50 protein-coding genes and 1 tRNA gene (2 of these 51 only partly in view) are annotated in these 57,234 nt (G+C 67.5%); 10 read left to right on the top strand and 41 right to left on the bottom strand.

All coding sequences use genetic code 11. The features are described from left to right. Both FB468_RS01535 and FB468_RS01530 read right to left on the bottom strand, forming a co-directional pair. Positions 1-1,129 carry the 5' portion of an IS1249 family transposase gene (locus FB468_RS01535; protein ID WP_141885794.1) on the bottom strand. The gene continues 23 nt to the left of window position 1, outside the view, so 1,129 of the gene's 1,152 nt are visible here — the first part of the coding sequence; its start codon is at positions 1,127-1,129; its stop codon lies beyond the left edge, outside the window. 67 nt (positions 1,130-1,196) lie between these two features. Beyond that, complete coding sequence (locus FB468_RS01530) at positions 1,197-3,479, bottom strand: Rne/Rng family ribonuclease (RefSeq protein ID WP_141885793.1); 2,283 nt, start codon at positions 3,477-3,479, stop codon at positions 1,197-1,199. A gap of 266 nt (positions 3,480-3,745) precedes the next feature. Here FB468_RS01530 and FB468_RS01525 point away from each other — a divergent pair, with 266 nt between their 5' ends. Beyond that, positions 3,746-4,354: a vitamin K epoxide reductase family protein gene (locus tag FB468_RS01525; RefSeq protein WP_141885792.1), complete on the top strand. Its 609-nt coding sequence runs from the start codon at positions 3,746-3,748 to the stop codon at positions 4,352-4,354. A 3-nt stretch (positions 4,355-4,357) separates the two neighbouring features. Here the strand turns inward: FB468_RS01525 and coaE are convergent, their stop codons facing one another. After that, positions 4,358-4,981 carry a dephospho-CoA kinase gene (gene coaE, locus FB468_RS01520; RefSeq protein WP_141885791.1) on the bottom strand — a complete coding sequence of 208 codons (624 nt, stop codon included), beginning with the start codon at positions 4,979-4,981 and terminating at the stop codon, positions 4,358-4,360. 43 nt (positions 4,982-5,024) lie between these two features. On the opposite strand from coaE, the gene FB468_RS01515 reads away from it, so the two are divergent. Then, positions 5,025-5,615 carry a DUF4126 domain-containing protein gene (locus tag FB468_RS01515; RefSeq protein ID WP_141885790.1) on the top strand — a complete coding sequence of 197 codons (591 nt, stop codon included), beginning with the start codon at positions 5,025-5,027 and terminating at the stop codon, positions 5,613-5,615. A gap of 319 nt (positions 5,616-5,934) precedes the next feature. Here the strand turns inward: FB468_RS01515 and rpsA are convergent, their stop codons facing one another. Both rpsA and polA read right to left on the bottom strand, forming a co-directional pair. Next, positions 5,935-7,383: a 30S ribosomal protein S1 gene (rpsA, locus tag FB468_RS01505; protein WP_141885789.1), complete on the bottom strand. Its 1,449-nt coding sequence runs from the start codon at positions 7,381-7,383 to the stop codon at positions 5,935-5,937. A gap of 208 nt (positions 7,384-7,591) precedes the next feature. Then, positions 7,592-10,213 carry a DNA polymerase I gene (gene polA, locus FB468_RS01500; protein WP_141888052.1) on the bottom strand — a complete coding sequence of 874 codons (2,622 nt, stop codon included), beginning with the start codon at positions 10,211-10,213 and terminating at the stop codon, positions 7,592-7,594. A 72-nt stretch (positions 10,214-10,285) separates the two neighbouring features. Between polA and FB468_RS01495 the strand changes: the two genes are divergently transcribed. Then, positions 10,286-10,750, top strand: coding sequence for a hotdog fold thioesterase (locus FB468_RS01495; protein ID WP_141885788.1), 465 nt, complete (start codon positions 10,286-10,288; stop codon positions 10,748-10,750). A gap of 120 nt (positions 10,751-10,870) precedes the next feature. Here the strand turns inward: FB468_RS01495 and FB468_RS01490 are convergent, their stop codons facing one another. From FB468_RS01490 to FB468_RS01420, 15 genes are all read right to left on the bottom strand, one after another. Then, positions 10,871-11,479, bottom strand: coding sequence for an ANTAR domain-containing response regulator (locus FB468_RS01490; RefSeq protein WP_042544218.1), 609 nt, complete (start codon positions 11,477-11,479; stop codon positions 10,871-10,873). Positions 11,480-11,628: 149 nt separating this feature from the next. After that, positions 11,629-11,712, bottom strand: a tRNA-Leu gene (locus FB468_RS01485). Between the two features lie 38 nt (positions 11,713-11,750). Beyond that, the gene (gene pyk / locus FB468_RS01480; RefSeq protein WP_141885787.1) at positions 11,751-13,214 is read right to left on the bottom strand and encodes a pyruvate kinase; all 1,464 of its coding nucleotides are present in this window, start codon (positions 13,212-13,214) and stop codon (positions 11,751-11,753) included. 10 nt (positions 13,215-13,224) lie between these two features. Further along, positions 13,225-14,163: a prolipoprotein diacylglyceryl transferase gene (lgt, locus tag FB468_RS01475; protein ID WP_141885786.1), complete on the bottom strand. Its 939-nt coding sequence runs from the start codon at positions 14,161-14,163 to the stop codon at positions 13,225-13,227. 123 nt (positions 14,164-14,286) lie between these two features. Then, complete coding sequence (trpA, locus tag FB468_RS01470; RefSeq protein WP_141885785.1) at positions 14,287-15,075, bottom strand: tryptophan synthase subunit alpha; 789 nt, start codon at positions 15,073-15,075, stop codon at positions 14,287-14,289. Then, positions 15,072-16,322 carry a tryptophan synthase subunit beta gene (gene trpB / locus FB468_RS01465; RefSeq protein ID WP_141885784.1) on the bottom strand — a complete coding sequence of 417 codons (1,251 nt, stop codon included), beginning with the start codon at positions 16,320-16,322 and terminating at the stop codon, positions 15,072-15,074. Before trpB (FB468_RS01465) ends, trpA begins: the two co-directional genes overlap by 4 nt. 54 nt (positions 16,323-16,376) lie before the next feature. Beyond that, on the bottom strand, positions 16,377-17,147 hold the full coding sequence (gene trpC, locus FB468_RS01460) for an indole-3-glycerol phosphate synthase TrpC (protein WP_141885783.1): 771 nt from the start codon (positions 17,145-17,147) through the stop codon (positions 16,377-16,379). Positions 17,148-17,149: 2 nt separating this feature from the next. Beyond that, positions 17,150-17,383: a DUF6704 family protein gene (locus tag FB468_RS01455; RefSeq protein ID WP_141885782.1), complete on the bottom strand. Its 234-nt coding sequence runs from the start codon at positions 17,381-17,383 to the stop codon at positions 17,150-17,152. A gap of 93 nt (positions 17,384-17,476) precedes the next feature. Next, positions 17,477-18,145, bottom strand: a complete 669-nt coding sequence (locus FB468_RS01450) for a Trp biosynthesis-associated membrane protein (protein ID WP_170219599.1) — start codon at positions 18,143-18,145, stop codon at positions 17,477-17,479. After that, complete coding sequence (locus FB468_RS01445) at positions 18,138-19,718, bottom strand: anthranilate synthase component I (RefSeq protein ID WP_141885780.1); 1,581 nt, start codon at positions 19,716-19,718, stop codon at positions 18,138-18,140. Before FB468_RS01445 ends, FB468_RS01450 begins: the two co-directional genes overlap by 8 nt. 4 nt (positions 19,719-19,722) lie before the next feature. After that, the gene (hisI, locus tag FB468_RS01440; RefSeq protein ID WP_141885779.1) at positions 19,723-20,091 is read right to left on the bottom strand and encodes a phosphoribosyl-AMP cyclohydrolase; all 369 of its coding nucleotides are present in this window, start codon (positions 20,089-20,091) and stop codon (positions 19,723-19,725) included. Next, positions 20,088-20,873 carry an imidazole glycerol phosphate synthase subunit HisF gene (hisF, locus tag FB468_RS01435; protein ID WP_141885778.1) on the bottom strand — a complete coding sequence of 262 codons (786 nt, stop codon included), beginning with the start codon at positions 20,871-20,873 and terminating at the stop codon, positions 20,088-20,090. The genes hisI and hisF overlap by 4 nt, the downstream gene beginning before the upstream one ends. 15 nt (positions 20,874-20,888) lie before the next feature. Beyond that, positions 20,889-21,731, bottom strand: coding sequence for an ATP phosphoribosyltransferase (gene hisG / locus FB468_RS01430; RefSeq protein WP_141885777.1), 843 nt, complete (start codon positions 21,729-21,731; stop codon positions 20,889-20,891). 105 nt (positions 21,732-21,836) lie between these two features. Beyond that, positions 21,837-22,100: a phosphoribosyl-ATP diphosphatase gene (locus FB468_RS01425; RefSeq protein ID WP_121078427.1), complete on the bottom strand. Its 264-nt coding sequence runs from the start codon at positions 22,098-22,100 to the stop codon at positions 21,837-21,839. Positions 22,101-22,420: 320 nt separating this feature from the next. Then, on the bottom strand, positions 22,421-22,762 hold the full coding sequence (locus tag FB468_RS01420; protein ID WP_141885776.1) for a thiamine-binding protein: 342 nt from the start codon (positions 22,760-22,762) through the stop codon (positions 22,421-22,423). A gap of 636 nt (positions 22,763-23,398) precedes the next feature. Here FB468_RS01420 and FB468_RS01410 point away from each other — a divergent pair. Next, positions 23,399-24,595: a hypothetical protein gene (locus FB468_RS01410; RefSeq protein WP_170219598.1), complete on the top strand. Its 1,197-nt coding sequence runs from the start codon at positions 23,399-23,401 to the stop codon at positions 24,593-24,595. A gap of 37 nt (positions 24,596-24,632) precedes the next feature. On the opposite strand, the gene FB468_RS01405 is transcribed toward FB468_RS01410, so the two are convergent. The 3 genes from FB468_RS01405 to FB468_RS01395 form a co-directional block, all read right to left on the bottom strand. Continuing rightward, a complete protein-coding gene (locus FB468_RS01405) occupies positions 24,633-25,016 on the bottom strand; it encodes a cupin domain-containing protein (protein ID WP_141885773.1) in 384 nt (127 codons plus the stop codon). A gap of 39 nt (positions 25,017-25,055) precedes the next feature. After that, positions 25,056-25,583 (bottom strand): Lrp/AsnC family transcriptional regulator, encoded by a 528-nt coding sequence (locus FB468_RS01400; protein WP_141885772.1) that lies wholly within the window; start codon positions 25,581-25,583, stop codon positions 25,056-25,058. Between the two features lie 119 nt (positions 25,584-25,702). After that, a complete protein-coding gene (locus tag FB468_RS01395) occupies positions 25,703-27,160 on the bottom strand; it encodes an aldehyde dehydrogenase family protein (protein WP_141885771.1) in 1,458 nt (485 codons plus the stop codon). Between the two features lie 396 nt (positions 27,161-27,556). On the opposite strand from FB468_RS01395, the gene FB468_RS01390 reads away from it, so the two are divergent. Both FB468_RS01390 and FB468_RS01385 read left to right on the top strand, forming a co-directional pair. Next, entirely contained in the window at positions 27,557-28,993 is a 1,437-nt protein-coding gene (locus FB468_RS01390) for an NAD(P)/FAD-dependent oxidoreductase (RefSeq protein WP_141885770.1), read from the top strand. Between the two features lie 20 nt (positions 28,994-29,013). Further along, positions 29,014-29,409 (top strand): DMT family transporter, encoded by a 396-nt coding sequence (locus tag FB468_RS01385; RefSeq protein ID WP_484177354.1) that lies wholly within the window; start codon positions 29,014-29,016, stop codon positions 29,407-29,409. On the opposite strand, the gene rpe is transcribed toward FB468_RS01385, so the two are convergent. The 6 genes from rpe to FB468_RS01355 form a co-directional block, all read right to left on the bottom strand. Continuing rightward, positions 29,406-30,068, bottom strand: coding sequence for a ribulose-phosphate 3-epimerase (rpe, locus tag FB468_RS01380; protein WP_141885768.1), 663 nt, complete (start codon positions 30,066-30,068; stop codon positions 29,406-29,408). The genes FB468_RS01385 and rpe overlap by 4 nt on opposite strands. A 4-nt stretch (positions 30,069-30,072) precedes the next feature. Then, complete coding sequence (locus FB468_RS01375; protein WP_141885767.1) at positions 30,073-31,500, bottom strand: MFS transporter; 1,428 nt, start codon at positions 31,498-31,500, stop codon at positions 30,073-30,075. 75 nt (positions 31,501-31,575) lie between these two features. Further along, the gene (locus FB468_RS01370; RefSeq protein WP_211359060.1) at positions 31,576-33,120 is read right to left on the bottom strand and encodes a transcription antitermination factor NusB; all 1,545 of its coding nucleotides are present in this window, start codon (positions 33,118-33,120) and stop codon (positions 31,576-31,578) included. After that, the gene (locus FB468_RS01365) at positions 33,117-34,058 is read right to left on the bottom strand and encodes a methionyl-tRNA formyltransferase (protein ID WP_141885766.1); all 942 of its coding nucleotides are present in this window, start codon (positions 34,056-34,058) and stop codon (positions 33,117-33,119) included. Before FB468_RS01365 ends, FB468_RS01370 begins: the two co-directional genes overlap by 4 nt. Positions 34,059-34,166: 108 nt before the next feature. Then, complete coding sequence (locus tag FB468_RS01360) at positions 34,167-37,709, bottom strand: hypothetical protein (RefSeq protein ID WP_141885765.1); 3,543 nt, start codon at positions 37,707-37,709, stop codon at positions 34,167-34,169. Next, positions 37,706-39,283, bottom strand: a complete 1,578-nt coding sequence (locus FB468_RS01355; protein WP_211359059.1) for an SWIM zinc finger family protein — start codon at positions 39,281-39,283, stop codon at positions 37,706-37,708. The genes FB468_RS01360 and FB468_RS01355 overlap by 4 nt, the downstream gene beginning before the upstream one ends. Positions 39,284-39,502: 219 nt before the next feature. Here FB468_RS01355 and trpB (FB468_RS01350) point away from each other — a divergent pair, with 219 nt between their 5' ends. Beyond that, on the top strand, positions 39,503-40,717 hold the full coding sequence (trpB, locus tag FB468_RS01350) for a tryptophan synthase subunit beta (protein WP_141885764.1): 1,215 nt from the start codon (positions 39,503-39,505) through the stop codon (positions 40,715-40,717). Positions 40,718-40,850: 133 nt separating this feature from the next. Here the strand turns inward: trpB (FB468_RS01350) and FB468_RS01345 are convergent, their stop codons facing one another. From FB468_RS01345 to FB468_RS01325, 5 genes are all read right to left on the bottom strand, one after another. Further along, the gene (locus FB468_RS01345; RefSeq protein ID WP_141885763.1) at positions 40,851-43,853 is read right to left on the bottom strand and encodes a DEAD/DEAH box helicase family protein; all 3,003 of its coding nucleotides are present in this window, start codon (positions 43,851-43,853) and stop codon (positions 40,851-40,853) included. Next, a complete protein-coding gene (locus FB468_RS01340) occupies positions 43,846-45,957 on the bottom strand; it encodes a primosomal protein N' family DNA-binding protein (protein ID WP_246055679.1) in 2,112 nt (703 codons plus the stop codon). Before FB468_RS01340 ends, FB468_RS01345 begins: the two co-directional genes overlap by 8 nt. A gap of 13 nt (positions 45,958-45,970) precedes the next feature. Next, complete coding sequence (metK, locus tag FB468_RS01335; protein WP_211359154.1) at positions 45,971-47,155, bottom strand: methionine adenosyltransferase; 1,185 nt, start codon at positions 47,153-47,155, stop codon at positions 45,971-45,973. Between the two features lie 106 nt (positions 47,156-47,261). Continuing rightward, positions 47,262-47,513 carry a DNA-directed RNA polymerase subunit omega gene (gene rpoZ, locus FB468_RS01330; protein WP_119279365.1) on the bottom strand — a complete coding sequence of 84 codons (252 nt, stop codon included), beginning with the start codon at positions 47,511-47,513 and terminating at the stop codon, positions 47,262-47,264. A 31-nt stretch (positions 47,514-47,544) separates the two neighbouring features. Continuing rightward, on the bottom strand, positions 47,545-48,207 hold the full coding sequence (locus tag FB468_RS01325) for a DUF8185 domain-containing protein (protein WP_141885761.1): 663 nt from the start codon (positions 48,205-48,207) through the stop codon (positions 47,545-47,547). 81 nt (positions 48,208-48,288) lie between these two features. On the opposite strand from FB468_RS01325, the gene FB468_RS01320 reads away from it, so the two are divergent. Then, a complete protein-coding gene (locus tag FB468_RS01320) occupies positions 48,289-49,185 on the top strand; it encodes an acyl-CoA thioesterase (protein WP_211359058.1) in 897 nt (298 codons plus the stop codon). On the opposite strand, the gene FB468_RS01315 is transcribed toward FB468_RS01320, so the two are convergent. Further along, on the bottom strand, positions 49,182-49,646 hold the full coding sequence (locus FB468_RS01315) for an acyl-CoA thioesterase (protein WP_141885760.1): 465 nt from the start codon (positions 49,644-49,646) through the stop codon (positions 49,182-49,184). The genes FB468_RS01320 and FB468_RS01315 overlap by 4 nt on opposite strands. 82 nt (positions 49,647-49,728) lie before the next feature. Beyond that, complete coding sequence (gene ettA, locus FB468_RS01310; RefSeq protein ID WP_141885759.1) at positions 49,729-51,408, bottom strand: energy-dependent translational throttle protein EttA; 1,680 nt, start codon at positions 51,406-51,408, stop codon at positions 49,729-49,731. 142 nt (positions 51,409-51,550) lie between these two features. On the opposite strand from ettA, the gene FB468_RS01305 reads away from it, so the two are divergent. Continuing rightward, a complete protein-coding gene (locus tag FB468_RS01305; RefSeq protein ID WP_141885758.1) occupies positions 51,551-52,378 on the top strand; it encodes an aminoglycoside 3'-phosphotransferase in 828 nt (275 codons plus the stop codon). A 28-nt stretch (positions 52,379-52,406) separates the two neighbouring features. Here FB468_RS01305 and FB468_RS01300 read toward each other — a convergent pair whose 3' ends face one another. Further along, positions 52,407-52,889 carry a DUF6993 domain-containing protein gene (locus tag FB468_RS01300; protein ID WP_141885757.1) on the bottom strand — a complete coding sequence of 161 codons (483 nt, stop codon included), beginning with the start codon at positions 52,887-52,889 and terminating at the stop codon, positions 52,407-52,409. A 193-nt stretch (positions 52,890-53,082) separates the two neighbouring features. Between FB468_RS01300 and FB468_RS01295 the strand changes: the two genes are divergently transcribed. Further along, positions 53,083-53,625, top strand: a complete 543-nt coding sequence (locus tag FB468_RS01295; protein ID WP_141885756.1) for a single-stranded DNA-binding protein — start codon at positions 53,083-53,085, stop codon at positions 53,623-53,625. Here FB468_RS01295 and FB468_RS01290 read toward each other — a convergent pair. The 4 genes in view from FB468_RS01290 to dnaE are tightly spaced (each overlapping or abutting the next) and all read right to left on the bottom strand, a layout consistent with a single transcriptional unit that may run on beyond the window. Further along, complete coding sequence (locus FB468_RS01290) at positions 53,622-54,299, bottom strand: Pr6Pr family membrane protein (protein ID WP_141885755.1); 678 nt, start codon at positions 54,297-54,299, stop codon at positions 53,622-53,624. The genes FB468_RS01295 and FB468_RS01290 overlap by 4 nt on opposite strands. Next, positions 54,292-54,816 carry a peptide-methionine (S)-S-oxide reductase MsrA gene (msrA, locus tag FB468_RS01285; RefSeq protein ID WP_141885754.1) on the bottom strand — a complete coding sequence of 175 codons (525 nt, stop codon included), beginning with the start codon at positions 54,814-54,816 and terminating at the stop codon, positions 54,292-54,294. Before msrA ends, FB468_RS01290 begins: the two co-directional genes overlap by 8 nt. Beyond that, positions 54,813-55,655 (bottom strand): ammonia-dependent NAD(+) synthetase, encoded by an 843-nt coding sequence (nadE, locus tag FB468_RS01280; RefSeq protein WP_141885753.1) that lies wholly within the window; start codon positions 55,653-55,655, stop codon positions 54,813-54,815. Before nadE ends, msrA begins: the two co-directional genes overlap by 4 nt. Continuing rightward, positions 55,652-57,234, bottom strand: partial view of a DNA polymerase III subunit alpha gene (gene dnaE, locus FB468_RS01275; RefSeq protein WP_425460817.1) — the end only. 1,921 nt of this gene lie beyond the right edge of the window; only the last 1,583 of its 3,504 coding nucleotides appear in the window; its start codon lies beyond the right edge, outside the window; the stop codon is at positions 55,652-55,654. The genes nadE and dnaE overlap by 4 nt, the downstream gene beginning before the upstream one ends.

Genomic DNA, 57,234 nt, shown 5'->3' with positions numbered 1-57,234 from the left:
TGCGTAGCCAGAGGCCTTCGCTGGCGTCAAGGCCGGTGCCGTAGAGCTCGGGGCTCGGGTCTGGTTCCGTGAACCGGGGGCGTGGGTTCACTGGCGGGTTGATCACTTCGTGCGTGATGAACGAGTGCGCGGTCTGGAGCAGTCCTGCTTGTTTTAGAGCGAACCATTCCGCGACGCGTTTCTGATGGACGGTGGGCATTCCGCGATGGAATCGGAGGAGTGTTTTCAGGACCGAGTTGAAGGCTCCCTCGAGGCCGCTCGTGGTTCTGGGGATATCGATCTGAACGAAAGTGAACAGGTGTCCGCGGCGTTGGATCTCGGTGAGGAGCCGGTACGCCTTCCGAAGCCGGTCGTGGGTGTACCACCACTGTTTCCCGGTGGGTGAGTCCCATGACCCGTCCTTGAGTCTGCGCCTCGCGTACGAGCGTTCACGAGTGAGGCGTCCGTAGATCGAATGCCAGGCGTTCAACCGCTTGAGCCAGCCGAGAGCGTCCTCTGGCGTTTGTACTTGTGAAAGCTGTTTTGTGAGCGCGAGGAGCGTCTGCCCAGCAACGGTGCGGGGTCTCCAGGTGAGATGGGTGCGTATGTTCATCAGGACGTGGAAGATGCAACGCTGCACGCGCGTATCCGGCCACACTGTTTTGAGTGCCGCGTTCAGGCCTGGCCCGCCATCACACACCACCACGAGTGGGGCAGGGATCTGCGCGAACAACGCACCCCACGCGGCCTGGGTTTCGGTCGAGCACCACTGGAACGCGAGCGGGGTGAGGTCCTCATCGAGCGCGACCAGGAGACACCATCCACCAACGTACGTTCCGTCCACGATCACGCACCTCGGCGGTATCGTCACGGTCGGGAGCGTTGGCCTGATTTGCCAGCACCATTCGATCTCCCGGCGGAAGGTTCGGTCTGAGACTCGTTCCGCGGCTTCGGCTTGTGAGTCCTTGCCCAGGAGCCAGGACAGGAACCGGTCGAGGGTGTGCCGGCGGGTGAGGTCTGCCCGTTTCCTGGTTGAGGAGCTGCCGCAGTTCAGGCATCTCCAGCACCTGGTTCCCGCGCTCGTGAAACCGTTCTTCACGAGCGCGTTGCCGCATACCAGACAGGTGGACGAGTTGGTTGTTTTCGGCACGGTTAATGGTGCCGGGGTATAGCGAACCTCGTACTACGGCATGCTGGTGCGGGTAGATCGGGATTCGTTACACACTTTTTGTCCTATAGCCCTGTGCCTGTGCCTGTGCCTGTGCCTTGCCGACGATACCCGTCACCTGGGTTTCGTCGCCCGAACCCGACTCCTCCGACTGCTTTGCCGCCGGAATGGTCGAGGCCGCGACCTGCGCGAGCATGTTCTTCGCGCCATCGCTGATCGCGTGCGTCTGCGCCTTGGGCTCGGTCTGCCCCTTCTGGCCGCCACCGTTCTGGCCGCCGCCGTTGTGGTTCCCGCCGCCCGAGTTGCCGCCGCCGCGCTTCTGGCGGCCGTTCGACTCGCTGCGGTGCCGGTGCACGGGCTCGTGGTGCACGATCACGCCTCGACCGGCGCACACCTCACACGGCTCGCTGAACGACTCAAGCAGGCCGAGGCCAAGCTTCTTGCGGGTCATCTGTACGAGCCCAAGCGAGGTCACCTCGGCGACCTGGTGCTTCGTGCGGTCGCGCCCCAGGCACTCGATGAGCCTCCGGAGCACGAGGTCGCGGTTCGATTCGAGCACCATGTCGATGAAGTCGATCACGATGATGCCGCCGATGTCGCGCAGGCGCAGCTGGCGCACGATCTCTTCGGCGGATTCGAGGTTGTTCTTGGTGACCGTCTCCTCGAGGTTGCCGCCGGCACCCACGAATTTGCCCGTGTTCACGTCAACAACCGTCATCGCCTCGGTGCGGTCAATCACGAGCGAACCGCCCGACGGCAGCCAGACCTTGCGGTCAAGCGCCTTCGCGATCTGCTCGGTGACGCGGAACTCGTCAAAGATGTCGCGCTCCCCCTCGTAGCGCTCAACGCGCTGCATGAGGTCGGGGGCGACGGCGGAGAGGTAGTTCTCGATCACCTCGTGGGTCTCAGCGCCCTCAATCCGCATGCGGAGGAAGTCTTCGTTGAAGACGTCGCGCACAATCTTGATGAGCATGTCGGGCTCGGAGTGCAGCATCGCTGGCCCTCCACCCTTCTTGACGCGCGCCTGGATCGACTCCCACTGGCGCGTGAGGCGCTGTACGTCGTGCGTGAGCTGATCCTCGGTCGCACCCTCCGCCGCGGTGCGCACGATGACGCCTGCGCCGCTCGGCAGCACCTCCTTGAGGATCTTCTTGAGCCGCGCACGTTCGGTGTCGGGAAGCTTCCGCGAGATGCCGTTCATCGCGCCGCCCGGCACGTAGACGAGGAAGCGGCCGGGGAGCGAGATCTGGCTCGTGAGGCGCGCGCCCTTGTGCCCAACGGGATCCTTCGTCACCTGGACGAGTACCTGGTCGCCCGGCTTGAGCGCGTTCTCAATCTTGCGCGCGGTGTTCCCACCTTCGAACTCTGACCAGTCAACCTCGCCCGAGTAGAGCACGGCGTTGCGCCCGCGCCCGATGTCGACGAACGCCGCTTCCATGCTCGGGAGCACGTTCTGCACCCGGCCGAGGTAGACATTGCCGATGAGCGAGGACTCGCTCGAGCGCGCGACGTAGTGCTCGACGAGTACCTTGTCCTCGAGCACGCCGATCTGGATCCGATCGGCCGTCGTCCGAACGATCATCTCGCGGTCGACCGACTCGCGGCGCGCGAGGAACTCCGACTCGGTGATGACCATGCGCTTGCGACCGGCGTCTCGCCCGTCACGACGGCGCTGCTTCTTCGCTTCAAGCCTCGTCGAGCCGCGAAGCTTCTGGGGCTCGGTGATGACGGGCGCCTGCCGCTGTGGGCGGCGAGCCTCGTCCTCGTCGTGATCCTGCCCGCCCTGACGGCGGCGGCTGCCGCGCGCGCTCGTCGAGTCGCGCCCACCGCGGTCGCCGTCACGATCGCCATCACGGTCGTTCCGGTCGCGGTCACTGCGGTCGCGATCGTTCCGGTCACGCTGCGTGCGCTCGCGAGGTTCGCTCCCCGGGAAGCGCGAGTCGAGGATGTCGTCGAGCTTGCGCAGTTCGTTGCGGCGCGGCATCGGCTGCACGGGCGGCACGTCGGGCGCGAGGAAGATGAGGCGCGTCGTTGCGCGGAATCGCTCCTCGGGAGTCATGTCGGCGAGCGGCAGAACCAGCGGGAGGCCATCGGCGAGGGGCTTCGCGGCTGGCTCTGGCTCGGGCTCGGCCGGTGCTGTTTCGCTGGCTGGGGCTGTCTCGCTGGCTGGTGCTGCCTCGCTGGCTGCGTCTACGTCCCCTGCGGTGCTGGGCTCGGCCGCAGCATCCGTGTCGACCGCTTCGACAGTTTCGACCGCATCGTTCGTGGCGGGGTGCGTCGGATCCAGCTCAGTGCCGCCCGCGCCCTCATTGTTCTCTTGTGTATTCACCATTGCTGGTGTGCTCCTTCAACCGCGACCGTGAAACTTCGCGGAAACCAATATTGACTGCGGTGAATCACCGCAAATACGTGTGTTCACTCACTTGCCGTGAGCGTTCGGCTCGTGCCGGCGACCACCCTGAGGCGATCAAAGACTGTACGTGGAGTAGGCCGTCATGGCGTTATCCAACGGTAACCATTATGTCACGGGGATCCTGAACATTGCAGGATCGGTGCGTGCGGCGCGTTGTCACAGCAAAGGAGGGTTACTATCAACACATGAGTGCTAACGAAGTACAGGCCCCGAACAACCGCGGCTTCGCAATTGTCACCATCATCCTCGGCGCTATCGGGCTGTTTGCCTCGTGGGAGCTCGCGACCGAGTACATCAAGACATTGCAGGTCGAGGACTACGTTCCGAACTGTGAGCTCTCAGTGCTCGTGACCTGCGGCCCGAACATGGACTCGTGGCAGGGCTCAATCTTCGGCTTCAGCAACACGATCCTCGGCCTGATGGCGTTCGTCGCACCGATCGCAGTGGGCGTGGCGATGCTCGCTGGCGCGAAGTTCGCGGGCTGGTTCTGGTGGCTCTACCGCGCCGGCCTCGCGCTCGGAGCGGTCTTCGTCTTCTGGCTCTTCTACCAGAGCGTCTTCAACCTCGGCACGCTCTGCCCGTGGTGCATGGTCGTGTGGAGCGTGACGCTGCCGCTGTTCTTCTTCACCGCGTTCCGCCCCGAGGCGAACGGGTACTACAACGCCTCCCCCGGGCTTCGGAAGGCCTTCGCGGCCGTGAACTCGTGGGCGTGGGTACTCGTGCTCATCTCGTACCTGGTGATCGCCGCTGTCGCACAGTTCCAGCTCAACTGGTTCGCCGAGTTCAGCCGGTAACACTCACCCGGCGGGGTGCCCGCCGATCCGGCGCCAAAAAGCGTCGACCTGCGCAAGCGTGTCGGGCTCCGTACCCGACGTGTCGATCACGACATCCGCGACGGCCCTGCGCTCGGCGTCTGAGGCCTGGTTCGCGATCCGGCGCCGCGCGTCGCCCTCGTCCATCCCGCGAAGCTCGATCATTCGCGCGATGCGTGTGTTGGCGGGGGCCTCCGCAACGAGCACCCAGTCCCACGCGAAACCGCCCTCCGCGGAGGCAGCGCCGCTCTCAACAAACAGCGGGATCTCATACACGACGATCGCGCGAGGGTCGGCCCCCTCAGCGTCAGCGATGCGCTCAGCGGCGAGCCTGCGCACCTCCGGGTGCACGATGGCGTTGAGCGCAGCGAGCTCCTCGGGGTCCCGAAACACGCGCTCGCCGAGTGCGGCGCGATCCAGCTCCCCGTCTGCGGCAAGCAGCTCGGCGCCGAACCGCGACACGATCCGAGACAGGCCCGGCGAACCGGCTGCGACGGCGTCGCGCGCGAGCTGATCGGCGTCGATCCGCACCGCCCCGAGCTCTTCGAGCCGTCGGCCGACGGTGCTCTTGCCTGATGCGATCCCGCCGGTGAGCGCAATAAGTTGCATACGGCAACACTAGCGTGACCGTAGGCTATGGGCAGGAGGATTCATGATCGAAGCAATCACCGGACTCTCGCTCGCGTCGGCTGCGGGCCTGAACGCCTACATACCGTTGCTGGGGCTCGGGCTGCTGTCGCGCTTCACGGATCTCCTCACGCTGCCCTCCGGCTGGGCCTGGCTCGAAAACGAGTGGGCGCTCGGCGTGCTTGGCTTGCTCTTCGTGATCGAAGCAGTCGTCGACAAGGTGCCGGCGCTCGACACCGCAAACGACATCCTCCAAACGGTCGTGCGGCCAGCTTCCGGTGGTCTCGTGTTCACCGCGGGTTCGGCGAGCTCCACCGTTGCGGTCACCGACCCCGAGGCCTTCGTGAACTCGGCCCAGTTTTGGCCGTTCGTGATTGGCGTGTGCATCGCGCTCGTGCCTCACGTCCTCAAGCTGGTGGCGCGCCCCCTCGTGAATCTCGTCTCGGCGGGCGCCGGGGCTTCAGTGCTCTCCACCGTTGAGGATGTTGCGGCCGCGGTCGTGACGGTGCTCGCGGTGCTCCTCCCCCTGCTCGCGCTGGCCCTCATCGTCGGGATCGTGTTGCTCGGCGTGCGCGGACTTCGACGACTTCGGGCGCGGCGGGCGCAGGTGGCGTAGCTGGCGTAGCTGGCGTAGCTGGCGTAGCTGGCGTAGCTGGCGTAGCTGGCGTAGCTGGCGTAGCTGGCGCTGACGGCGTAGCGCCGCGCACAGGCGGGTTCGGACCAGCCCGGTTCTCACCGTCTGCGCGCCATTCTCCCTCAAATACTCCGATGAGCCTCATTCTTAGCCGAAGTTTCGGGCTCATTGGAATATTTGGGGTGGTTTTGGGGCCTGGGGGCGCGCGCTGCCGACCAGAAGGCACGACAACGCAAAAGCCCGGCCACCGCAGGTGCGGGGCCGGGCCTTTGACTGGCAGCTAGCGAGAGCTAGCTAGGGCTTAGTTGCCCTCGAGCTGAGCCTTGAGGGCAGCGAGTGCCTCATCGTCAGCGAGTGCGCCGGTCGAAGCCGAGTCGCTCGAGAAGTTCGAGGACGAAGGCACGTCAAGCGCGGGGGCAGCTGCCTGCTCTGCGAGCATAGCGGCGACCTGCTTCTTGTGTGCTTCCCAACGCTCCTGAGCAGCAGCGTACTCCTGCTCCCACTTCTCGCGCTGGCTCTCGAAGCCTTCCTTCCACTCCTGAGTCTCAGGGTCGAAGCCCTCGGGGTACTTGTACTCACCGTTCTCGTCGTACTCGGTGGTCATACCGTACAGAGCCGGATCGAACTCGGTGCCCTCGGGATCGAGGCCCTCGTTCGCCTGCTTGAGGCTGAGCGAGATGCGGCGACGCTCGAGATCGATGTCGATGATCTTGACGAAGACTTCCTGGCCGGCCGAAACGACCTGCTCAGCAAGCTCAACGTGCTGACCCGAGAGCTCGGAGATGTGCACGAGGCCCTCGATGCCGTCTGCAACGCGAACGAACGCGCCGAACGGAACGAGCTTGGTGACAGCACCCGGAGCAATCTGGCCGATTGCGTGGGTGCGTGCGAACACCTGCCACGGATCTTCCTGCGTAGCCTTCAGCGACAGCGAGACGCGCTCGCGATCGAGCTCGACCGAGAGCACCTCGACGGTGACTTCCTGACCAACCTCGACGACGTCCGAAGCGTGCTCGATGTGCTTCCACGAAAGCTCCGAGACGTGCACGAGGCCGTCGACGCCACCGAGGTCAACGAACGCACCGAAGTTGACGATCGAGGAGATGACACCCTTGCGAACCTGGCCGGGCTTGAGGTCGGCGAGGAACGAGGAGCGGGTAGCGGACTGGGTCTCTTCGAGGAGCGCGCGACGCGAAAGCACAACGTTGTTGCGGTTCTTGTCGAGCTCGAGGATCTTCGCCTCGATCTCCTGGCCGAGGTAGGGGGTGAGGTCGCGCACGCGGCGGAGCTCGATGAGCGATGCGGGGAGGAAGCCGCGGAGCCCGATGTCAACGATGAGGCCGCCCTTGACAACCTCGATGACGGTGCCGGTGACGACACCCTCGGTCTCCTTGACCTTCTCCACGTCGCCCCAAGCACGCTCGTACTGAGCGCGCTTCTTGGACAGGATCAGGCGACCTTCCTTGTCCTCCTTCTGGAGCACGAGTGCCTCAACGGAATCGCCGACCTTGACAACCTCATCGGGGTTGACGTCGTGCTTGATGGACAGCTCGCGCGAGGGGATGACACCCTCGGTCTTGAACCCGACGTCGAGGAGAACCTCGTCGCGGTCAATCTTCACAACGGTGCCCTCAATGAGGTCCCCGTCGTTGAAGGACTTAATGGTCAGTTCGACCGCTGCAAGGAAGTCTTCGGCTGAGCCGATGTCGTTAACTGCGACCTGCTTGCTCGTGGTCGTTGCGTTCGTCATGTAATTGGTCTCCAGAATGGACAGGATATTCAGGTGGGTGCGTGCCAAAGCGGCCGGAACTGAATTGCTTCGGCTCCGCGAGACGTCCCACACGTGGACATGGTTTAGTCGCCACAAATGTGACAGTTCAGTCTAACGCGCTCGCGACACGCTCGGCAAGTAGCCATTCACGGCGCGTCGCCTGTCGGCAGGCGGCGTGTCGGACAGGCTAGTGCGCGGCCGCGTTCCAGTTCGGGCCGTGCCCGAACTGCACCTCGAGCGGCACGAGCAGCTGGGCCGCCCCCGACATGTCGGCGTGGACGATCCCCTGCAGCTGCTCTTGCTCGCCCTCGGCGACCTCGAACATGAGTTCGTCATGGATCTGCAGAAGCATCCGCGACTTCAGACCGGCCTCGCGCATATGCTGCTCGACCCTGATCATCGCGATCTTGATGATGTCGGCTGCGGAGCCCTGAATCGGGGCGTTGAGCGCGGCGCGCTCGGCGTTCTCGCGCAGGATCCGGTTGGGGCTCGCGAGGTCAGGGAACGGACGCCGGCGCCCGAAGATCGTCTCGGTGTAGGTGTCGCGCTTCGCTTGCTCAACAACCGAGCGCAGGTAGTCGCGAACGCCGCCGAAGCGCTCAAAGTAGTCCTCCATGAGCTGCTTCGCCTCCCCCGCCGAGATGGTGAGCTGCTTCGACAGCCCGAACGCGGAAAGCCCGTACGCGAGCCCGTACGACATCGCCTTCACCTTCGAGCGCATCTCGTTCGTCACGTCAGCCGGCGCGACGCCGAAGATACGCGAGCCGACGAACCGGTGGAGGTCCTCCCCCGCGTTGAACGCCTCGATAAGCCCCTCGTCGCCAGACAGGTGAGCCATGATGCGCATCTCGATCTGCGAGTAGTCGGCTGTGAGCAGCGTCGCGTACTCGGGCGCGTGGATGAAGCCCTCGCGGATCCGGCGGCCCTCCTCAGAGCGCACCGGGATGTTCTGCAGGTTCGGGTCGGTCGAGGCGAGGCGCCCAGTGCTCGCACCGACCTGCACGAGCGTCGTGTGGATGCGCTGGTCGTCAGCGCCGACAGCCTTGATGAGCGTCTCGACGATCTGGCGCAGCTTGTTCGCATCGCGGTGCGCGAGCAGCGAATCGAGGAACGGGTGCGGGTGCTTCTGCTGGAGGTCCGCGAGCGCTGCGGCATCCGTCGTGTACCCGCTTTTCGTCTTGCGGGTCTTCGGCATGTCGAGTTCCTCGAAGAGCACCTGCTGAAGCTGCTTCGGTGAAGACAGGTTCACCTCGTGACCGATTGAGTCGAACGCGCGCTGCTCAAGCGCGCCGACGCGCTCCGTGAGCTCGGCGTGGTGGGCCTCGAGCAGCGGCAGGTCGATCGCGACGCCGCGGGCCTCAAGCTGCGCGAGCACGGGAAGCAGCGGGAGCTCGATGTCTTCGTACACCACAGCGGTGCGGCCCTCGAAGCGCCCAACGATCGCGGTGTGCACGCGCACGATGTACCAGGCGAGCTGCTCGGGGGTGGCGACGCTCCCCTCCTCGGGGACGAGCTGGTTCGGGTCGCCAACCGGAACCTCTTCGCCGAGGTAGCGGAACACGGCCTCGGCGATCGTCTTCTCGGGAGCGATCGGGCGCAGCACCCAGGCGGCGAGCAGCGCGTCACCCGCGATCCCGTCGACGGTGACGCCGGCCGCGGCGGCTACCCTGAGCTGCTGCTTCGCATCAAAGAACACCTTCGGTGCGGGGGAAGCGAGCCACTCCTCAAACTGCGCGTAGTCGCGGCCGCCGGGCTGCCACACAAGCTTCACGGTCGACTCGGGCGTGGCAAGGCCCACGTCGATGCCGCCGGCGGTCTCTGACAGGTAGACGGCGGGCGCCGTCGCCTTCGAGAGCCAGTCGCCGAGCTCTTCGTCGATGAGCAGGCGCGCCTCGGGCAGGGTCGCCCCGATCGCCGCGGGCTTGCCCGAGCCTGTCGGCACCTCTGCCCCGACGAGCTTCGCGACGCGCTGCAGGAGGGTGCGGAATTCGAGCTCAGCGAACTTCTGCTGCACCGCCTCCATGTCGACCTCGCCGCGCTTGAGGTCGTCGAGCGTCACGTCGAGTTCAACGTCGCGCACAAGGCGGTTCAGGCGGCGGTTACGCTCGGCCAGGTGCGCGTTCTCGCGCAGGCTCTCGCCGACCTTGCCACCAATCTCGTCTTGCCGTCGAATAATCTCCTCGAGCGACCCGAACTGATTGATCCACTTCACGGCGGTCTTCTCGCCGACGCGCGGCACGCCGGGGAGGTTGTCGCTCGTCTCGCCGACGAGGGCGGCGATCTCGGGGTACTGCTCGGGGCGCACGCCGTAGCGCTCCATCACCTTGTCGGCGTCGTAGCGGGTGAGTTCGCTCACGCCCTGCTTCGACGGGTACAGCAGCGTCACGTTGTCGTCGACGAGCTGGATGGTGTCGCGGTCACCGCTCACCACGAGCACTCGGTACCCGGCGTTCGCGCCCTCAAGCGACAGCGTCGCGAGGATGTCGTCGGCCTCGTAGCCTTCCTTCTCAATGGTGCGGATCCCCATCGCATGCAGGGCCTCCTGCAGGAGGGGAATCTGGCCTTTGAACTCGACCGGCGTCTCGCCGCGCGTGCCCTTGTACTCGGGGTACTCCTCCGTGCGGAACGAGTGCCGCGAGATGTCGAACGCGATCGCGAGCGAGTCTGGGTTCTCGTTCGCGAGCAGGTTGATCAACATCGAGATAAACCCGTGGATCGCGTTCGTGTGCTGGCCCGTCTGCGTCTGGAAACTATCGACGGGAAGCGCGTAAAAGGCACGGAAAGCGAGGGAGTGACCGTCGATGACCATGAGGGTAGGCTGCTGAGTGTTATTCGACACGTACCCAGCCTACAAGGCTGAACCGACATTGAAAGAGTGGCAATGCCAGAGCAGGAAGCAGCGGCGCTGAACCGCTTCGGAGTCAACCCGGAAACGGGCGAAGCAGATCTTGACGCAATCAACTCGCGGGGCCTCGGGGCGCTCGCTATCCGCATGGGCATCGCCCTCACCGAGTTCACGCGAGAGCGGGCGGTCGCGACGATGCCCGTCGAGGGCAACACCCAGCCATACGGGCTTGTGAACGGCGGGGCGTACGCCGTGCTCGGCGAGACGCTCGGGTCCATGCACGCTGGTTTCCTCGCGCCAGAGGGCAAGCTCCCCGTCGGCGTCGACATTAACGCAACGCACACGGGATCCGCCTCCGCGGGCTCGATCACGGCGGTCTGCACCCCGATTCACGCCGGCCGCTCCATGACCGTCCACGAGATCGTCTGCACCGACGACAATGGGCGTCGCTGCTCGACGCTCAGGATCACGAACTTCTACAAGACGATCCCGTCGGAGTAGGTAGGCGGGTGTGACCGCCCCGCACCCCCAGCGGTAGCCTCGGCTCAAACGAAAAAGACCCCGCTAAGAGCGGGGTCTTTTTCGTTGCCGCGCCGATCGGGCGTGGCGCGGGCGCGGAAGCTAGTCCTTCTTCGGCCCGAGCTGGTCGATGATCGTCTTCGCGACGTCCTGCATCGTCAGTCGGCGGTCCATCGAGGCCTTCTGGATCCAGCGGAACGCCTCGGGCTCCGAGAGGCCCATCTTGTCGTTGAGGATGCCCTTCGCGCGGTCGACGAGCTTACGCGTCTCAAAGCGCTCCGCGAGGTCAGCGACCTCGCTTTCGAGGGCGACGATCTGCTGGAAGCGCGAGAGCGCGATCTCGATCGCGGGGATGAGGTCGGCGGGAGTGAACGGCTTCACGACGTACGCGAGCGCGCCTGCCTCGGTCGCGCGCTCGACGAGCTCGCGCTGGCTGAACGCGGTCAGCAGCACGACGGGAGCGATGTGCTCCTCGTTGATCTGCTCGGCGGCCGAGATGCCATCAAGCTTCGGCATCTTCACGTCCATCACGACGAGGTCGGGGCGGAGCTCCTTCACGAGCGCAACGGCGGTCTCGCCGTCGCCTGCCTCACCGACAACGTCGAATCCGTTGTCACGCAGCGTCTCGACGATGTCGAGGCGGATGAGGGATTCGTCTTCTGCTACGACTACGCGCCGGGGCGCGGTCGGTGCAACACTCTGGTCATTCACACGTCCAGCTTACGTTATCTCGTTTAGATAACTCCGAGATTTCTGCGCGTGGGAGAAAACGGTCAACAAATCGCGCCGAATGCACAGCTTCGAAACAGCTGAGGCCCGCGTGTCGCGGGCCTCAGGGTGTCACTCGCACGAGTAACGGTTGGTACCGGATGCGGGACTCGAACCCGCACGCCTCTCGGCAGCGCATTTTGAGTGCGCCGTGTCTACCATTCCACCAATCCGGCAAGAGATTCCAGCTTACTGCACTGGAACCCCGTGTTCGTTACGCGTCCGCGAGCGTGTGCTTGCGCGGACCTGCGGCGTCAAGGTTGCCGCTCATCTCCCCCACCCGGTGGATGCGGAGCGTGTTCGTCGTGCCAACGACCCCGGGAGGGGAACCGGCGACGATGATGACGCGCTCGCCGAGCTCGATGTTGTCGCGCGGTTCGAGCGTGGCGTCGACCTGGGCAAACATTTCGTCGGTGCTGCCAACGCGCGGCATCTCGATCGAGCGCGCGCCCCAGGTGAGCTCCATGCGACGGCGGGTCGCGACCGAGGGCGTAAAGCCGATGATCGGGATCGGGGTGCGCAGGCGCGACATCCGGCGGACGGTGTCGCCCGACTCGGTGAAGACGCAGATGTAGCGGGCGCCGATGAACTCGGCGACCTCGGCCGCTGCGCGGGTGAGCACGCCGCCCTGGCTGCGTGGCGCGACCTTCAGCGGCTCGATGCGATCGAGCGCGTGATCCTCCGTCGCCTCGATGATGCGGGCCATCGTCTGGACCGCCTCAACGGGGTACGCGCCAACGCTGGTCTCGCCCGAGAGCATGACCGCGTCTGCGCCGTCGAGCACCGCGTTCGCGCAGTCGGAAGCCTCGGCCCGGGTCGGGCGCGGGTTCTCGATCATCGACTCGAGCACCTGCGTCGCCACAATGACGGGCTTCGCGTTGCGGCGGGCGATGTCGATCGCCTCGGCCTGCACAAGCGGCACCCGCTCGAGCGGCATCTCGACGCCAAGGTCGCCACGGGCGACCATGATGCCGTCGAACGCGTCAACGATCTCTTCGAGGTTCTCAACAGCCTGCGGCTTCTCGATCTTCGCGATGACGGGGAGGCGGATACCCTCTTCGTCCATGATCTCGTGAACGCGCACGATGTCGGCGGCGTCGCGCACGAACGAGAGCGCGATGTAGTCGACACCGAGCTTCAGCGCCCAGCGCAGGTCGTCCTCATCCTTATCCGACAGTGCGGGCACGTTGACCGCGACGCCGGGCAGGTTGATGCCCTTGTTGTTCGACACTCGGCCGGGAACCTCGACGACCGTGTACACGGTGTCTTCGGTCACGCGGATCGCGCGCAGCGCCACCTTGCCGTCGTCGACGAGCAGCGGGTCGCCGACGCTGACGTCGCCGGGCAGACCCTTGTGGGTCGTGCCGCAGATCGTGCGGTCACCGGGCACCTCGCGCGTCGTGATCGCGAACTCGTCGCCAACCTCGAGGTCGTGCGGCCCGTCGGCGAAGGTTGTGAGGCGAATCTTCGGCCCCTGCAGGTCCGCGAGCACCGCGATCGGGCGCTTCACCTCGATCTCGGCGCGCCGGATGTTGCGGTAGATGCCCTCGTGGACGTTGTAGGTGCCGTGCGACATGTTCAGTCGTGCGACGTTCACGCCTGCGCTGATGAGCTCCAGGGTGTGGTCGTAACTCGATACTGCGGGGCCCCAAGTCGCGACGATCTTGGCGTGACGCATGGCTTCTCCTTTATTCCGCGCTGGCGCGGTTGATCACGTGGTGAAATTCTTCGGGATCCGCAGTGTCCCTGAGGATCGAATCGGCCGGGTTCGACCGGCCTGGCAGGTAGACGCTGGTCTCGATGCCAACGTGCCTGCGGCGCTGCACGAGGTAGATGATGACGCCGAGCACGATCGCGAGCAGCGCGGCGAGCACGTTGGTGCGCAGGCCGAGGAAGAGCAGGCTCGGATCGACGCGCATCGACTCGATGATCGCTCGGCCGATCCCGTACCAAATGAGGTACAGCGCGAAGAACTTGCCCCAGCGGAGGCGGGTCTTGCGCTCGATCGCGAGCAGCAGGACGATCCCGACGAGGTTCCAGAGGATCTCGTAGAGGAACGTCGGGTGGAACAGAGTCCCCTCGGGCAGTCCGATCGGGAATGCCGGGTTCGAGGAATCGATCTCGAGCCCCCACGGCGCCGTTGTGGGGCCGCCGAAGAGCTCGTGGTTGAAGTAGTTGCCGAGGCGACCGAACGCCTGTGCGAGCAGCAGGCCGGGCACGAGCGCGTCAGCGAACGAGAGGAACCGCACGCCGGTAAGGCGCGAGGCGATGAGCACGCCGATCGCGCCGCCGAGCAGCGCGCCGAAGATGGCGATGCCGCCGTCCCAGATGTTCCAGATCGCGTCACGCTCGAACGGGTTCCACCACTGGCGCCCCTCCTGGAAGTAGAACCCCCAGTGGGTGACGACGTGGTAGAGGCGTGCGCCGATGATCCCCATGAGCACCGACCAGACGGTGAAGTCAAGCACGACCCCGCGCTCGGCACCGCGGGCGGTGAGCCTGCGCCCAGTCCAGATCGCGGCGAGGACGATCCCGAGGATGATCCACAGCGCGTACAGGTGGATGGTCAGCGGTCCGATCTGAAAGAACTGGAAGCTGGGGCTCGGGATACTGAGCGGGAGAATCATTGGCTCCTCTTTCGCGGGCGAATCTAACACGAGCGGCTGCGAGCGGCTGGGCCCGAGAGCCCGGCGCGTGCGCCACTGAAATCTTGTCTCTAGCCGCGGTCTCCCCCGGCACCGAAATCAATCCTAGCTGGTGGTGCCCTGAGCGATCTCGCGAACCTCCGCCGCGAGCCCGTCGACCCCGCCGTCACGCAACGCGCGAACGAACACGGTTCCGACGATCGCGCCGTCGGCGTACTCGAGTGTCGAGGCGACCTGCTCGGCGTTCGAGATTCCGATCCCGACGCAGGCAAGCTTGTCGCCAGCATCGCGCAGCCGACCGGTGAGCACCCGGGCGGCGGCGTCGAGCTCCGAGCGCTCCCCAGTGATGCCCATCGTTGACACGGTGTAAACGAAGCCGGTGCTCTGCTCCGAGATCATCCGCAGGCGCTCATCAGTCGAGGTTGGCGCGGCGAGGAACACACGGTCGAGACCGACGCGCTCGCTCACCTCAATCCACTCGGCTGCGGCGTCGGGGGTGATGTCGGGCGTGATGAGGCCCGCGCCGCCGGCAGCCTTGAGGTCCTTGGCGAACCGCTCGACGCCGTACTGTACGACCGGGTTCCAGTAGGTCATGACGAGCACGGGCGCGTCGACCTCCGCGGTGACGCGGGTGATCGCTTCGAAGAGCTGTGAGAGCTTGAAGCCGGCCTTGAGCGCGGTCTGCGTCGCCTCTTGGATGACGAGGCCGTCCATCACCGGGTCAGAGTAGGGTACGCCGAACTCGATGACGTCGGCGCCAGAGCGCGCCATTGCGATCGCGGCGTCGACGCTCGTGTCGAGGTCGGGAAATGCGACGGGCAGGTAGCCGATGAGGGCGCCCTTGCGCTCACGCTTAGCGGTGAGGATCGCGGCTTCTACGCGTGACGTGCTCATTCGGCGGCCTCCTCGGCAGCATCAAGCTCGGTGCCGTCGAACAGCCCGAAGTAGCGCCCTGCGGTCGCCATGTCTTTGTCGCCGCGGCCAGACAGGCTCACCGCAATCGTCGCGTCAGGGCCGAGTTCCTTGCCGATGCGGATCGCGCCCGCGAGGGCGTGCGCCGACTCGATCGCGGGGATGATGCCCTCGGTCTGGCTGAGCAGCCGGAGGGCCTGCATCGCCTCATCGTCGGTCGCGGGAATGTAGGTCGCTCGCCCGATGTCTGCGAGCCACGAGTGCTCTGGGCCTACGCCCGGGTAGTCGAGGCCCGCGGAGATCGAGTGCGACTCGATCGTCTGCCCGTCCTCGTCCTGCAGCACGTAGGTCCGCGCGCCGTGCAGCACGCCGGGGCGGCCGCGCTCGATCGAGGCCGCGTGGCGCTCGGTGTCGACGCCGTCACCCGCCGCCTCAACGCCGTAGAGCGCGACGCCCTCGTCGTCGAGGAAGGCATCAAACATGCCGATGGCGTTCGAGCCACCGCCCACGCACGCAATAACCGCGTCGGGGAGGCTGCCGTTCTTCTCGAGGAGCTGCGCGCGCGCCTCCTCCGAGATGACCTTCTGGAAGTCCCGCACCATCGCCGGGAACGGGTGTGGCCCTGCGGCGGTGCCGAAGATGTAGTTGGTGCGATCCACAGTCGCGACCCAGTCGCGGTATGCCTCGTTGATCGCGTCCTTGAGCGTCCGCGAGCCTGTCGTGACCGGCACGACCTCGGCGCCGAGCAGACGCATGCGCGCGACGTTCAATGCCTGACGCTTCGTGTCGACCTCGCCCATGTAGACGACGCACTCGAGCCCAAGGAGCGCAGCGGCGGTCGCGGTCGCGACGCCGTGCTGGCCCGCGCCGGTCTCGGCGATGACGCGCGTCTTGCCGAGGCGCTTCGTGAGCAGGGCCTGGCCGAGCACGTTGTTGATCTTGTGCGAGCCCGTGTGGTTGAGGTCCTCGCGCTTCAGGAAGATGCGCGCACCGCCAGCGTACTCGGCGAACCTCGGCACCTCGGTGATCGGCGACGGCCTTCCGGCGTAGTCGCGCAGCAAATCGAGCAGCTCGGCCTGGAACGCGGGGTCTGCCTTCGCTTCGGCGTACGCGTCAGAGAGCTCGTCGATCGCGGCGATCAGCGACTCCGGCATGAACCGGCCGCCGAAGGCGCCGAAGAACGGCCCCTGCTGATCCCTGAGACTCGTCACTGAGGTCTGGTCTGACATTGTCGCCTTTCGAAAATGGGACGAGAGGCGCCACGGCGAGCGCCCGGTGTTTCGTTACACGCTCAGGAACGAGGCGAGCGTCGCAATCGGGTCGCTCTTCACGAGCGCCTCACCGACGAGGATCGCGTCTGCGCCGGCTTCCCGGTAACGCACGACGTCGTCGACGCCGAGCACTGCGGACTCCGCGACGCGAATCACGCCCGCCGGGATCTGATCGGCAACGCGGCCAAACAGGTCGCGGTCGAGCTCGAACGTCGAGAGATCGCGCGCGTTCACGCCAATCAGCTGCGAGCCGAGATCGACGGAGCGCGCGACCTCGTCGGCCGAGTGCGCCTCAACGAGCGGCGTCATGCCAAGCTCGAGGGTAAACGCGTACAGTCGCTCAAGCGTGTCCTGCGGCAGGGCAGCCACGATGAGCAGCACGAGGTCGGCGCCTGCGGCGCGGGCCTCAAGAATCTGGTACTCCTCCCCGATGAACTCCTTGCGGAGCACGGGGATGCTTACTGCTTTGCGAACAGCCTCGAGGTCGTCGAGCGACCCCTTGAACCTGCGCTCCTCAGTGAGCACGCTGACAACGCTCGCGCCGCCAGCCTCATACTGGCTGGCGAGCGCGTGCGGCTCAGCGATCTCGGCGAGATCCCCGCGCGACGGACTCGCGCGCTTCACCTCGGCAATGACCCGAATGTGGTCTGCCGGGGCGAGGTGCGCGAGCGCGTCGAGGGCGGCCGGGCGCGCGAGCGCCTCGGCTTCAACGGCCTGGTAAGGCCGAATCTGCCTGCGGGACTTCGCGTCCTCGAGCGATCCCTGAAGGAGCTGCTCAAGCACCGTTAGTCGTGCGACTTCGGGGTGTAGCGGGGGCCGTTCACGCCGTAGCCAGCCTTCGCGAGGATGAACCCAAGGATCAAGCCGAGGGCGACGACGCCGACGCATACCCATACGAGGGTCGGCATCTGCAGGAAGAAGAAGACGGTTCCAGCAGCAATGCCAAGGAGCATCACCACCACTGCCGTCCATGCCGCGGGCGAATCGCCGTGACCGGGGTCTCCGTGCTGGTTACTCATGTATCTCCTCTGGCAGGTGTGCACATTCGGACTTCTCAATCTTACCGGGAACTCCCAGCTTTCAGCGAATGCGGCGCGCGTGGCGCACGCGTGTCACTGGCGCGGGGCGGTTCCGTCAGCGGCGTCAGCGTCGAACTCGTCGAACTCGTCGTCGGTGGGGTCCTCGCCGTCGGAGAGTGCCTCCCAGTCCGAGATCCTGTCCCCCGTCGCGGTTCCCGCCGCGCGGGCGCGCTTCGCCTCGCCGCTCGACTCGTACTTCCGCCCGCCCTGCTTCCAGCGCGAACCGAACACGAGCACGAGCACGCCCGCAACCGCGAGGATCACGCCGATCGCAACGGTCACCGCTGGCCACACGGAGAGCTCGAGCGAGCTGACGAGGCCAGCCTGCGCCTCCCCCGAGATGCCGCTGACCGATTCGAGCTGGCCGCTCGCCCCGGCGAGGGGCGCGGAGATCGCGCGGAAGCCAGCGTAGGCAAGCCCTGCGCCAAGCCCGACGATGAGCACGGCGATGACGCGCCGGAAGCCGCGGCCGGCGAGCGTGAGCACGAGGGCTGCGGCCAGCGCAGCGAGCGCGATCAGCGTGAGCGCCGGGCTCATCTGCTGCCCCGTGACCGTCAGCTCTTCGACGGTCGCGACGCCGGGAAGGAGCGCGAGCGCCAGCCACCCCTGCACCGAGGCGAGGAGCGCAGCCCCGCCCGCCAGCACGATGACGCCGATCAGGGCGCCCTTGCTCGTGAGTGTGCCGCGCTTCGTCTCAGGCATGAGCATCCGTTCTCGTCAGGGAGTTTGCAATCGCGATCGCCCGGAGGGGCGCCGCGGCCTTGCTCTGGCACTCGGCGTCCTCGGTCTCCGGGACCGAATCGGCGACCACGCCTGCGCCGGCCTGCACCATCGCGACGCCGTCGCGAATAGTCGCGGTGCGGATTGCAATCGCGAGATCGGCAGCGCCACCGAGCCCGAAGTAGCCGACGACCCCTCCGTAGACGCCCCGCTGCACCGGCTCAAGCTCGTCGATGATCTCGAGGGCGCGCGGCTTCGGGGCACCACTCAGCGTGCCTGCCGGGAACGTCGCGCGGAACACGTCGACCGGGTTCTGGTCGGGCCGAACCTGCCCCTCGACGGAAGAGACGATATGCATGATGTGACTGAAGCGCTCGATGCGCATGAACTCGGTCACCTCGACGCTGCCGGGCTCGCACACGCGGGCGAGGTCGTTGCGCGCGAGGTCGACGAGCATGAGGTGCTCGGCGCGCTCCTTCTCGTCGGCAAGGAGATCTCTCGCGTACTGCTTATCCTGCTCAACGGTTTCGCCGCGGGGGCGCGACCCCGCGATCGGGTGGGTCATCACGTGCCCGTGCTCCTGCACCGTCACGAGCGCCTCGGGGCTCGAACCGACCACCGAGAACGGCACGCCCTCGTTATCCTCAAGCTGCACGAGGTACAGGAACGGACTCGGGTTCAAGTGCCGAAGCACCCGGTACACGTCGAGCGGGTCGGCGGTGCACTCCTGGTCGAACCGCTGGGAGGGCACGACCTGGAAGATATCGCCGTCGACGATGTAGCGCTTCGCGGCGTCGACCGTCGCCATGTACTCCGGCGTCGTGGTGAGCCGCTTCGGGTCAGGCAGCGCGGCGCGATCGAGCACACCGAGCGGCGACGACTCTGGCGCGGCGAGCGCGGCCGCAAGCGCGTCGAGGCGCCGTTGAGCGTCGGCCCACTGCGCGTCGGCGCTCTCGCCCCCGCCGCTCGCGAGCGCGGCGTCGTTCAGCACGTTCGCGATGAGGATCACCGACCCCTCGCGGTGGTCAATCACCACGAGTTCAGAGACGAAGCTCAGCCCCTGCGTTGGCAGGCCGCTCGGCACGGGCGGCGGCGAATCGAGGCGCTCGAACTGACGCACGGTCTCCCAGCCGAGATAGCCGACGAAGCCGCTCGCGAGTGGCGGCAAGCCGGGAACCTGCGGCGCCTTCCACCGCTCGTAGGCTGCGCGCAGGGCCTCAACCGGCTGCAGGTGCGTCACGCCTCCCGGCAGCAGGCGATCCTCATCGAGAGAACCCGCGCTCCCCCCGAGGCCGTGGGCGCTCGGCGTCCACTGCGCGAGGCCGTCGCGCTCGCCGAGCACGCCGAAGCTCCCCGCGCCGACGAAGCTAAAGCGCGTCCACACACCGCCCTGCTCTGCCGATTCGAGCAGGAAGGTGCCGACGCGAGACCCGGCGACCTTCCGGTAGATGCTCACCGGGGTGTCAGCGTCGGCGAAGATCTCGCGGCGGACGGGGATGACGGCGTGCGCGGATCGTTCGACCTCGAACTCCTCGCGGGTGGTGGTGTTGCTCACGAACTCAGCCTATCTCTGGGGTGCCGACGACGGCTGGCAGCTCGCGGCCGTCGAAGCACGTTCGGGTGCCCGTGTGGCAGGCCGCCCCGATCTGCACGACGCGCACAAGCAGGGTGTCGCCGTCACAGTCTGCGGCGACCGACCGCACATACTGCCTGTGGCCCGACGTGTCGCCCTTGCGCCAGTACTCACCGCGCGAGCGCGACCAGTAGGTGACCCGGCCCGTGGTCAGCGTGCGGCGAACGGCCTCCGCGTCCATCCAAGCGAGCATGAGCACGTCGCCCGACTCGTCGTCCTGCACCATAGCGGGCATGAGGTCGTTCGCGCCAAACTTCAGCTCGGCGATCGCGGCCTCCACTGCCTCCGCACTCATGCCGCGCCGCCTGTCGGCGAGAGGCGCACGGTGTGGCCAGCCTCAGCGAGCGCGCCCTTCACATCACCGATCGTGAACTTGCCGTAGTGAAACACCGACGCGGCGAGCACGGCGTCTGCCCCGGCGTCGACGGCGGGCGCGAAGTGCTCGAGTTCCCCCGCCCCGCCCGACGCGATCACCGGAACGTTCGCGAGCTCGCGGACGCGACGGACGAGCTCGAGGTCGAAGCCGTCCTGGGTGCCGTCGGCGTCCATCGAGTTCACGAGCAGCTCGCCGGCGCCGCGCTCGACGGCCTCGGCGCACCACTCAAGCGCGTCAAGATCGGTCTCGCGCTTGCCACCGTGCGTCGTGACGACGAAGCCACTCGGCGTCCGGTCGCTACGTCGCACATCGAGCGACAGCACGAGCACTTGCGCGCCGAAACGGTCGGCGATCTCGCCGATCACCGCGGGGCGCGCGATCGCGCCCGAGTTGATGCCAACCTTGTCAGCGCCGACCTCGAGCAGGCGCGCGACGTCATCGACCTCGCGCACGCCACCACCGACGGTGAGCGGAATGAAGACTTGCTCGGCGGTGCGGCGCACCACGTCGTAGGTCGTCGCGCGGCCGTCAACGGTCGCGGTCACGTCGAGGAACGTGAGCTCGTCGGCGCCCTGCTCCGCGTACTTCGCGGCGAGCTCGACGGGGTCGCCCGCGTCCTGGAGGTTCAGAAAGTTCACGCCCTTCACGACGCGCCCACCGGCGACGTCGAGGCAGGGAATCACGCGTACTGCAACAGACATGTGCGTTCCCCTTTCTTACAGGCGTGCGGCGTGGATCGCGGTCACAAGGATCGCCCGGGCGCCGAGGTCATAGAGCCTGTCCATGATCGTGTTCGCGTCGTCTGACGGGACCATGACGCGCACCGCGACCCACTCTTCATCACGCAGGGGTGAGACCGTCGGCGACTCAATGCCGCCGGCCACGGCGATCGCATCGTCGAGGTGCGCGACCGGAAGGTCGTAGTCCATGATCACGAACTTGCGGGCGACGAGCACGCCGCGCAGGCGCCGCATGAGCCGTTCCATGCCCGGGTGCTGGCTCGGGCCGCCGATGAGCACGGCGGTCGAGTCGAGGATGACGGGGCCGAAGATCTCGAGGCCGGCCGCGCGGAGCGTGGCGCCGGTCGAGACGACGTCGGCGACGGCGTCGGCAACGCCCAGCTGCACAGCCGATTCAACAGCGCCATCAAGCTTCACGAGCGTCGACTCGACGCCGTGCTTCCGCAGGAAGGTGTCAACGAGCAGCGGGTAGCTCGTGGCAACGCGCTTGCCCTGGAGGTCGGTGAGCTCCTTGATGCCGCCCTCTGCCGGCGAGGCGAACCGGAACGTGGAATCGGCGAAGTCGAGTTCGGCGATCTCGTGGGCCTCCGACCCCGAGTCGAGCAGCAGGTCGCGGCCAGTGATGCCAACGTCGAGCGCGCCCGACCCCACGTACGTGGCGATGTCGCGCGGCCGGAGGTAGAAGAATTCGACGTCGTTCTTTGGGTCGGCGTGAACGAGCTTGCGAGAGTCCTTGCGACCGGAGTAGCCCGCCTCAGCGAGCATCTCTGCGGCGATCTCTGACAGCGAGCCCTTATTCGGAACTGCGATGCGCAGCATGTGGAATTTCCTTCCATCGTGGCCGGCGCACGAGTGTGTTTCGGCCGAGTGAGTTTTAAAGGTCAGCGAAACGCGCCGACGCATGGCTCAAGCCGAGCGTCGACGCTACAGATGCGTGTACACGTCTTCGAGGGTCATGCCCTTTGCGAGCATGAGCACCTGAAGGTGGTAGAGCAGCTGGCTGATCTCCTCGGCACAGGCTTCTTGCGACTCGTACTCGGCCGCCATCCATACCTCTGCCGCCTCTTCGACGATCTTCTTGCCGATCGAATGCACACCAGCATCCAGCCGGGCGACAGTGTCGCTGCCTTCGGGCCGCGATGCGGCCTTCTCGGCGAGCTCGGCGAAGAGCGTGTCGAAGGTTTTCACTCGTTAACCCTATCAGGGCTGGCGGGTGGGCCGCGCCACGGGGCGCCCGGCCCGCCCGTGCGCCAGCCCGTCCGCCCGTCCTTTCAGCGCCTCAGCCTCTCTGCCCCTCCGTCCGTCTGGGATCTGCAATACATCTGCCCGACACGCCGGGGCTTCGGCATACCGTGTGCCGACTACCAGGTCTTCTGCGGCTACGGCGGGCACGTTCTCGGCGGCGCCGCCGAGGTTGGGGTCACGCTCGACGTGCTCGCCCGCCTGGGAGGGGCCGCTCGCCCCGCGTAGCCGGCCAGCGGTCAAGGCCAGCGACCCAAAACAGCGGGCTAGCTGTGACGGCCGCGTGCTCTTGCCTCGGGCACGCCGCCCTCGATCGCGCGCTCAAGGCGCTCAAGCTTGCCGTCGAGTTCCCCAGTGAACCCCGGACGAATGTCCGCCTTCATCACCAGCGAGACCCGTGAGCCAAACGGCATGACGGCCTCAGTCGCCCGCTTTACGACATCAAACACCTCGTCCCACTCGCCCTCAATCTCGGTGAACATACTGCTCGTACGGTGCGGCAGCCCCGAGTCACGAACAACGGCCACCGCCTGCGCGACCGCTTCTGAGACGGACCCGTCGGAGTTCGAGTCGCCCCCGTTCGGCGCGACAGAGAACGCGAGAATCACGGCTGGTCCTTTCGTCAGAGTTCACATGCTGTGGGGCCGCCGGAATATTCACCAAGGCCCACGCAGCAGCGTACCGTGCACGGGTGACAGTTCCCGCTGACAATAATTCGTCGGCCCACGCACCCTACCCCTCACTTCAAGGCCAAACGTTCACTCGAGATACACCGCCTAGCGAGCCCACCGCCCTCCTCCACTCCAAGCCAACGCAACAGCGCGCCAAACTCGAACGCCATTGCAGACCAATGGTCAAAACTCTGATGCGCGCGCGAATACCGATTGAGCATTCGACACATAGGCACCGTATACTTCTGAGCCATGACCTCAACGCCCGAGAATCGCGACCCGCTTCCACCCTCTGACGACGAGCCGACTTGGGCATTGCCTCCCGCAGCAGGGCCCGCCGGAAAGAGCCCCGCCGCAGTTTCTCCGCCACCCCCGGGCGCTGTGCCCCAGCAGCATTACGGTCAACCGGCGCCCCAGTTCTCTGGCCAGCCAGCACCCAGCCAAGAGTTCCCGGCACCACAGTTCCCCGCCTCAGGACCGGAGTTCCCGGAGCCCCAGTACCCCGGCCAGCAGGCGCCAGGCCAGCCAGCACCCGGCCAGGCATTCCCGGCGCCCCAGTTCCCACCGCCCGGCGTGCAGCAGTTCCCACCGCCCGGCGTGCCCCACGGCCCTGCCCCACAGGGCCCGCGCCGGAAGCTGTCGCGCGGCGCATTGATCGGGATCATCTCTGGCGCCGTCGCGCTCGTCCTGCTCATCGGCGGCAGCATCATCGGCGTTGCAGCCTCTATTGGCGCCCGGTCAACGCCCGAGACCCGAGCTGTCGCCGCCGTCGAGGAGTATCTCACTGCGCTCTCGGAGAGTGACGCAGAGGCGGCTCTCGAGTATGTTGATGCGTCTGGCCAAGTCAGAAAGCTCCTCACCGACAAGGTATTGCAACGCTCGAATGAGCTCGCGCCGATCTCAGGCATCACGGTTTCTCCGGAGACGAAATCTGGCCGCAGCGAGTATGACGTCACCGTCTCGGTGTCGTTTCAGGCCGGCGGCGACACTGTCAAGCGCACCTTCGACGTGTATTCGTATTCCGAGGAGTCGGTGCGCATCTCAGATGGGCTCGACCTCATATCGGACACCTACGGCTACGACGGGCTCGGGCTCCAGGTGAACGGAGTGGAACTCGAAGCCGAGTCTTACCCGGTGTTCCCCGGCTCATACGACTTCACGCTCGCGAACCCATACTTCACGTTTGATACCAGCAAGCTCAACGCGAACCACCCTTCTGACGAGCCCGCCGAAGCCCCCGAAACGGACGCGGAGACGACTGCTGCGGCTCTGTCGATTCAGACCGCGAAGGCTGAGAAGCCTGTGAAGGCTACACAGAACGCCGAGGCGGAGGGCACGCTCATCAAGATGTACACAAAGGACGACACGGAGATGCTTTTTACCATGTCACCGAAGCTCACCCCTGAGGGCGAGCAGACATTCAGAGACCTCGTTCGCGAATCGCTCAACGCCTGCATCGCAGACACCAGCCTGAAAACGGCCTGCGGGATGGATCTCAGCGGCGAGTTCCAAGACGGGATCATTCCCACGGAGGGCACCGCGCACCGCACGCTTCCCGCGGAGAGCGATGCGCTGCTCAACGAGCTCACGCCGGTGCTCGATTTCGAGAATCCTGCAGTCGTCTCAACCTACGACTATCTCAGAGTCGACACGACGATCGAGGGTGAGCTCGACGGCCAGCGCGGCAAGGCTGAGATTCTTTTCGGTGGCGACCCCGGCTCCCCCTCCGTTGACTTCGGCCAAGACCCGCCGGTGGTGTCCTGGCGCTAGAAGGGCCAAAGACACCACCGACACGCCTGCCGGTCAGCTAACCGACCGGCAGGATGTAGACCTTCCGCAGATCCTCGTGGATCACCCACTCGGTTCGCATCCCCGCGGCCAGGCGCCCGAGCGACCCGGGCCCAAGCTCAAGCACCGCATCAGGCTCGTCGCCATCCGAGAAGATTGTCACGGTGGCACTCCCGCGCAGCACGACGAAGCACTCGTCTGCTTCGACATCGACCGCGGTGCCCTCCGTCATTTCCCAGACGCCGAGTTCGAGCCCGGGCCCGGCGTCGATGTCCGTCGCGCCGGCGCGCGGTGCACCGGCGCGGACCTCTTCGGCGGGGAGCTGCTCCAGCGGCAGCTCAAGCGCGAGCGTGTCAGTGACGGCCCCGGCGGCCAGGTGCGCGGGAGTCTCAGTGTGTGCCATGTTGTGTCTCTTTCGACTGCGCCGCTCGAAGCGGCAAAACTATGTTGTGGGTGCCCCTTCGGGCTCCGCGCTCGGCTCGTCGCCGGCGTCTCCCGTGCTGTCTGCTGGCGCGTCGCCGACGCCCCAACCGTAGGCAAGCTTGTAGGCCTCGAGCACAAAGAACGTCTCGGCGCCGATGATCCCGTCTTGCTTCGGCAGGCGGTCGTGCAGGAACTCGGTGTAGTGCGCGACGTCGCGGCACACGACCTCGACCATCACGTCGAACGGCCCGGTCGTGAGCACAACGTAGCTCGTCTCGGGCAGTTTCGAGAGCTCCTCACAGACGAGCCGGGCCTTGCCCATCTCGCACTTCAGGCCAACGAGGGCGAGCCTGTCAAACCCGATCCTGAGCGGGTCGGCGACGCCGACGATCTGCAGCGTCCCTGATTCTTCGAGCCGCTGCACTCGGTACCGCACCGACGACGCCGGGATCCCTGTCTCCTCGGAGATCTCCTTGAAGGAGCGGCGGCCATCGTTCTGGAGAATCGCGATGAGTCGCCGGTCGATGTCGTCGAGGTCGGTTTTCATGGGAGCTCCTTCAAGGCTTTCAGGGGTCACGCTGGTCACAATCTACCAACGGACAGGATCGGCCACGGGGAACCACGCCCCGTGGCCGATCACGCGAGTGCGTTGCCGCGACTGGCTCGCTACGCGCCGATGTGGATCACGCCGGTGCGCAGGTAGGTCATGTCGTGCAGCGTGTACATGCCGCCAATGCGACCCCAGCCGGTGCCCTTGCCGCCTGCGCCGCCGAACGGCATGTTGACGTCCCACCAACCGTTCGAGTCGTTGACGACGACCTGGCCGACCTCCATCTCCTCCATGAAGCGGAACGCCTTCGAGAGGTTTTCGGTGAAGACGGCGCCCTGGAGGCCCAGCGGGTCGTCGTTCGCGATGCGCAGCGCGTCGTCGTCGTCTTCCGCGACGATGATCGGCAGGACGGGCCCGAACGACTCCTCGCGCGACAGCAGGCTGTCGGTCGTGACGTTGTCGACGACAGTGAACTCGTAGTAGAGGTCCGTCGGCTGGCCCTCGCGGCGGCCGCCACCGAGGAGGATGTCGAGGCCGCGCTCGCGCGCATCCTCCATGTGACGATCCATCTTCGCAGCGACGCCCTCGTTGTTCAGCGGGCCAAGGTTCGTGTTCGGGTCGAACGGGTCGCCGAGCACGACAGTCTTCGAGTACTCGAGCACGGCCGCGACGAACTTCTCGTGGACGTCCTTGTGGACGATCACGCGCTCGGTCGCGCAGCAGACCTGCCCGGCGCAGTAGAAGGCGCCGTCAACCGCGGCCTTCGCGGCGCGCTCGATGTTCGCGTCGGCGAGCACGACGACGGGGCCGTTGCCCGACGCCTCGATGAGCAGCGGCTTGAGGCCCGCGGTCGCCTGGATCTTCGTCGCGGTCGCGGAGGATCCGATGAAGCCGACAGCGTCGATGCCCGGGTGCGAGACGAGGGCAGCGCCAAACTCACCCTCGCCGGGAAGTACCGACACAAGACCGTTAGGCACGCCCGCCTCGACGAGCGCGTCCATCGCGGCGAGCACCGTGAGTGGCGTGTTCGTCGGCGGCTTCACGACGTGCGCGTTACCGGTTGCGAGCCCCGGGGCGACGAACTCAGCGAACATGAGGAGCGGGAAGTTCCACGGCGTGATGATGCCGAACACGCCGATCGGGGCGCGCTGGGTGATCTGGCGCTTCTGGATGTCGTTCGAGGGCAGCGTCTCGCCGTACAGGCGCACCGCGTCTTCTGCGTGGAGGTGGAACAGCTGCGCCGCTTCCTTCACATCGGCGAGCGACTCCTCATAGGGCTTGCCCTGCTCGAGGGACTGCAGGCGAGCGAGCTCCTCGACGCGGGACTCGAGCGCGGTACCGACCCTGTGGCAGATTTCGGCGCGCGCGAACACGCCGAGCTTGCGCCACGCGGTCTTCGCTTCGTGCGCCTTCGCGACGGCGAGGTCGAGATCAGCGGTCGTCGGAACTGGGATCGACGCGATCTTCTCACCCGTTGACGGGCTGAAGATATCTGCACGCTCGGTCGATGCACCGTCGGTGAACTCACCGGCGATGAACAGCTGGGTCCGAGTCGGCACTGGCAGGGAACTCATAGCGATACCTCCGTGTATCAGTAACTGCAATGTTGCACTCCTCACCATAGGGCACGTTTCACGAATCCGCAATACGAACCCGATTTGGATTGCGCTTTCAACAAACCAGCGCGCCAAAATTGACTATTTGAGCAAATCGGGGCACGATGCATCTTGTCCATTCGATGCGCGAGTGCGCCCGATAACGACGGAGTTGTCTTGAGAGAACCACCGACACCAGCGCCCCGGCCGGGCTACCCCGGCCCGCGCCAATCTCGCTGAGCCTGCCAGCTCAGCGCGCGCCCGGCGACAGCCGGGGACCACTCCCTGGCTGAGCCAGCTGCTCCGGCCACTTCGGCCACTCCAGCCGATCAGACCGATCAACCCGACCAAACCGACAACCGAAGAGGAACACGAATGACCACCTACGAGCGCGCCGAGGCCGCAGTCTCAGCGCAGCGCATCGACGCAGCACTTGCGAACACGCGGCGCGAACCCTACTGGCTCGACACCGCAGACCGCCCCGCGGCCCTCCCGAAGGCGCAGGGCGCGCTCGAGACTGACCTCGCGGTCGTCGGCGGCGGCTACTCCGGCCTGTGGACGGCCCTGCTCGCGAAGGAACGCGACCCGGGTCGACGCGTCGTGCTGCTCGAGGGCCAGCGGATCGGGTGGGCCGCGTCGGGGCGCAACGGTGGCTTCTGCGAAGCGAGCCTCACTCACGGTGCGAGCAACGGCGAGCGCCACCTCCCGAAAGAGACCGCGCGGCTCCACGAACTCGGGCTCGAAAACATTCGCGAGTTCGGCGACACCGTTCGCCGCTACAGCATGGACTGCGACTGGAGCGAGGTGGGCGTGCTGAGAGTCGCGTCCGAGCCCTACCAGGACGCGATCCTCAAGGCCGACGCCGCCAAGGACCCGGACGCCGTCTACTTCGACAGCACGGCCGTGAAAGCCGAGGTGAACTCCCCCGTCTACCACGGAGCGCTGTGGGAGCGGGAGGGGAACGTCATCGTGCACCCCGCGAAGCTCGCGTGGGAGCTCAGGCGCGTCTGCCTCGAACTCGGCGTCGAGATCTACGAGCACACGCAAGCAACCGGCATCAGCGCGACGCCCGACGCCGTCACGCTGACGACCGACGGCGGCGCCACCGTGCGCGCACAGCGCGTTGCGCTGGCAACAAACGTCTTCCCGAACCTGCTCAAGCGGGCGCGCCCCTTCACCGTTCCGGTGTGGGACTTCGCGCTCATGAGCAACCCGCTCACGCCCGAGCAGTCGGCCGCGCTTGGTTGGGCGAACGACCAGGGCCTCGCCGACATGAACAACCGGTTCCACTACATCAGGAAGACGCGCGGGGCTGACGGCCTCGAGCGAATCCTGTTCGGCGGCTACGACGCCCTCTACCACTACGGTAAGGGCCTGAACGACGAGTACTACGACAGCGAGCCAACCTACCGCAGGCTCGTTGCGCACTTCTACGAGACATTCCCGGTGCTCGGCGACATCGGCTTTAGCCACGCGTGGGGCGGCGCGATCGACTCGTGCAGCCGGTTCTTCTCGTTCTTCACACGCGCGCACCAGGATCGCGTCGTCTCAGCGACGGGGTTCACCGGCCTCGGCGTTGGCGCGACGAGGTTCGGCGCCAACGTCATGCTCGACCTGCTCGACGGGCTGCAGACCGAGCGTACGGAGCTCGACCTCGTGAAGAAGAAGCCCATTCCGTTCCCGCCCGAGCCGATCGCGGCGCTCGGTGTGAAGATCACGACCGCAGAAATGGCGCGGTCTGATCGCCGCGAGGGCAAGCGCGGGCTCTGGCTCAGTACGATGGACGCGGTCGGTATGGGCTTCGACTCATAACCAACGTCGCGAGCCACGGGGTGGGCACTGCGCCCAGCCTCGTGGCTCGCTCACACTTCAACACGCCCACACTTCAACACGCAAGGACACTCATGCACTGGGCACCTCTCGCCGCGGCCATCGCCCTCGAGGTCTTCGCGACCTCCATGCTGAAGCTCTCTGAGGGCTTCACCAAGCTCTGGCCGACAGTCGCGGTACTCGGGGGCTACGCGCTCTCGTTCTATCTGCTCTCACGCGTGCTGCAGACGATGCCCGTCGGAACGGCCTATGCGATCTGGTCGGCGGCCGGGACGGTGCTCGTCGTCGGCATCGGCATCGTCGCGTATCACGAGCGGCTCACAACGCTGCAGCTCATCGGGGTCGCGCTCACGATCGTCGGCGTCGTCCTCCTGAACGTCGGCGGCGCGGCGGACTAGTGCGCGTGCTGCGCGGCGGCGGCCCGAAGGTCGGCGATCCGCTCTTCTGGAACGCCCCCGTAGACCGCTGAGCCGGCGACGAAGGTGTCTGCGCCGGCCTCCGCCGCGATCCCGATCGTATCGACGGTGATGCCGCCGTCAACCTGCAGCCAGACGTCGAGGCCGTGCTTCGCGCGCGCCTCGGCGAAGCGACGCAGCTTCGGCATCATGTCGGGCATGAACGACTGGCCGCCGAACCCGGGCTCGACGGTCATCACGAGCACCTGATCGAATTCGGGCAGCAGCTCGAGGTAGGGCTCAGGGTCGGTGCCGGGCTTCAGCGCGATACCCGCGCGGGCCCCAATGTCGCGGATCTTCCGCGCCAGCGTAACCGGATCGGTCGACGCCTCAACGTGGAAGGTCACCGAGAACGCGCCGAGCTCGGCGTAGCCGGGCGCCCAGCGGTCGGCGTCGCTGATCATGAGGTGCATGTCGAGCGGCACGGGCGACACCGCCTGAATGCGCTCAACGATCGGCGGTCCCATCGTCAGGTTCGGCACGAAGTGGTTGTCCATCACGTCGACGTGCACGAGATCCGCGGTGCGGATGGCCTCGAGCTCTGCCTGGAGGTTGACGAAGTCGGCGGACAGGATGCTGGGGTTAATGCGCTGCGCGGTCACGTGACTAGTCTACGGCGGTCTCGGGGGCGCCGTGCCGCGGCGCCGGACCGGTCGCCGGCCGGGCGGCGAACCCGCGAGAGAGTGTGCGGTACGAGCGGGTGAAGAACGCGGCGCAGGTGAGCAGGATCATTCCGATCCCCGTGCACACGAAGATGAGCGCGATCCCGCGGCTGTCGCCCTCGCCGAGCAGCCACCCCCACTCGCGCTGCCCCGTCTCGGTGCGCATGAACGGCACGATCCAGAACTCCGCGATCGGCGCGATGATGAGCGAGGTGATCGGCGCCGCCGCCGCCTCGAAGGTCATCGCGAGCCCGAACACGCGCCCCTGTTTCTCAAACGGCACGACGCGCTGGATCACCGTCTGTTCGGCGGCCTCGACCGCGGGCATGAGCGCCATGAACATCCAGATACCCGCAATGAACAGCCAGGGCCACTCGCGGATCGTGAACGCGATCCCCACGAACCCGAGGACGCCGACGAGCACCAGCATGGTGCGGATCGGGTTCGGCCCAAGCCCCCACTTCGCAACGGCGAGACCGCCGATGATGAATCCGGTCGAGGCGAGCCCGAAGACGAGGCCCCAGACCTCCACCGGGAACATCGTGAGCCCATACGGGTCGAGGAGCGCCATGAACGCCCCGCTGCCAAGGTTGTTGAACGTGCTAAACAGCACGAGCGCGAAGAGCCCTGGCACGGCGAGCATTGCGGCCATCCCGCCGCGGAAGTCGACGGCTGCGCGGTCAGGATCGCGGGCGACGACGGGCTCGGGGATGCGTAGCAGGTGCAGGTGCGCGAGCGGGACCGCGACGAACAGCGTGGCGAGCAGGATCGTCGTCCCCATGCCGAGCAGTCCCACCGAGAGGCCGCTGAGCACGCTGGTCGCGATGAAGGCGAGCCCCTGCACGGCGCCGACAAGGCCGTTCGCGTTCGCGTGACGCTCGACCGGTACGAGCAGCGTCACGGTCGTCGCCAGGGCGAGGTTTCGCATGAGCTCGACGACGCAGCCAGCGAGAACGACGAGCGTGAACAGCCAGAACCAGGGGGCATCCAGGCGGAGCAGCAGGTCGCCGGGCACCGCGAAGAAGAGTGCGCAGCCGACAGCAAACGCGACGAGCGTCGCCCAGGCGCTCAGGAGCATGACGCGGTGTTTGCGCATCCGGTCGACGAGCGAGCCGAACCACATGGAGCAGCCAGCGAGGAGAAACATGTAGACGGCACCGAGGATCCCGGTGGCGAGGATGCTCCGGGTCTCCAGGTATACCCAGAACACGATGGCGAACCACAGAAAATTCGTCGTGAGGTTCGCGACCGCCGTGTTCACGAGCACGTGGGCGAACGTGCGGGTATGGGCCGCGGGCACCTCCGCCGGCGCGCCTGGGGCTACCCGCACCGCGTCACCGTGGCGGGGCCCCGTCGCGCCCGTCTCCTTCATACGAAAAGAGTAGGCGTCACATCGCTGAAACGAAAGCGATTCCTGAAGTCAGTTGAGTGCCCCGAGCGCTGCCTGCTACTGCGCTTCTCGTGTGAGCAGCGAGATGAACATCGCGTCGGTGTCGTGCCGGTGCGGCCACAGCTGGGCGCTGAGCTGCTCGCCGGGAAGCGACGGCTCGGCGTCCTCGCGCGCCGCGGCGCGCACGGCGGCCTTCGCGTCGAGCTCCCGAAGCTCGGGGTGCCGCTTCAGCGCACGCTCGACGCCAACGCGGGTCTCCGCGAGGTGCGGGGAGCAGGTCACGTAGGCAAGCACCCCTCCCGGCTTCAGGTGCGCGACGGCGGCATCGATGAGCTCCGTCTGCAGCGCCGTGAGCTCGGGCAGGTCGCTCGGCTGCTTTCGCCAGCGCGCCTCGGGCCGCCGCCTCAGCGCGCCGAGGCCGGAGCAGGGGGCATCGACCAGGATCCGGTCGTACAGTTCGTGGTCGTCGCGCCCGCAACCAAACGCCTCCTCTTCCCGCCCGTCGTGGCTCACAACAGTGACGGTCTCCGGGGAGAGCGCGGCGACCCCGTCCACGGAGTTCCGCACGAGATCAGCGCGGTGGTCGGACACTTCGTTCGCGCGAACGGTGGCGCCCTCGACCACGGCCTCGGCGCCAAGAATCGCGGTCTTGCCGCCCGGGCCCGCGCACAGGTCGAGCCAGCGCTCACTCGGGCGTACCTGCGTCGCGCGAACGAGCGCGAGCGCGGCGAGCTGGGATCCCTGATCTTGCACCCGCAAGAGCCCTGCCGGGATCGCGGCGCGCTCCTCGGCTCCGGCGATTGCGCGGCCCGGATCGCCTCCCGTGAGTTCAAGGCCGATCGGCGAAGGCCCGACGGCGTCGAGCGCGTCGGGCTCGACGAGCGCGAGCTCCTCCGCGGTGATGCCCGCGCCCTCGAGCAGGGCAAGGTTCACTCGCGGCGACGCGTTGTCGGCATCGAGCAGCGCGTCGAGCTCGGCTTCGCTGCCCTCTGCGCGGAGGGCGTCGCGCAGCGCGCGGACGACCCACGCCGGGTGCGACGTGCGAACCGCGAGCGCGTCGTCGGCGCTTTTCGCGGTGTCGGCGATTCGGGCGTCCCACTCCTCGTTCGTGGAGCGCCCGATTTCCCTGAGCACGCCGTTCACAAAGCCTGCGACCCGCTCATTACCGACGAGCCGCTGCAGCTCGACGCTCTCGTGCACCGCGGCGTGCGCCGCCGTGCGCATGGCGAGCAGCTGGTGCGCCCCGATCCGCAGTACGTTCAGGGTACGCGCGTCGATGTCTTTCGCCGGCCTGTCCGCCGCGAGTTCGATGATGCGGTCGAGCCTGCCGAGTGAGCGGAGCGTGCCCGCGGCGAGTTCCGTCGCGAGCGCGGCGTCGCGGCCGTCGAGCCGCGCGTCCCTGATGCGGGAGGCGAGGGCGAGGTTCGCGTACGCGTCGCGCTCGACGACGTCTCGCAGCACGTCGTAGGCGACGATCCGGGCGCCCGAGATCCGCGGGCGGCTCTGCCGTTGGCTCCGACCGCGCCGTTGGCCCTGGCTCCGACCAGAGCCCTGGCCCTGCTGCTTGCCTCGGCGACCGCCGGGTGACTGCTGCCCGCTCATGCGAGGTCCGCCTTTCCATCGCGGCCGCGCAACCATGCGGCTCCGTCCATCGCAGGTTTCCCCGCGGGCTGCACGCGCGCGAGTTCGAGGCCTATTGCGCCAGCACAACCGACGACGGCGCGCTTGCCCACAAAACGAACCTCGCCCGGCGCGAGGTCCGCGGGCAGGTCTGCCGCGAGCCGCTCGTCGAGTGGCCGCAGCTCGGTGAGCTTCACCGGATCGTCGCCGAGCATCGCGTACGCGCCGGGCTCGGGCGTCACCCCGGACCAGTGCGCGAGCGCGGCATCCGCGGAAGTTCCCGCGCCGAACGAGATGAGCCCGTCCTCACGCGAGAGCTTGTGCGCGTAGGTGTCTTCTCCGACCTGAGGCTCCCCCGCATCGGGGTCATCCGCGAGCATGTCGACGGCGCGCAGCAGCGCGGCGGTGCCGGTCGCCGAGAGCTCGGTGAGCGCAGCGCCCGCCGAGGTCCCCGGAGTGAACTCAGTCGAATCGCGCGTGAGCACATCACCCGCGTCAAGCGCGGCGACGAGCCTAAACACGGTGACGCCGAGCTCCTGCTCCCCCGCCATGAGTGCGCGCTGCACCGGCGCCGCTCCGCGCCACCGCGGCAGGTCTGAGAAGTGGAGGTTGATCCACCCGTGCTTCGGGCCTGAGAGCAGTGGCTCACGGATGAGGCCGCCGTACGCAACAATCACCCCGAGTTCTGGCGCGCGCTCCGCCACCCAGTCGGTCGCCTCAGTGCCGAGCCGGTTCGCTTTGAGCGTCGGAATGCCGAGGTCCGCGGCCGCCTGGGCCACTGGCGAGGGCGTGAGCACTCGTTTGCGGCCGAGCGGCGCGTCCTCGCGGGTGACGACACCAACGACGTCGTGGCCTGCGTCGACCAAGGCGCGCAGGCTGGGGACGGCGAACTCCGGGGTTCCGGCAAACACGATACGCATCCGTCTATTCTCGCACTCCCCGCGGCGTCGCGCGCGCGTCAGAGTTCATCCCCCGAGGGCTTGCCCAGGTCATCCCCCGAGGTCATCCCCCGAGGTCATCCCCCGAGGTCATCCCCCGAGCGCGGCCACCAGCTCTCGCGCTTTCCGCAGCGCCGCCTGCGACCCTTTTCGCCCGGCGAGCTCTGAGAGCCCAGGCCACGATGCGGCCTCAGGCGGCAGGTGTCCGCGCCGCGTCGCCTCCGCGAGCGCGGGTGCGCGCAGGAGCGCCGCGTCGAGCACGCGGTTCAGCCACCGCGGCGGGGCGCCGCTCACCGAACCCGCGGCGCGCACGGACTCCGTGAGCACGGGCCACAGGGCGCGGAGGGTGTCAGGTTCGGACTCAACCATCCCGGCGAGCTTCACCGGCGTGAAGTCAGCGCTCTCGAGCAGCCGGGCGACCGCGAGACGCACGGAGCCAGCGCCTACGAGCCCATCGCGCACCGCCGCGAGCACGTGGTACCCGCTGCCGTTGTCGTGGTTCATCCCGCTGAGCAGCACCGCGACCATGCCCACCGTGATCGGTGGAACCGGTTCCCCGCGCCCGAGCGGGCCAGCGTTGCCGTCGCGCCAGTTGCGGTGCTCGGCGATCCTGATCGCCTGCGCGGGCGCATCCCACCGCAGCCACCACCGCGAATCGTGCCGCACCTCATCTGCGTCAGAGAGGATCTCGGTCATGCCGCACTGCCCCTCCTCCTCAATGTCGTAGAACCACGAGGTGCGGGTGCGGAAGCGGCGCGGGCCATCAGCCGGGTCGGCGAGCCGCTCAGGGGCGAGCTCGAGCTCAATCTCGAGCAGTCTCGTCGAGGCGCCCGGGTCGTGCCAGCTCGCGCGGATCACGGCCCCGTCGTCGACCACTTGCGGCTCTGGGACCGCGGTCGGCCAGAACTCGGTGAACTCGGCGTCGGTCATGGCGGCGGTGTGCGCGGCGGGCTGCTCCGGTGTTGCCGGGGCTGGCGAGGCGTGGCCCGTTGCGTCCTGAGCCGGCGCGGCCTGACCCGTTGTGGCCTGCGGGAGCGCGGCCTGCGGGAGCGCGGCGACGACTGCCCGCGCGAGCTGGACGGCGCGCGACGAGCCTCCCCCGGCGGCGAGCGCCCTGACGCTGGCAACCTCGAGGGCGTCGTTCGGCGCGTCGCCTGCCTCAACGGCGGCGGTCACTGCCGGCAGCAGTTCGCCGATCGCTTCGACGAGCTCCGCGGTTCCGGCGAGGCGTCGGGGCGCGGCGAGCGAGAGCGCGACAAGGTCATCGAGCAGGGGCCAGACGACGGCGAGCATCCCCTCGTCAGCGAGTTCGAGACACGCGGTCGCGAACGCGGCAAGCTTCGTCGGTGTGTCTGCCCACCCAAGCTTCCGCACGTCGGCGACCCCCGGAACGAGGAGGCCACGCCCCCACCCCTCCCTGATCGCGAGCACGCCGTCGGCTACGGCCCGCTCGTGGAGGCCGCGCTGCGCCCCGACGAGGTTCACTGCCTGCCCCGGAGTAAGCGGCGCGCGCCGCCGCACAAGCTGGCGCAGCACGAGGCCGAGCGCGGAACTGTCGAGGTCACCGGTTGTCAAGGCGGCCCAGTCGCCGCCAAGTGGTAGCACGCCGACTTCGATGTCGCTCCGGTAGGAGTCTGCCTTCAGCCTGACCGGGAACGCGGCGAGGGCCGGGGGCTGTTCGAGCTGGGCGGGCGCCCACCAGTGCCGCTGCGCGTCGAGCTCGACGGCGGGCTCTGCGAGCGGGTGCTCGAAGTACTCGGCGGCGACGGCCCCGGCGCGTACCGGCAGCTCGGCCCCGTGTTGGCCGACGATGGCGACGTCGATATGGCGGAGCTCGGCGCGCCGCTCGGGGGCGACCTCTGCGGGGTCAACTCGCAGCAGGGCGAGCAGCACGTCAGCCTCGCTCGCCGCGGCCCCCTCCGAGGCATACGCGCGCAGCCTTGCGGTGAACGCGTCAGCGGAGATGCGCATGTCATCCCACGTTGGCGTTGAGAGCAGCACTGGAGCCTGGCCGAGTCGCTGCGTCACCGCGGCATCGCGTGCGGGCGACGGACCGAAGATCGTCGGCCTCGACCCCGGGAAATCTTCGCGGGCGGGCCGGTCGAGCGCGGTGAGGTCTTCTCCCGCGACCCACTGTGCGATGCAGCGCAACCCCGGCACCCAGTGCTGGCGCACGCCGCGAAGAGCGGTGCGCGCGAGATCAGGATCCCGCCGCGCCAGTTCATTCGCCAGCGCGAGGAGGCGTTCGGCGACGGGGTCGACCGCGCCGCCCTCCGGCCTGCCGGACAGTTCCGTGGCCGCGGCGGTGACGGCCCCGACGAGGGTGTCGGTGTCGGCAGTGGCGAGTGCGTCGGTCTGCTCTGCGGCGAGCGCCTCGGTGGCTCCGATGCCGAGTGAGAATCGAGGCACCTCCCAGAGCGGCGGGGCCTTTTCCCAGCGGCCCCGCACCGCGCTCGATGAGGATCCCTCGGGTGCCGCCCGCTCGCTTGCTGGGTCGCCAGGTACCGGCGCGATGCCCCAGGCGTCCAAGAGGCGCGTTGCCGCACGGGCGAGCGGTACGTCGTTCCCGGCTATCAGCGGTTCCACGAGCACGGCGATCTCGGCACCGGTCGCTGCGCTGGGTGCGGGGCGCCCCGCGGCCGCGGCGAGCAGCGTGCGACGCGCCTTCTTTGACTTCAGGCTGAGCCCGAGCTGCAGTACTTCGAGGAGTGTGTCGTCGTCGCCGTGGGCGATGAGCGCGGGCCCGAACGCCTCAGCGAGTGGGGCGTCACCGGTCGCGATGGCCGACACGAGCGCGTCGGCCCGGCCGAGCAGGTCGGATCGGCGGGCCTCGCCCGTGAGCCCGAGCTGTTCGGTGAGGAACGCGGCCCACACCTTCCGGTCGCCGGGACGCTGGGCGGAGTCGAGCCCGGCGAACGCGAGGTCGAGCGCCGCATCGGCGTCGAGCCACCCGCGGTCGAGCGCCGCCGGGAGCAGCCCACCGAATGGCCCGGTAACGCTCAGCCCGAGGGCGACCGCCACCTCGGCGTGCTCGCGAAAGCGGGGGCCGAGCACGTTGCCGGGAATCTCTCCCCGGTCGCGGGGCTGCAGCCAGCCCTCGTTCGCTGGCGCACCGAGGGCGTACACGGCCCAGTCGCGCAGGTAGTCGAGGCCCTCGGGAACCGGCAGCGCGCACTGGTGCACGAGGCGCACCGTGGTGCCTGCGAATCGTGAGGTCGCGTCGATCCACATCCGCCCACCGCCCGACGAGGCGTGCGTCAGGAAACTCTGGGCGTACGCTGCGCCGCGGTCGGCGATGACCGCCGTGAGCAGGTCGTCGCTGATGGCCCCGCCCGCTGGCGCGATCGCGACAGCTCGCTTCGCGGGGACACCGACCCGGATCGCGAACAGCGCGAGCATGCCCGCGTGTACGCCGTCGCCAAGCCAGCTGCGCCAGCCGTAGCTCGCGGCGTCGAGGGCTTCGAAGGAGCCCCACTCGCCAGAACTGAGCCCGGCGAGCGCGGTGCGCTGCTGCTCGGGGGTGCCAAGCGGCAGGGCGAGGATCGCTTCGGGGCCCAGGTCAGGGGCCGCTGCTGTCCAGCCGAGCGCGCGATAGACCGCGAGTGCGTCGTTCAGTGCTGCGGAGGCGCTCACGCCTGCTCCTTCGGGGTCGGGGTTGGGGTTGGGGTTGGGGTTGGGGTTGGTGGTTGTGTTGGTGATTCTGCTGGTGGTTGTGCAGGTGGTTGTGTTGCTGGTTTCGGTGCCCTCGCCGGAGCACTCCCCTGGGTACGCTGGGACGCGCGGGCCCGGGCGATCTCGACGGCGAGCACGTGTTTGCAGGGGCCCCGCCCAGCGCCGTGACGGAGACCCCATGCGCAGCCGCACACGAGCTGCCCGTCGTCGCCGAGGCGCACGATACTGTCACCGGTTGTGCCGGCTGTGCCGGCTGAATTGGCTGTGCTGGCAGTGCTGGCAGTGCCGCCGGTTTCGCCGCCCCTCACGATCCAGTTGCGCGACTCCTCTGAGTTCCCCTGGCCTGGGCCCGGCGCAACCCGCCCCGCGGCGACGAGCGCCCGAGCGGCGGCGAGGCGCGGGCCGTCGCGCTCGATCCTCGTCGGGTCATCGGGAAGCTCGCGGTGAAAGTGCGCGCCATCGGCGAGGTCCCAGCCCACTCGGCCAGAGGCTGCAAGCACCGCGATCGCGCCGTCGGCCCGGACCCTCGTGATCCCCGCTTCCTTGGCAAGCTTGCCGGCGTCGATGACCGGCTCGAAAGCGAGCAGCACTGAGAGGGTTTCGGCGTCTGCGACGACCTCGTCGCCCGCCAGTGCGGCGAGGAGCGCGCCCTCTCCCGAGTGCCCCCGCCAGGCTTCGGCGGTCAGCCCGAGTGTGAGCCGCGCGTGCGGGAGTTCGAACACGACGGCGACAGCGCCCGTCTCCGCGTGCGGCGCGCCATACACCGTCGCGCCACGAAGGTGCGGGAGGAGGCGTTTCGCCGCGCTCAGGCGGTGCAGCCCGGGAACCGCGATGGCCCCGGCCACTGGCCGCGACACGACCCGCACGCCCGATGCCGCGGGAGCGAGCCAGGCGGTTCGGCCGCTGGCGGTCGCCGGCGGGACTGCGGAAAGGAACGCGCGCGCCTCCGGTGCGGTGAGCGTCGCAAGCGGCACCATCCGGCCGTGCAGCTCGGCGACGTTCCCGAATGCCCGCACCCACCGGCCCGGCATGTTCACGGGGCGCTCGGTTGAGTGCCCCGTCGGCGTGGCGAGCACCGCGCCGCGGGCGCCGACGTCGAGGTGGAGGAGCTCCGCACGGCGCACCGCTGAGAGCACCGAGCGCGACCGCTGCCCGAGGTCAACGTTGGTTGTTCCGTGCGCGATGTCACCACCGTCGAAGCCCGCGCCGAGCAGGTCGAGCCGCGCGTACACGCTGTTGCAGGCGGAGAAGCTCTCCGCGCGCAGCCTATCGCCGTTCGCTGCCAGAACCGGATCGCGCATCGTCGTCGGCACGTACTGGAAGTAGCGGGTCGCGGTGATGTCCGCGAGCACGAGCAGACCGCGTGCGAGCACGAGCGGTTCAGTCGCAAACCCCGAGAAGAAGCTCGGCGATTGGTCGATGCCACTCACAGTGAGTGCAGGGGCGAGGCCGAGCACCAGCCCGTCGGCGCTCGCCTCGGTCAGCACGCCAAATCCGCGAGGGGCGGGCGAGACCGTCGCGTGCTGCAGCGTCATACTTCGATGCTAGCGAGCGCGGGTGACACATACGTAGTGCTGGTGATACACTCGGCGCATGCACATCGTGATTCAGTGGTGGGCCGCCTAGGGCGGTCACTCTTCACGCATCTGCATGCACCTCGACACCGCCTCTCGGAGGCGGTGTTTTTTGTCTCACGAGTGGCGCACGGGGCCAACACACCCCACCCGCTCAGTGACCACGAAGGATCTCCACTCATGACTCAGACCACCACTGCCTCGCCCTACCGGGCCGACGAGCACGGCTTCTTCGGCGAGTTCGGCGGCGCGCCGCTGCCGCCGTTCCTTGTCGAGCCCATCGCCGAGGTCGCCCGCGAGTACGCCAAGGCGAGTGCCGACCCCGCGTTCCAGGAGGAGTACCAGGCGCTGCTCTCGAAGTACGTCGGCCGCCCGTCGCTGCTGTACTTTGCTGAGAACCTCACCGCAAAGCTCGGTGGCGCGAAGGTCTACCTCAAGCGCGAAGACCTCAACCACACCGGTGCGCACAAGATTAACCACTGTCTCGGCGAAGCACTGCTCGCGAAGCGAATGGGCAAGACGAAGGTCATCGCTGAGACCGGCGCCGGCCAGCACGGCGTCGCACTCGCGACCGCGGCAGCGCTCGTCGGGCTCGAGTGCGAGATCCATATGGGCGCCATCGATGTCGCCAAGCAGCACCCGAACGTCGTGCGCATGGAGTTGCTCGGCGCGAAGGTCGTCTCCGTCGAGGAGGGCGGCAAGACGCTGAAGGAAGCCGTCGACTCTGCGTTCGGTGTCTACGCTGCGAACCCCGAAGAGTACTTCTTCGCGATCGGTTCGGTCGTTGGTCCGCACCCGTACCCGTCGATGGTGCGCGACTTCCAGTCGGTCGTCGGCCGCGAGGCGCGTGCGCAGGTGCTCGAGGCAGAGGGCAGGCTTCCCGACTACCTCATCGCCGCGGTCGGAGGCGGTTCGAACGCGATGGGCCTGTTCGACGCGTTCCTCGAAGACGAGGGCGTCGGAATCATCGGGGTTGAGCCAGCCGGCGAGGGCCTTGAGGGCACTCGTCACGCTGCGACGATGACGCTCGGCACCCCCGGGATGCTGCACGGCATGCACACGAAGGTGCTGCAGGACGCGAACGGTGAGCCGTCAGCCGTGCACTCGATCGCCTCGGGCATCGATTACCCCGGAGTCGGCCCGCAGCACGCCCGCCTCGAACAGCTCGGACGCGCCGAGTACGTGACCGCGACCGACGCCGAGACGCTCGACGCGTTCCAGCTGCTCACCCGCACCGAGGGCATCATCCCGGCACTCGAATCGTCGCACGCGGTCGCACACGCAGTGAAGCTCGCTCCGACACTCCCGGCCGATGCCGTCATCATCGTGAATCTCTCGGGCCGCGGCGACAAAGACGTGGACTTCGTCGCGGAGCGCCTCGCACAGCAGGCATAGCCCCGCGGGCGCTGCAGGCTGCCGCCGCGCTCGCTGCAGGCTGCGGCCCCGCACTCAGGCCTCAACTTTGTCTGCGGATTAACGTACTCAGGCTCGTCTAACTACGTCAATTCGCAGACAAAGTCGCTGTGCGCTACGCCCACACCTCACGTCGCCCCGTGCGGGTGCCCGGTGCAGCACTCCGCTGGCGCGCCCGAGTAAGGAGCGCAAGTTTGTCGGGTGAGTCGATCTCGTGCAGCGTACACGGCCCAACATACCGACCCCACTCTTCCGCGAACAGCTGCGCGTCCGCACGGCGCCTTCCGAGCGCCGTCGGCACCTGCAGGAAGCGGGTGCGGAACCCGATCAGTTCGGCGATGCGCGATCCGAGCCACGACACGGCACTTCGCCCGCGCAAGGGTGCTTGGCCGACCTCAAGCAAGAAACGCGGGGTACGCACCGGCGCCAATAGCTCCTCGAGCTGTGTGAGGATCAACTGTTGATCGGCGAGTTCGCCGCCGCGCACTTCAACCGCGTACTGGGCGACTGTCATTCCCTCGGCATATAGCGGCACGACGACGATGTTGCCTTGACCGTACCTGGGAACACGCCCCCGGCTGTGCAGCACCCTCGCAATGGCGAACGCTGCACCCTGGTAGGCGGTCGCAGGGAGTGCTCGCTGCCTGGCTGCGAGCCACATGCTCTTCCAGAACTCCCGCGTCCCCCACAGCATCACCGCACCGGCGCCGCCGAACAAGATGAGCTTAGCGACGAGGGAAAGCGAGCCTGCTGCAGCTCCGATTCTGAACAGCTGCAGGCCAATAGCGACCACCCCGACCCCGATCAGTAGCAACACGATGTCAAGGGTGAGCGAGCTCACAAACGGCCGAAGCCTCGCGGCCGGAGACAGCGTCAGCGCTTCCCGCTGCTCCCCCAGGTACGGCTCGCCAATGCCCCACTGCCTTCGCGTCTCTGCGCGGGCCGGAAGCTCCCGCAGAGTCTCACGATTCACGTCTGCGGCGCGAACCGCCGGGCTGCGTTTCTCCACGATGCCGTCGAGCTGCGTCAGCTGACGCCGGGTGAGCGTGTGCGTGAGTCCACGGGTGATTGCCCCGGTCCCGTCGCGGGCGATGCCCCACACTCGCTCGTGTTTTCGGGAGAGGCGCGCAAGATCACTCACCCCGTCGAGCTTCATACCTGATTCAACGACGCTCGTCACCGTCCAGTTATGGGCGACCTTCTCCGGCCAGTTCGTATCCAATCGCAGCGAACGCCCCCGTAGCTGCTGCGTTGCTGCGGACGTTGCAGCGACCGACAGATCAATCAGGGTGTTCACGGCCGGGCAGTCCCACCCCTCGCCGAGCAAACCGCGTGTGCCGACAAGCAGACGCACGTCTCCTCTGGCAACGAGCTGTGACACCGCCGCCACGATCGCTGAAGGCCCGAGACCGCTGAGACCCAGCTCCACGACTCCAGGGCTGTCGGTCGGCATGACAGTCGGCGTCACCCCGGTGATCTCTTCAAACCTTGGCACGAGATCGCCGACGTCACGCACGGCGACCCGCAGGTGCCGAGCCGTCACAAGCACGGGCCGCAGGGAGGCAATCGATTCATCGGCTGCTACGATCTCGAAGCAGCGCAGCGCGCCGGCCCGCTTTTTCTGTGCACCCACGCCGTGCCCGTGCACCGCAAAATCAACGAGCACAACCGCCCGAACCTCTTCACCCGCATCGCGTGCGAGTTCGTGGCGAAGAATCTCTCCAACCGCATAGTCCTTAGCAACTGACGTCGCGAGAATCTGATCGACGGGGTCACGCCCACGGCGCACCCCGCGGTCGGTGAGGTGGTATCCGAAATCAGCGAGCACGGCTTTGACGCTGGCCCATGTCTCCGCTTCTTCGGGGTGAGGCAGCAGGCACGTAAGTGCGTACCTCGCGAGCACTCGAATTCGCTGGTCCATCGTCGCGCGCTGAGAGGCTTCCGGCCCCACCAGCCCGACGATGCGGTGCTGCGGCGCGAGCTCGCCGAGCATTCGCGCGGCTGCCTCGGAGAAGGCAAAGTCGGCTTTGAACGCCGCCGCCACGCGCTCCTCAGGCGTCCTCGCGGTACCGCTGGGTGCGCCCTCCCGTGCTGGCACGTCTTCCTGCAGCAGCTCACGCTCGAGAAACGCAATGCCGTTCGACTGCCCGAGCGTCCCCTCCACGAGCCTCGTGAGTTCCCGGTCCTGCGTGCGCAGGAAGCCGAGCTCGTCCTGGGTGGGGGTCACAAACCAGGCGAAGTCCCGGTATGGGGCGAGGTTCCCCTCTTTGACGACCGCCGGGGCAGGGAGCTCATAGTCGACCTCACCCAGCAGCCCGGTGTAGTTCTCATACAGGACACGATCGTCTTCCGACGGCAGGGTCGCGGTGAGGCCGATCACGAGGGGTTCGACGCCCCGCTCGCGGATCCGTGCGAGCAGACAGTGCACGACGATGGCCCAGTGGTCGAGCAGGTGGTGACACTCGTCGAGAATCACGGTCGTCACGCCGTGGGCCACGAGACGGGCGATGAGCGCACGCGCGTTCGGGTGCAGCACAGCCTCGAGTGCGGTCGTGTTTTCCCGCACTCTCTCCTTGCGCAACCGCCCTGCGCGCCTGCGCAGCCCCCGCATATAGGCGGCGCGATGAGACGAGGCGAGATCGCTCAGCCATGCTTTCGCAGCGCCAGGTTCACGCCCAGCCTCGACGAGTTCAGCAAGCCATTCGGATCTCGCGAGGTCGTCAAAAGGGCTGCTCTCCTCCATCACCGAAAGCATCTGGTACGTGAGCGCGGTGAAGTCGCCCGGTCGCTGTGGATCTTCGGAGATCACCTGCCCTGGACTCTCAGCACGAAGGCCATCCGCAGCACACGAACCCTTCATTTCCGTCGCCGCTCGGGCCCACTGCGACCGGATCGTCGTCGTCGGGGCGAGCGCCACGGCGCGCGAACCGGCCCGCCGAGCGAGTTCAAGGCCGACAAGGGTCTTGCCTGCTCCTGGCGGCGCGACGATGTGCAGGGGACTGATTGGTGACGGGCCGACGGCGTCAAAGACTGCGCGCTGCGAACGGCGAAACGTTCCTTTAAACTGCCATCCGGCAAGCGGGGCATCAGTCGAAGCTGGCGTGCCTTCTCTACCCATCGAAGACGCCCCGGTCGTCGAACCGCAGCCTCAGCGCTTCGGGCACTGCCCGCCCCGGCGCGCGCCCCTTCTGCCGCGACGAAGCGCCCGCAGCGTCGGCGACGAGCGCGCCACGCAGTCGTTTCGCGACATCGTTGCCCCTCCCGTATTCAAACCGTACGATCGCCCGCACCAGCTTGGCGCCTCGCGCAGCCGGGTCAGAAGCAGCCACCGGCGTCGGGCCGAGCACTTCAACGCCTGCCAGCGTGTCGGGCGACCCGAGTGCGGCGAGGGCACGGTCAACCTGGGCCGAGCCCCCGGTCACGCTCGCGACTCGCACGGCCGGCGGATACCTGAGCGCCTGCCTGTCGCGGAGTTCGCTGTGCAGCCACTCGTCGAGCCGCCCCGTGACGAAGGCCTGCACGACGGGGCCGCCCCCCGAAGCCATGAGGCAAACGCCGTCGGGAGCCGCGAGCGCCGCCGCGTTCTCCCACCACCGCAGGCAGTCTTCGCCGGCTCGGAGGTTCTCCAGGCTCAGTAGCCGTTCGGCGTCAAGCAGCACGACCGCTCGGTACCCGCCCGCGGCGAGGGGTTCGGCGCCGCGCGTCGCGACCACGATCGCGGGCCTCGCATCGACGCGCTCACGCGGGTTGTCGCCGTCTGCGAGCAGCACCCGGAAGCCACGGAACTGCCGCTCAAACTGCTCGACGGTGCGCGCCGATCCCATGCCGCGCTCGACAAGCCTGTTTCCGCCGCAGCCCGCGCATGCCCAGCCGCCGGCGTGCTGCCCGCACCACCGGCATGCGGCCGTGCCAGCCGTGCGAAACCCGATGGGACCGCCGCACGCGGTGCACCGGGCGAGGTCGCCGCAGTCGCCGCACACCGAGACCGGCGCGTACCCCGGGGTCGCGACCTGCACCAGCACCGGCCCCGTCCGAAGGCCCTCACGAATCGTCTTGGCCGCGAAGTCGGGCACCCGACCGGCGAACGCGTCTGGCGCGATCGACTGGTCGGCGTGAATGACTCGGGTGCGCCTCGGCGGGTTCACCTGGTCGTGGACATAGCCGATGAGCGAAAGCCGTTCGACCTCAGCGCTGCGGGCGTGCGCCGCGAAGAACAGCCCGGCCCCCGACTGCTCGGCGCGCACGAGCGCCGCGTCACGGGCGTGCACGTATGGCGCAAGCGGCTCGGCGAGCACGGGGTCGCCGTCGTCCCACATCAGGATCGCGCCAAGCTCGTACGCCGGCGCGTACACCGCGGAACGATTTCCGATAATAATCCGCGGCTCGCGGTCGAGTGCCCGCAGGAAGCTCCCGTAGCGCTCCGCGTTTGACTGCCGTGCGTCAACGCGAACGACGCTCTCGGCGCCGAAGGCAGCCAGGGCGCTCTGAAGCTGATCCTGATCGCGGTAGTCGGGCAGCACGACGATCGCGCTCCGGCCTGCCTGTTTTACGGCGATCGCGACACGTGCGAGCCTGATCGCCCATGCCCCGACCCACTCACCGGTCGCAAGCCGCTCGGGCGAGTGCGTCGCGGTGAGCGCAAGCCGCTCCCCCGCGACCAGCCGGTCGGCGATCTCCGCGGAGTCGGCGTCTGGAAGCTCGGCGTGTCCCTCAGCCGCCTCCCCAGACGACGGAGTGGCGGTGTCGGCAGCACTAGCTGTGTTGGCTGTCGCAACTGCGGCGAGGTGCTGCTTCTCTACCCGAACCTGGCGGCCCGGGATCGCGAGGCGCAGAATGTCGCCGGCTGAACCACCCGCCCGGTCGGCGACGGCACGCGCGAGGTGCCAGACCTCGGGGGTGAGCTGAGGGACGGGGCTGACGATGTCGGCGATTGGCGAGAGCTCGCCGCCGAAACTGCTCGACGCCGTGAACCCGATGACGTACCCGAAGGCTTTGCGCTGCTGGTTGCGGAACGGAACGCGCACGCGCTGGCCGACACGGAGGTCTGTGGCGAGCTCTTCAGGGACCGCGTAGTCGAACAGGTGGTCAAGCTGCGGCAGCGCCGAGTCGAGCAGCACCTCGGCGACGGCACGACCGTTCGGCGCCTCAGCGTCGAGACAGCTGCACGCGGGTGCGGCAAGCTCTGCAGCCTCGGGGATGTCGCTCAGCTCACCTGACGACACGCCGCCGCCTCAACTAGAGCCCCGCAGCGGCGCGCAGCTCGGCGACGCGCGGCGTGGCTTCCCAGGTGAATTCGGGCAGCTCGCGACCGAAGTGGCCGTAGGCACTCGTCTGCGCGTAGATCGGGCGGAGAAGCTCGAGGTCACGGATGATGGCGAGGGGACGAAGGTCGAACACGTCGCGCACGGCGGCCTCGATGACTGCCGTCGGAACGGTCTCGGTGCCGAACGTCTCGACGTACAGGCCAACGGGGTGCGCGCGGCCGATCGCGTACGCGACCTGCAGCTCAGCCCTGCGGGCGAGGCCCGCGCGCACAACGTGCTTCGCGACCCAGCGCATCGCGTACGCGGCGGAGCGGTCGACCTTCGACGGGTCCTTGCCACTGAACGCGCCACCGCCGTGTCGGCTCGCGCCGCCGTAGGTGTCGATGATGATCTTGCGGCCGGTGAGGCCTGCGTCGCCCATCGGCCCGCCGACGACGAACGGGCCTGCCGGGTTGATGAAGAACTCTGCGTCGGCGCGTGGCAGATCGACTTGCTCAAGCACGGGGTTGATGACCTCGCGCGCGACCGCCTCGCGAAGCGCCGGGATCGACAGGCTCGCGGCGTGCTGCGTCGAGACCACAACGGCCTCGATCGATGCGGGCCGGTCACCGTCGTAGCCAACGGTCACCTGCGTCTTGCCGTCGGGCCGCAGCTCAGGGATGATGCCGCTCTTACGAACCTCGGTGAGGCGCTCGGCGAGCCTGTGCGAGATCCAGCTCGGCAGGGGATGCAGCTCGGGGGTCTCGTCAGTCGCGAAACCGAACATGATGCCCTGGTCACCCGCGCCCTGGGCGCTCAGCGCGTCGTCGTCACCCGACTCACGCGCTTCGAGTGAGACGTCGACGCCGCCCGCGATATCTGGCGACTGCTGGCCGATTGACACCGAGACCCCGCACGATGACGCGTCGAACCCCATCTCGGAGCTCGTGTACCCGATCTCGCGGATCGCGTCGCGCACGAGCTGCGGGATCTCGACGTACCCGCTCGTGGAGACCTCGCCCGCGACGTGCACCAGGCCCGTCGTGACGAGCGTCTCAACAGCCACGCGCGCACCCGGGTCTTGCTCAAGCATCGCGTCGAGGATCGAGTCAGAAATGCGGTCGCAGATCTTATCGGGGTGTCCCTCGGTGACGGACTCGGACGTGAACTGACGCAGCAAGGATGCTCCTCGAATAGGTGTTGAACGGGCCGCTGAATCGGGCCAAGAATAGCTGTGGCGCCGGTACCAGTAGGGTATCCGGCGCCACCGACACTGCGGGCTGCTACGCCTTCGGCGTCATCTGCAGCTTGCCCTCGACGATCTCGTGAAGAGCAATTGACAGGGGCTTGTCGTCGACCGAAGAGTCGACGAGCGGGCCGACATTGTCGAACAGGTTACCGTCGTGCAGATCGGTGTAGTAGTCGTTGATCTGGCGCGCGCGCTGAGCGGCGAATACGACCAGTGCGTACTTCGAGTCCACCTTGTCGAGCAGATCGTCGATCGGTGGGTCGATGATGCCGTTGACATTAGCCATGATTTAACTCCTCTAGATAGACCCGTCTATTCTAGCTCATCAGGCCGACGCCGCGACGCAAGATGACGTGACCGTTACGGCTGCTCAACCGCGTCCAGGCGCGCGTGCCGGAAAGCGTGAGCCGATCGACGCCCGCGAGGAACCCGAGGCCCTCGGCCGCGAACGCTGCCGCGGCAGGGATCCCGGGGGCAATCTCGCTCCCCCACACCGCGCGGCGCACCTTCTGCACGACGGGGTCACCGGCGTCTGCGGGCACGTTTTCGGCCACGCGTGCCATACCCTCGGCCGCGACGACCGCGAGAGAGCCAGCGTCAATCTCACCGCGGGCTTCCCAGCCCGCTACGGGCGGCAGCACCCCCGTCCAGGCCGCCGCAACGGTCACGTCTGGGAGCGCGAGGGTAAGGCCCGACTCCTCACGCGCGAGCCTGTCCGTGAGCGAGCGGACCTCAACGACAGTGTCGATGGGTTCCGTCGGCGCGGCCGACAGCGGGAAGGCCCGCATGACGAGCACGACCGGTGAGTCATCCATGATGCTCAAGGGCGCCTGCGTGCACCCGTAGACCGCGAGCGCGCTGCCCCGCGTCTGCAGTCGCACCTCGGCTTCACCGAGGCGGGCGAGGCGAGAGAGATAGTTCTGCAGGTCGTCCCGGGTGGGTGTGTCTGCGAGGCCTAGGGTGAGAATCTGTGCGGTCATCGGCATCAGCCTAGCGCCGCAAGATTGGCGTGAGCCGCGAGGTTGCCGCCCCCGGCACGGCTGCGACATAGACTGAGGCGTATGACTGACGCGGCCAAGCACCCCCAAGCGACCGAGGTCCCGGCTCCGAACCTCGCAGAGATGCTCTCCCTCGCGAATACCGAGGCGCGCACCCACTACGACATCTTCACGGGCCCGGCGATGCCGACGCCGCACGGTCGCGCCTTCGGCGGCCAGGTGCTCGGCCAGGCACTCGTGGCCGCGGGCCTGACCGCGCCCGACGGGCGCGAGATCCACTCGATGCACGGCTACTTCGTGCGCCCCGGAGACAGCCACACGCCGATGACGTTCGAGATCGCGAGGCTCCACGACGGCAGGTCGTTCTCGACGCGGCGCGCGCAGGCATACCAAGATGGCCAGGTACTCATGTCGCTGATCGCCTCGTACCAGGGGCGCGAAGAGGGGCTCGACCACCAAGAGGGCCTCGACACGTCAGCCCTGACGCAGCCAGAGGAGCTCCCGTCGGTCTGGGACAAGTACGGCCACCTCACGGGCGAGCGCCGCAACTCGTGGGTGCTCAACCGCCCCTTCGATTTCCGCCACGTCGAGGGCGACATCCTCGTCGAGGCTGGTGAGCCGAGCAGCCGCCAGGCCGTGTGGCTCAAGAGCCGCGAGCCGCTCGACGGCGGCCAAGCGCTGCACTCGGCGGCGCTCGCATTCGCGTCCGACTACCTGCTGCTCGAGCCCGTCGCCCGCCGCCACGGCATCCCCTGGGCGACGCCGGGGATGAGCGCGGCGAGCCTCGACCACAGCATGTGGTTCCACCGCCCATTCCGAGTCGACGAGTGGCTCCTCTACGAGCTCGAGTCGCCGACGGCCCAGAGCGGCCGCGGCCTCGCGCACGGGCGGTTCTACGATCGCTCGGGTGCGCTCGTCGCGAGCGTCTCGCAGGAGTCGATGATCAGGCTGCCGCGCTAGCGCCCGAGCACGAGCGGCTCGTCCATCCACTCCCCCACGGCCTTGCGGCCCGCAGCGCTCAGGCGCGCGGGCTTCAGCGTTTCACCGTCGACCATCACCGCCACGGTGATCGCACGGGCAACGACTGAGCGCTCGGCCGCCGCACCGTCGACAATCTCGCAGTGGATCTCAAGGTGAGCGCCGCCGAGCTTCCCGATCCAGAGCTCGACCGTGACAGGCTGCTCCGAGTACTCAAGCACGCTGAGAAACTCGATCGACTGACTCGCGACGAGCATCTTCGGCCCGCCTGCGACATTCGACTGGAAATGCTGTTCAAGCCCCGTGTGTTCATCCGCGGCCCCGAGCCACAGCACGCGCACCCGCGCCTCCTCGAGCAACCGGGCGAACACGACATTGTTTACGTGCCCGTAGGCGTCTTGGTCGCCCCAGCGAAGCTGCAGGTTGACGTGTGCTCGGGCCATGGGTGGTGATCCTTTCACGGGAGAAACTCGGGGCGAAAACGCGAGTGCCCGCAGGACTCGCCTGCGGGCACTCGGTCACGCGCTAGTCGCGGGTGAGCTTGCGGTAGTGGCTGCGCGAGGGCTTCGCGGCCTCCGCGCCAAGGCGCTCAATCTTGTTCGCCTCGTACGCCTCGAAGTTGCCCTCGAACCAGTGCCAGTCGGCCGGGTTCTCGTCGGTGCCTTCGTACGCGAGAATGTGCGTCGCAATGCGGTCGAGGAACCACCTGTCGTGGGTGATGACCACGGCGCAGCCGGGGAACTCGAGCAGCGCGTTCTCAAGCGACTGCAGCGTCTCAACGTCAAGGTCGTTGGTCGGCTCGTCAAGCAGCAGGAGGTTGCCGCCCTGCTTGAGCGTCAGCGCGAGGTTCAGGCGGTTGCGCTCACCGCCCGACAGCACGCCGGCCTTCTTCTGCTGATCCGGCCCCTTGAACCCGAACTTCGACACGTACGCGCGCGACGGGATCTCGGTCTTGCCCACGGTGATGATGTCGAGGCCCTCGCTCACGACCTCCCAGAGCGTCTTGTCTGGGTCGATGTTCGCGCGGTTCTGGTCGACGTAGCTGATCTTCACGGTCTCGCCGATCTTCAGCTCGCCGCTGTCGAGTGGCTCGAGGCCGACGATCGTCTTGAACAGGGTGGTCTTGCCAACGCCGTTCGGGCCGATGACGCCGACGATGCCGTTCGGCGGGAGCGAGAACGAGAGCCCGTCGATGAGCGTGCGGTCGCCGAAGCTCTTTTTCAGGTCCTTCGCCTCGATGACCACGTTGCCGAGGCGCGGGCCCGCGGGAATCTGGATCTCCTCGAAGTCAAGCTTCTTGGTGCGCTCAGCCTCGGTCGCCATCTCTTCGTACCGCGCGAGACGGGCCTTGGACTTCGCCTGGCGGCCCTTCGTGTTCGAGCGGACCCACTCGAGCTCGTCCTTCAGACGCTTCGCGAGCTTCTGATCCTTCTTGCCCTGTACGTCGAGGCGCTCGGCCTTCTTCTCGAGGTAGGTCGAGTAGTTGCCTTCGTAGCCGATGAGGCGGCCACGGTCGACCTCCGCGATCCACTCCGCGACGTTGTCGAGGAAGTACCGGTCGTGGGTAATCGCGATGACGGCGCCGTGGTACTTCTGCAGGTGCTGCTCGAGCCACAGCACGCTCTCTGCGTCGAGGTGGTTAGTGGGCTCATCGAGGAGCAGCAGGTCGGGCTTCTGCAGCAGCAGCTTCGTGAGCGCAACGCGGCGCTTCTCGCCGCCTGACAGCGGGCCGATCTCGGCGTCGCCGGGCGGGGTGCGCAGCGCGTCCATCGCCTGCGCGAGCTGGTTGTCGAGGTCCCAGCCGTCAGCAGCGTCGATCTCTTCCTGCAGCGTGCCCATCTCGGCGAGCAGCGCGTCGAAGTCAGCGTCGGGCTCTGCCATGAGCGCGGAGATCTCGTTAAAGCGATCGAGCTTGCCCTTGATCGCGATGCCGCTCTCGATGTTCTCGAGCACGGTCTTCGTCTCGTCGAGCTCGGGCTCCTGCATAAGGATGCCGACCGTGTAGCCGGGGGTCAGCGCGGCGTCGCCGTTCGACGGGGTGTCGAGCCCAGCCATGATCTTCAGGATCGTCGACTTACCCGCACCGTTCGGGCCGACCATGCCGATCTTTGCTCCCGGAAGGAACGACATCGTCACGTCATCAAGAATCAGCTTCTCGCCGACTGCCTTGCGGGCGCGAACCATTTGGTAGATGTATTCAGCCATAAATTTTCCGAGCGCGTGCGCCCCGAACTCCCTGCTTCACGAGGTGGAATGTATCGCCGACTACTCTACCCGTTCCGGGCGCCGCTGACCTCGAATTCAGGAGACCGCGCGGCCCACGCCCAGACTCCGTACACTCGGTTTCATGTTCGACAAGCCCGAAGCAGTTGCCGAGATCCCGACGGGCCCGGTGCCCGTGCCCGAGCGCGTGCGCGAACTGACGGGCGGGCGCGAGCTCGTTCCCATCTGGGTGAATGGGCTGGGCGGGCTCACGTTCCGCGACATGGGCGGCCCGGGTAACGCGAGCGCGAGCTACGTGAAGTGGGTCGCCGCGGGCACGCCCGAATTGGATCTCGCTGAGGAAGCGAACCGGCTCGGGTGGGCGCGGGCGCAGGGAGCGGCGGTGCCCGAGGTACTGAGCCACGGCGCAGACGAGGCCGGATCGTGGCTGATCACGCGCGCGCTCGAGGCTGCTTCGGCTGTCGAGCCACAGTGGATCGCCGAGCCCGCGATAGCCGCTCGCGCGATCGGCGCGGGCCTCCGCGTTCTGCACGACACTCTCCCGGTCGACGAGTGCCCGTTTGAGTGGGGCATCCCGGCACGCATCGAGCAGTTCGAGGAGCGCGTCGCCTCGGGCGAGAGCCCCGGCGACTGGCACCGGGCGTATCGGAACTTCACCGTCGCTGAGGCACGTCGGCGGCTGCATGACGCGCCGGATCCTGATCGCTTAGTCGTGTGCCACGGCGACGCGTGCGCACCCAACACGCTGCTCGACGCGGCCGGCAACTTCGCGGCGCACGTCGATCTCGGTTCGCTCGGGGTCGCCGACCGGTGGGCCGATCTCGCGGTCGCCGCGTGGAGCATCGATTGGAACCACGGGCCTGGCTTCGACACGCTCGTGTACGAGGGGTACGGAATCGATGCTGACCCCGAGCGCATCGCGTACTATCGGCTGCTTTGGGACCTCGGCTGAGCGCGCTTCGGGAAGCCTCGCGGACGGCTTACCAGTCGATCGGGCGCGTTTGGCCGATGAGGCACACGTTGCGCTCGGGGCCGACGGCGGCCGCGACCTCGGCGGTTGCGCCGCGTTCCTCTGCAGCGACCTGGCCGATGAGGCACGACTCCCCGGCGCGCACGGCGACGTAAATGCTGTCAGCGGCGAGCCCCGTCTTCGACTGGTCGAACGAAACCTGCATATCGGTCTTCGCGAACCCGCCGGCCGCGAGCGCATCGACGATCGGCTGCCCCTGAACCGGCTGCTCCCCCGCCGCGTATTCGCGCAGCACCTGCCCGAAGAAAGGCAGGTTGTCTTCAGCGGTGCCGCCCGGCACGAAGACCGCTGGCTCCGCGGGCTCTTCGATCTGGGGCCGTTCGGGCGTCACCGGGGTGGGCCCCTCGATCAGCGAGCACGAACTGAGCGTCAGCATCAGTGTCGCCGCGCCTGCCACGATAGCCGCCGTGCGACGGGCCCGAGTCTCAACCATGTGCCAAGTCTATGGGCACGGCCTGTCGCGCTGCTCCCACGAAGCTGAGAGCTTCGCCCACAGTCGCGCGAGCACCGGTTCTTGTACGTGGCTCTCCACAGCTGGCGGAAAGTTGCCTCGCGCCGCTCCACCCCACGGGCATGCTGTCCCCACGGCGCGCGCACCGGCGCCGCCCTGACCGAAGGAGCACCACATGTCCCAGCACATCAGCGTGATCGGGCAAATCGCGACCGAGCCGAAACTCTTCACTCCGGCGGGAGGCGCAGAATTCTGCACGTTCCGGCTCGCGAGTTCAGACAGGCGGTACGACGCGGCGACGGGCGCGTGGGTCGACGGCCACACCAACTGGTTCACAATCAATACGTTTCGCGGCCTCGCGCGGCACGCGAAGCAGGCCTTCAAGAAGGGCGACCGCGTCGTTGTCGCCGGCAAGCTCCGGCTTCGAGACTGGGAGCACGAGGGCAAGCGGGGCACCGCGGTCGAGGTCGACGCCGAAGGGGTCGGCCACGACGTGCGGTTCGGGGTCACCGCGTTTCTCAAAGCCTCCGGGGTCGCCGCGGGGCCCGCCTCCGATGACGGCGGCGCGGGTGAGGGAGGCGGCGCGGGCGAGGGAGTCGGCGACCGGCCTGAGGCCCCCGACGAGGCCGACATTGCGGCCAGCGCCCCGGTCGGGGGCGAGGAGGATGCTCAGGAGCGCTCAGAGAACGGTTTCACGCCACGCCTCGCGTCGGCTTAGCGGCGCCGCGGGAGGGCTCGGTCGAGCCAGTAGTAGAGGTAGCCGATACCGGCGAGCGCGACGCCGAGGCCTGCGACCCACAGCGCGACGCCACCGACACCGTTCGCTTCGACGTCTAGGAACGGGTAGGGGTAGCGCTGCCCGGGCAAGAACTCGCCCCCGAGCCCGCCGTAGACAAACGCGAAAGCCAGGTAGGCGAGCGGAAAAAGCAGCCACAGCAGCGGGTCGGCGGCGCGGAGCCTCCCCTTCGGGACAAACACGAGCCAATCAACAATCAGCAAGAGCGGGGTGAAGATGTGGATCAGGTTGTCCGTCAGCGAGAACGGCACGTAGTCGCTGCCCTGTACGAACGAGGTCGGAACCAGCACGACGAGGTACACGAGCATCGTGATGGTAATCGCCATCATGACGGCCGCGCTCCACCGCGGCGACGGCGTCGAGAAGCCGCGGGTACCGCCGCGACGGAGATCGCGAGCGGTGACAGCGACTAGGGCGACCACCCACACCAGGCACAGCAGGTTGCTCTGCACGGTATAGAAGGTGAACGCCGCCAGGCTGGGCTCGGGGCCGAAGACGCCGGTGATGCGAACGATGCCGAACGCGATGAGGCCCGCCGCAAGCACCCGGTAGGTGAGCGCGGCGGGGCGCAAGGTACTCGGCAGGCTGCTAAGCAAGGTACTCGGCGAAGCCGGCGCGAATCTTGTTCACCTTGGGAACGGCAACGGCGAGGCAGTACCCCTGCGTGGGGTTCTTCGCGAAGAAATCCTGGTGTTCCTCGGGCCCGGGGAAGACCTCGGTGAGCGGTGAGATCTCGGTCACGACTCCCCCGCCCCACGCGTCGTCGGCGCGCACGCGCGCGGCCTCAAAGAGCTCACGCTGCGTCTCGTCAGCGTAGAACATTGCCGACCGATACTGGGTGCCGACGTCATTCCCTTGGCGGTTGAGCTGACGCGGGTCGTGCATCGTGAAGAAGGCGTCGAGCACAACCTCAGCCGGCAGCACGGCCTCGTCGAACTCAACCTCGACCACCTCGGCGTGGCCTGTGAGGCCCGTGCAGACCGCCTCGTAGGTCGGGTTCGGGGTGTCGCCGCCAGCGAAGCCAGAGCGCACAGCGACCACTCCGCGAAGCGCGCGGTACGCCGCGTCCAGGCACCAATAGCACCCGCCAGCAAGCACAAACGTCGTCGTCATGCGTTCTCTCCTTCGCTGCGCCACCACGCATCGTTCGGGCCGACCGGCACCCGTCGTTTGTGATCGGTCGCGAGGAAGCGGCGCTCAAGGTTGGCTCGCGCCGCATCCGAGACCGGCTCACCGCGCAGGTACGCGTCGATCTCGGGATAGCTTACTCCGAGGCTCGACTCGTCGGTCTCGCCGGGCTTGCCGTCGAGCAGGTCGGCCGTCGGAACCTTTTGCCACAGCCGGGCCGGGGCATCGAGCACCGTGAGCATCTCCGCGCCCTGGCCCTTCGTGAGGCCCTGGAGCGGGACAACGTCGGCAGCGCCGTCGCCAAACTTCGTGAAGAAGCCCGTGATCGCCTCCGCGGCGTGATCCGAGCCGATGACGATGAGCCCGCGATCCCCCGCGAGCCCGTACTGCGCGACCATCCGAGCCCGCGCTTTCACGTTGCCCTTATTGAAGTCGCTGACGGGCTCGCCCGTCGCCGCAGTGAGCGCCGCGACCATGCCGTCCACGGAGTCTGCAATGTTCACGGTAACCGTGTGGTCTGGCCGAATGAAGGAGAGCGCGAGCTGCGCGTCGTCTTCATCGTGCTGGACACCGTACGGCAGCCGCATCGCCCAGAACGCAGCGTCGATGCCGCGCTCTCGGAGACGCTCGGCGGCGAGCTGGGCGAGCCGGCCCGCGAGCGACGAATCCTGCCCGCCCGAAATGCCGAGCACGAAACCGCGAACGCCGGGCAGCGCCGCGGCGTAGTCGGCGAGGAAGGCGACGCGGCGCTCGATCTCGGCGGCCGCGTCGATCTCGGGCATCACGCCGAGCTCCCGAATAATGCGTTGCTGCAGGTCGTTCACGATACAAGCTCCTCTACATCCATGAGGCACCGCGGCCCCAGCAAGCCCTTGAGCTCGCCGAACAGGTCCGACGAGATGCGCACACGCTCGCGCAGTTCGAACACGCGCACGGCGTGCGGCGTGATGAGGTTTAGCCTAATCTCTGAATCGCCCGGGTGGCGCTTCAGTGTCGATTGCAGTTCTTCCATGAGCGGCTCCGTAGCCCGCGACTCCGTAAGCGTGAGCGACAGCGTTCCCGCCTCGTCCTGCACGGAGGCGTCGATGCCGCGAACACCGTAGGCGTGCATCGACATGCCGTCGTCGCGCGCGTTGAGTTTGCCGCGCAGCGCGACGATCGAATCTGGCTGCAGCATCGGGCCGAACTCCTGGTACGACTTGCCCATGAACAGCGCCTGGATCTCGCCCGTGAAGTCCTCGATCGTCGCCATCCCGTAGAGGTTGCCCGACTTCGCGGTGCGGTGCTGCACGCTCGTGAGGAGGCCCGCGAGCACGACAGTCTCGCCGTCGAAGTTCGCGTCGGGGTTCGTCACCTGCTCGACCGTCGCAGAGGCCTCCTTCGCGAGCGTCGTCTCGAGCCCGCGCAGCGGGTGGTCAGACACGTACAGGCCGAGCATCTCGCGCTCGAACGCGAGCTTGTCTTTCTTGTTCCACTCGGGCCGCTCGGGAACGAGCGACACCGCTTCGGCGCCGGCACCTGAGTCCTCCGCGGCCTCAGCAAAAAGGCTGTCGAAGTCGAACCCGACGTCGCCGTTCTCCTCGGCCCGCTTCTCCTTCACCGCGCCCTCGACCGCGCCCTCGTGAATCTCGAGCAGCGCCCGGCGCGTGCCACCGAGGCCGTCGAACGCGCCGGCCTTGATGAGCGACTCGATGGTGCGCTTGTTCAGGGCGGGAAGCGCGACCTTCTTGAGGTAGTCGTGGAAGGTCTCGAAGTTGCCCTTCTTCTCGCGCGCCTCTCGAATCGCTTCGACGACGTTCGTGCCGACGTTGCGAATGGCGCCGAGGCCGAACCTGATGTCGTCGCCGACCGCCGAGAAGTTCGCGAACGACTCGTTCACGGCCGGCGGCAGCACGTTGATGCCCATGCGGCGGCACTCGTTGAGGTAGATCGCGAGCTTGTCTTTGGAGTCGCCGACGCTCGTGAGCAGCGCGGCCATGTACTCGGCCGGGTAGTGCGCCTTCAGGTATGCGGTCCAGTAGCTCACCACGCCGTAGGCGGCGGAGTGCGCCTTGTTGAACGCGTAGTCCGAGAACGGCAGCAGGATGTCCCAGAGCGCCTTCACCGCGGCGTCGCTGAAGCCGCGCTCGTGCATGCCCCCGGAGAAGCCCTCGTACTGCTTGTCGAGCTCTGACTTCTTCTTCTTGCCCATCGCGCGACGGAGAATATCCGCCTGGCCGAGCGAGAACCCCGCGACCTTCTGCGCGATCGACATCACCTGCTCCTGGTAGATGATGAGGCCGAAGGTCGTGTCGAGCACGTCCTTCAGCGGCTCCTCGAGCTCGGGGTGAATCGGCGTGATGGGCTGCAGCCCATTCTTTCTCAGCGCGTAGTTCGTGTGCGAGTCTGCGCCCATCGGGCCGG

The sequence above is a fragment of the Leucobacter komagatae genome (assembly GCF_006716085.1).
GTDB lineage: Bacteria > Actinomycetota > Actinomycetes > Actinomycetales > Microbacteriaceae > Leucobacter > Leucobacter komagatae.
This window is presented reverse-complemented; position numbering and strand designations above follow the sequence as displayed.

Excerpts from the sequence above, each read along its gene's own strand:
- ettA (WP_141885759.1), bottom strand. The coding sequence starts at position 51,408 with ATGGCTGAATACATCTACCAAATGGTTCGCGCCCGCAAGGCAGTCGGC.
- hisF (WP_141885778.1), bottom strand. The coding sequence starts at position 20,873 with ATGTCTGTTGCAGTACGCGTGATTCCCTGCCTCGACGTCGCCGGTGGG.
- FB468_RS01295 (WP_141885756.1), top strand. The coding sequence starts at position 53,083 with ATGTCCCAGCACATCAGCGTGATCGGGCAAATCGCGACCGAGCCGAAA.
- FB468_RS01345 (WP_141885763.1), bottom strand. The coding sequence starts at position 43,853 with ATGGGTAGAGAAGGCACGCCAGCTTCGACTGATGCCCCGCTTGCCGGA.
- trpA (WP_141885785.1), bottom strand. The coding sequence starts at position 15,075 with ATGAGCACGTCACGCGTAGAAGCCGCGATCCTCACCGCTAAGCGTGAG.
- hisI (WP_141885779.1), bottom strand. The coding sequence starts at position 20,091 with ATGAGTGCGGAGGCAGTGGAGGCCGCGATCGCCGAGCTGAAGTTTGGC.
- FB468_RS01300 (WP_141885757.1), bottom strand. The coding sequence starts at position 52,889 with ATGGTTGAGACTCGGGCCCGTCGCACGGCGGCTATCGTGGCAGGCGCG.
- FB468_RS01395 (WP_141885771.1), bottom strand. The coding sequence starts at position 27,160 with ATGAGTTCCCTGCCAGTGCCGACTCGGACCCAGCTGTTCATCGCCGGT.
- trpB (WP_141885784.1), bottom strand. The coding sequence starts at position 16,322 with ATGTCAGACCAGACCTCAGTGACGAGTCTCAGGGATCAGCAGGGGCCG.
- FB468_RS01375 (WP_141885767.1), bottom strand. The coding sequence starts at position 31,500 with ATGAAGGAGACGGGCGCGACGGGGCCCCGCCACGGTGACGCGGTGCGG.
- FB468_RS01390 (WP_141885770.1), top strand. The coding sequence starts at position 27,557 with ATGACCACCTACGAGCGCGCCGAGGCCGCAGTCTCAGCGCAGCGCATC.
- FB468_RS01400 (WP_141885772.1), bottom strand. The coding sequence starts at position 25,583 with ATGAAAACCGACCTCGACGACATCGACCGGCGACTCATCGCGATTCTC.
- FB468_RS01450 (WP_170219599.1), bottom strand. The coding sequence starts at position 18,145 with ATGCCTGAGACGAAGCGCGGCACACTCACGAGCAAGGGCGCCCTGATC.
- pyk (WP_141885787.1), bottom strand. The coding sequence starts at position 13,214 with ATGCGTCACGCCAAGATCGTCGCGACTTGGGGCCCCGCAGTATCGAGT.
- polA (WP_141888052.1), bottom strand. The coding sequence starts at position 10,213 with ATGGTCATCGACGGTCACTCCCTCGCTTTCCGTGCCTTTTACGCGCTT.
- FB468_RS01320 (WP_211359058.1), top strand. The coding sequence starts at position 48,289 with ATGACTGACGCGGCCAAGCACCCCCAAGCGACCGAGGTCCCGGCTCCG.
- FB468_RS01530 (WP_141885793.1), bottom strand. The coding sequence starts at position 3,479 with ATGGTGAATACACAAGAGAACAATGAGGGCGCGGGCGGCACTGAGCTG.
- FB468_RS01515 (WP_141885790.1), top strand. The coding sequence starts at position 5,025 with ATGATCGAAGCAATCACCGGACTCTCGCTCGCGTCGGCTGCGGGCCTG.
- FB468_RS01370 (WP_211359060.1), bottom strand. The coding sequence starts at position 33,120 with ATGAGCGGGCAGCAGTCACCCGGCGGTCGCCGAGGCAAGCAGCAGGGC.
- FB468_RS01305 (WP_141885758.1), top strand. The coding sequence starts at position 51,551 with ATGTTCGACAAGCCCGAAGCAGTTGCCGAGATCCCGACGGGCCCGGTG.
- rpsA (WP_141885789.1), bottom strand. The coding sequence starts at position 7,383 with ATGACGAACGCAACGACCACGAGCAAGCAGGTCGCAGTTAACGACATC.
- FB468_RS01355 (WP_211359059.1), bottom strand. The coding sequence starts at position 39,283 with ATGACGCTGCAGCACGCGACGGTCTCGCCCGCCCCTCGCGGATTTGGC.
- FB468_RS01405 (WP_141885773.1), bottom strand. The coding sequence starts at position 25,016 with ATGGCACACACTGAGACTCCCGCGCACCTGGCCGCCGGGGCCGTCACT.
- msrA (WP_141885754.1), bottom strand. The coding sequence starts at position 54,816 with ATGACGACGACGTTTGTGCTTGCTGGCGGGTGCTATTGGTGCCTGGAC.
- rpoZ (WP_119279365.1), bottom strand. The coding sequence starts at position 47,513 with ATGGCTAATGTCAACGGCATCATCGACCCACCGATCGACGATCTGCTC.
- FB468_RS01495 (WP_141885788.1), top strand. The coding sequence starts at position 10,286 with ATGCCAGAGCAGGAAGCAGCGGCGCTGAACCGCTTCGGAGTCAACCCG.
- lgt (WP_141885786.1), bottom strand. The coding sequence starts at position 14,163 with ATGATTCTCCCGCTCAGTATCCCGAGCCCCAGCTTCCAGTTCTTTCAG.
- FB468_RS01315 (WP_141885760.1), bottom strand. The coding sequence starts at position 49,646 with ATGGCCCGAGCACACGTCAACCTGCAGCTTCGCTGGGGCGACCAAGAC.
- FB468_RS01525 (WP_141885792.1), top strand. The coding sequence starts at position 3,746 with ATGAGTGCTAACGAAGTACAGGCCCCGAACAACCGCGGCTTCGCAATT.
- hisG (WP_141885777.1), bottom strand. The coding sequence starts at position 21,731 with ATGCTGCGCATCGCAGTTCCGAATAAGGGCTCGCTGTCAGAGATCGCC.
- trpB (WP_141885764.1), top strand. The coding sequence starts at position 39,503 with ATGACTCAGACCACCACTGCCTCGCCCTACCGGGCCGACGAGCACGGC.
- coaE (WP_141885791.1), bottom strand. The coding sequence starts at position 4,981 with ATGCAACTTATTGCGCTCACCGGCGGGATCGCATCAGGCAAGAGCACC.
- FB468_RS01325 (WP_141885761.1), bottom strand. The coding sequence starts at position 48,207 with ATGACCGCACAGATTCTCACCCTAGGCCTCGCAGACACACCCACCCGG.
- FB468_RS01365 (WP_141885766.1), bottom strand. The coding sequence starts at position 34,058 with ATGCGTATCGTGTTTGCCGGAACCCCGGAGTTCGCCGTCCCCAGCCTG.
- FB468_RS01455 (WP_141885782.1), bottom strand. The coding sequence starts at position 17,383 with ATGAGTAACCAGCACGGAGACCCCGGTCACGGCGATTCGCCCGCGGCA.